Origin of the sequence: Capnocytophaga sp. oral taxon 412 str. F0487, assembly GCF_000271925.1 — a bacterium.
Lineage (GTDB): Bacteria > Bacteroidota > Bacteroidia > Flavobacteriales > Flavobacteriaceae > Capnocytophaga > Capnocytophaga ochracea.
Genome location: NZ_AJZR01000047.1, coordinates 1 through 57,671 on the forward strand (window position 1 = coordinate 1; position 57,671 = coordinate 57,671).

General features: G+C 37.4%; 45 protein-coding genes and 5 tRNA genes (1 of these 50 running past the window's edge). 19 read left to right on the forward strand and 31 right to left on the reverse strand.

Annotated features, from left to right (window positions below; genetic code table 11):
• Nucleotides 1-159: 159 nt before the first annotated feature.
• The 14 genes from HMPREF1321_RS07555 to HMPREF1321_RS07630 all read right to left on the reverse strand — a co-directional run bounded on the left by HMPREF1321_RS07555 (nt 160) and on the right by HMPREF1321_RS07630 (nt 13,865).
• Nucleotides 160-1,614, reverse strand: a complete 1,455-nt coding sequence (locus HMPREF1321_RS07555; protein ID WP_009422104.1) for a lipopolysaccharide biosynthesis protein — start codon at nt 1,612-1,614, stop codon at nt 160-162.
• A gap of 3 nt (nt 1,615-1,617) precedes the next feature.
• Nucleotides 1,618-2,967 (reverse strand): tetratricopeptide repeat protein, encoded by a 1,350-nt coding sequence (locus HMPREF1321_RS07560; protein ID WP_009422094.1) that lies wholly within the window; start codon nt 2,965-2,967, stop codon nt 1,618-1,620.
• Nucleotides 2,968-3,009: 42 nt separating this feature from the next.
• The gene (locus HMPREF1321_RS07565; RefSeq protein WP_009422076.1) at nt 3,010-3,456 is read right to left on the reverse strand and encodes a GyrI-like domain-containing protein; all 447 of its coding nucleotides are present in this window, start codon (nt 3,454-3,456) and stop codon (nt 3,010-3,012) included.
• A 42-nt stretch (nt 3,457-3,498) separates the two neighbouring features.
• Complete coding sequence (locus HMPREF1321_RS07570; protein WP_009422102.1) at nt 3,499-4,041, reverse strand: hypothetical protein; 543 nt, start codon at nt 4,039-4,041, stop codon at nt 3,499-3,501.
• A gap of 10 nt (nt 4,042-4,051) precedes the next feature.
• On the reverse strand, nt 4,052-4,741 hold the full coding sequence (locus HMPREF1321_RS07575) for a hypothetical protein (RefSeq protein WP_009422070.1): 690 nt from the start codon (nt 4,739-4,741) through the stop codon (nt 4,052-4,054).
• Between the two features lie 134 nt (nt 4,742-4,875).
• Nucleotides 4,876-6,492: an ABC-F family ATP-binding cassette domain-containing protein gene (locus HMPREF1321_RS07580; RefSeq protein WP_009422115.1), complete on the reverse strand. Its 1,617-nt coding sequence runs from the start codon at nt 6,490-6,492 to the stop codon at nt 4,876-4,878.
• 30 nt (nt 6,493-6,522) lie between these two features.
• Nucleotides 6,523-6,816 carry a Txe/YoeB family addiction module toxin gene (locus tag HMPREF1321_RS07585; protein ID WP_009422085.1) on the reverse strand — a complete coding sequence of 98 codons (294 nt, stop codon included), beginning with the start codon at nt 6,814-6,816 and terminating at the stop codon, nt 6,523-6,525.
• A complete protein-coding gene (locus HMPREF1321_RS07590) occupies nt 6,816-7,037 on the reverse strand; it encodes a hypothetical protein (protein WP_009422069.1) in 222 nt (73 codons plus the stop codon). The genes HMPREF1321_RS07585 and HMPREF1321_RS07590 overlap by 1 nt, the downstream gene beginning before the upstream one ends.
• A 22-nt stretch (nt 7,038-7,059) precedes the next feature.
• A complete protein-coding gene (locus HMPREF1321_RS07595; protein WP_009422092.1) occupies nt 7,060-7,551 on the reverse strand; it encodes a YfbM family protein in 492 nt (163 codons plus the stop codon).
• Nucleotides 7,552-7,624: 73 nt separating this feature from the next.
• Complete coding sequence (locus HMPREF1321_RS07600) at nt 7,625-8,320, reverse strand: class I SAM-dependent methyltransferase (protein ID WP_009422088.1); 696 nt, start codon at nt 8,318-8,320, stop codon at nt 7,625-7,627.
• A gap of 19 nt (nt 8,321-8,339) precedes the next feature.
• A complete protein-coding gene (locus HMPREF1321_RS07605) occupies nt 8,340-9,653 on the reverse strand; it encodes a 5-methylcytosine restriction system specificity protein McrC (RefSeq protein WP_009422095.1) in 1,314 nt (437 codons plus the stop codon).
• Nucleotides 9,634-11,925: an McrB family protein gene (locus HMPREF1321_RS07610; protein ID WP_009422097.1), complete on the reverse strand. Its 2,292-nt coding sequence runs from the start codon at nt 11,923-11,925 to the stop codon at nt 9,634-9,636. The genes HMPREF1321_RS07605 and HMPREF1321_RS07610 overlap by 20 nt, the downstream gene beginning before the upstream one ends.
• Before the next feature lie 96 nt (nt 11,926-12,021).
• Entirely contained in the window at nt 12,022-12,528 is a 507-nt protein-coding gene (locus tag HMPREF1321_RS07615) for an Lrp/AsnC family transcriptional regulator (protein WP_009420604.1), read from the reverse strand.
• 281 nt (nt 12,529-12,809) lie between these two features.
• Nucleotides 12,810-13,865 carry a M14 metallopeptidase family protein gene (locus HMPREF1321_RS07630; protein WP_009422072.1) on the reverse strand — a complete coding sequence of 352 codons (1,056 nt, stop codon included), beginning with the start codon at nt 13,863-13,865 and terminating at the stop codon, nt 12,810-12,812.
• A 387-nt stretch (nt 13,866-14,252) separates the two neighbouring features.
• Here HMPREF1321_RS07630 and HMPREF1321_RS07635 point away from each other — a divergent pair, with 387 nt between their 5' ends.
• Complete coding sequence (locus tag HMPREF1321_RS07635) at nt 14,253-14,699, forward strand: helix-turn-helix domain-containing protein (protein ID WP_009422099.1); 447 nt, start codon at nt 14,253-14,255, stop codon at nt 14,697-14,699.
• A 56-nt stretch (nt 14,700-14,755) separates the two neighbouring features.
• Nucleotides 14,756-16,174, forward strand: coding sequence for a tRNA uridine-5-carboxymethylaminomethyl(34) synthesis GTPase MnmE (gene mnmE / locus HMPREF1321_RS07640; RefSeq protein WP_009422075.1), 1,419 nt, complete (start codon nt 14,756-14,758; stop codon nt 16,172-16,174).
• Here the strand turns inward: mnmE and HMPREF1321_RS07645 are convergent.
• The 8 genes from HMPREF1321_RS07645 to HMPREF1321_RS12350 form a co-directional block, all read right to left on the reverse strand.
• Entirely contained in the window at nt 16,136-16,606 is a 471-nt protein-coding gene (locus HMPREF1321_RS07645) for a hypothetical protein (RefSeq protein WP_034575893.1), read from the reverse strand. The genes mnmE and HMPREF1321_RS07645 overlap by 39 nt on opposite strands.
• Nucleotides 16,607-16,610: 4 nt before the next feature.
• A complete protein-coding gene (locus tag HMPREF1321_RS07650; RefSeq protein WP_009422079.1) occupies nt 16,611-17,171 on the reverse strand; it encodes a hypothetical protein in 561 nt (186 codons plus the stop codon).
• A 27-nt stretch (nt 17,172-17,198) separates the two neighbouring features.
• On the reverse strand, nt 17,199-17,957 hold the full coding sequence (locus tag HMPREF1321_RS07655) for a hypothetical protein (RefSeq protein WP_009422116.1): 759 nt from the start codon (nt 17,955-17,957) through the stop codon (nt 17,199-17,201).
• Between the two features lie 3 nt (nt 17,958-17,960).
• Complete coding sequence (locus HMPREF1321_RS07660; protein WP_009422118.1) at nt 17,961-19,706, reverse strand: alpha-amylase family glycosyl hydrolase; 1,746 nt, start codon at nt 19,704-19,706, stop codon at nt 17,961-17,963.
• A 40-nt stretch (nt 19,707-19,746) separates the two neighbouring features.
• Nucleotides 19,747-20,851 (reverse strand): peptide chain release factor 2 gene (gene prfB, locus HMPREF1321_RS07665; RefSeq protein ID WP_015782918.1). Its coding sequence is split into 2 segments (ribosomal slippage): nt 19,747-20,790 and nt 20,792-20,851, totalling 1,104 coding nucleotides; the frame shifts between segments, so codons are not numbered across the junction.
• A gap of 61 nt (nt 20,852-20,912) precedes the next feature.
• Nucleotides 20,913-21,467: a ribosome recycling factor gene (frr, locus tag HMPREF1321_RS07670; RefSeq protein ID WP_009417760.1), complete on the reverse strand. Its 555-nt coding sequence runs from the start codon at nt 21,465-21,467 to the stop codon at nt 20,913-20,915.
• Nucleotides 21,468-21,536: 69 nt separating this feature from the next.
• The gene (gene pyrH, locus HMPREF1321_RS07675) at nt 21,537-22,244 is read right to left on the reverse strand and encodes a UMP kinase (RefSeq protein ID WP_002671891.1); all 708 of its coding nucleotides are present in this window, start codon (nt 22,242-22,244) and stop codon (nt 21,537-21,539) included.
• Between the two features lie 317 nt (nt 22,245-22,561).
• Nucleotides 22,562-22,696: a hypothetical protein gene (locus tag HMPREF1321_RS12350; RefSeq protein ID WP_009422109.1), complete on the reverse strand. Its 135-nt coding sequence runs from the start codon at nt 22,694-22,696 to the stop codon at nt 22,562-22,564.
• Nucleotides 22,697-23,079: 383 nt separating this feature from the next.
• Between HMPREF1321_RS12350 and HMPREF1321_RS07680 the strand changes: the two genes are divergently transcribed.
• The 10 genes from HMPREF1321_RS07680 (at nt 23,080) to HMPREF1321_RS07725 (ending at nt 38,935) form a co-directional block, all read left to right on the forward strand.
• Nucleotides 23,080-23,898, forward strand: a complete 819-nt coding sequence (locus HMPREF1321_RS07680) for an endonuclease I family protein (protein WP_009422101.1) — start codon at nt 23,080-23,082, stop codon at nt 23,896-23,898.
• Nucleotides 23,899-23,903: 5 nt separating this feature from the next.
• The gene (locus HMPREF1321_RS07685) at nt 23,904-25,805 is read left to right on the forward strand and encodes an ATP-dependent DNA helicase RecQ (RefSeq protein ID WP_009422093.1); all 1,902 of its coding nucleotides are present in this window, start codon (nt 23,904-23,906) and stop codon (nt 25,803-25,805) included.
• Between the two features lie 41 nt (nt 25,806-25,846).
• Complete coding sequence (mfd, locus tag HMPREF1321_RS07690) at nt 25,847-29,176, forward strand: transcription-repair coupling factor (RefSeq protein WP_009422066.1); 3,330 nt, start codon at nt 25,847-25,849, stop codon at nt 29,174-29,176.
• A gap of 66 nt (nt 29,177-29,242) precedes the next feature.
• A complete protein-coding gene (gene uvrA, locus HMPREF1321_RS07695) occupies nt 29,243-32,080 on the forward strand; it encodes an excinuclease ABC subunit UvrA (protein ID WP_009422105.1) in 2,838 nt (945 codons plus the stop codon).
• A 249-nt stretch (nt 32,081-32,329) separates the two neighbouring features.
• Nucleotides 32,330-35,218, forward strand: a complete 2,889-nt coding sequence (locus HMPREF1321_RS07700; RefSeq protein ID WP_009422084.1) for a SusC/RagA family TonB-linked outer membrane protein — start codon at nt 32,330-32,332, stop codon at nt 35,216-35,218.
• 12 nt (nt 35,219-35,230) lie between these two features.
• A complete protein-coding gene (locus HMPREF1321_RS07705) occupies nt 35,231-36,364 on the forward strand; it encodes a DUF1735 and LamG domain-containing protein (RefSeq protein WP_009422090.1) in 1,134 nt (377 codons plus the stop codon).
• 147 nt (nt 36,365-36,511) lie between these two features.
• A tRNA-Ser gene (locus HMPREF1321_RS07710) sits at nt 36,512-36,595 on the forward strand.
• Between the two features lie 29 nt (nt 36,596-36,624).
• Nucleotides 36,625-36,699: transfer RNA gene (locus HMPREF1321_RS07715), tRNA-Pro, on the forward strand.
• 67 nt (nt 36,700-36,766) lie between these two features.
• Nucleotides 36,767-36,840: transfer RNA gene (locus tag HMPREF1321_RS07720), tRNA-Arg, on the forward strand.
• A 556-nt stretch (nt 36,841-37,396) separates the two neighbouring features.
• Nucleotides 37,397-38,935, forward strand: a complete 1,539-nt coding sequence (locus tag HMPREF1321_RS07725; RefSeq protein ID WP_009422096.1) for a YifB family Mg chelatase-like AAA ATPase — start codon at nt 37,397-37,399, stop codon at nt 38,933-38,935.
• 52 nt (nt 38,936-38,987) lie between these two features.
• On the opposite strand, the gene HMPREF1321_RS07730 is transcribed toward HMPREF1321_RS07725, so the two are convergent.
• From HMPREF1321_RS07730 to HMPREF1321_RS07740, 3 genes are all read right to left on the reverse strand, one after another.
• On the reverse strand, nt 38,988-41,030 hold the full coding sequence (locus HMPREF1321_RS07730) for a M3 family metallopeptidase (protein ID WP_034575896.1): 2,043 nt from the start codon (nt 41,028-41,030) through the stop codon (nt 38,988-38,990).
• Between the two features lie 85 nt (nt 41,031-41,115).
• The gene (locus tag HMPREF1321_RS07735; RefSeq protein WP_009422089.1) at nt 41,116-43,875 is read right to left on the reverse strand and encodes a sodium-translocating pyrophosphatase; all 2,760 of its coding nucleotides are present in this window, start codon (nt 43,873-43,875) and stop codon (nt 41,116-41,118) included.
• Nucleotides 43,876-44,282: 407 nt separating this feature from the next.
• Nucleotides 44,283-44,356 (reverse strand) — tRNA-Met (locus tag HMPREF1321_RS07740).
• Between the two features lie 93 nt (nt 44,357-44,449).
• Here HMPREF1321_RS07740 and HMPREF1321_RS07745 point away from each other — a divergent pair.
• The 7 genes from HMPREF1321_RS07745 to HMPREF1321_RS07780 all read left to right on the forward strand — a co-directional run bounded on the left by HMPREF1321_RS07745 (nt 44,450) and on the right by HMPREF1321_RS07780 (nt 53,087).
• Nucleotides 44,450-45,184: a biotin--[acetyl-CoA-carboxylase] ligase gene (locus HMPREF1321_RS07745; RefSeq protein WP_034575906.1), complete on the forward strand. Its 735-nt coding sequence runs from the start codon at nt 44,450-44,452 to the stop codon at nt 45,182-45,184.
• A gap of 210 nt (nt 45,185-45,394) precedes the next feature.
• Nucleotides 45,395-45,467 (forward strand) — tRNA-Gly (locus tag HMPREF1321_RS07755).
• A 159-nt stretch (nt 45,468-45,626) separates the two neighbouring features.
• The gene (gene carB / locus HMPREF1321_RS07760; RefSeq protein ID WP_034575907.1) at nt 45,627-48,479 is read left to right on the forward strand and encodes a carbamoyl-phosphate synthase large subunit; all 2,853 of its coding nucleotides are present in this window, start codon (nt 45,627-45,629) and stop codon (nt 48,477-48,479) included.
• Nucleotides 48,480-48,711: 232 nt separating this feature from the next.
• Nucleotides 48,712-51,174, forward strand: a complete 2,463-nt coding sequence (locus HMPREF1321_RS11245; protein WP_009422071.1) for a WG repeat-containing protein — start codon at nt 48,712-48,714, stop codon at nt 51,172-51,174.
• A gap of 145 nt (nt 51,175-51,319) precedes the next feature.
• Nucleotides 51,320-51,499: a hypothetical protein gene (locus tag HMPREF1321_RS07770; RefSeq protein ID WP_009422087.1), complete on the forward strand. Its 180-nt coding sequence runs from the start codon at nt 51,320-51,322 to the stop codon at nt 51,497-51,499.
• 41 nt (nt 51,500-51,540) lie between these two features.
• Entirely contained in the window at nt 51,541-52,032 is a 492-nt protein-coding gene (locus HMPREF1321_RS07775; protein WP_009422114.1) for a hypothetical protein, read from the forward strand.
• 218 nt (nt 52,033-52,250) lie between these two features.
• Nucleotides 52,251-53,087, forward strand: coding sequence for a hypothetical protein (locus tag HMPREF1321_RS07780; protein WP_009422065.1), 837 nt, complete (start codon nt 52,251-52,253; stop codon nt 53,085-53,087).
• Nucleotides 53,088-53,426: 339 nt separating this feature from the next.
• On the opposite strand, the gene HMPREF1321_RS07785 is transcribed toward HMPREF1321_RS07780, so the two are convergent.
• The 6 genes from HMPREF1321_RS07785 to HMPREF1321_RS07810 form a co-directional block, all read right to left on the reverse strand.
• On the reverse strand, nt 53,427-54,302 hold the full coding sequence (locus HMPREF1321_RS07785) for an outer membrane beta-barrel protein (protein WP_009422113.1): 876 nt from the start codon (nt 54,300-54,302) through the stop codon (nt 53,427-53,429).
• An 8-nt stretch (nt 54,303-54,310) separates the two neighbouring features.
• Nucleotides 54,311-54,652, reverse strand: a complete 342-nt coding sequence (gene arsC / locus HMPREF1321_RS07790; RefSeq protein WP_034575899.1) for an arsenate reductase (glutaredoxin) — start codon at nt 54,650-54,652, stop codon at nt 54,311-54,313.
• Nucleotides 54,653-54,676: 24 nt separating this feature from the next.
• The gene (locus HMPREF1321_RS07795) at nt 54,677-55,441 is read right to left on the reverse strand and encodes a DeoR/GlpR family DNA-binding transcription regulator (RefSeq protein ID WP_002671857.1); all 765 of its coding nucleotides are present in this window, start codon (nt 55,439-55,441) and stop codon (nt 54,677-54,679) included.
• A gap of 195 nt (nt 55,442-55,636) precedes the next feature.
• A complete protein-coding gene (locus HMPREF1321_RS07800) occupies nt 55,637-56,242 on the reverse strand; it encodes a hypothetical protein (RefSeq protein ID WP_009422086.1) in 606 nt (201 codons plus the stop codon).
• 11 nt (nt 56,243-56,253) lie between these two features.
• Nucleotides 56,254-57,345 carry a DNA polymerase III subunit gamma/tau gene (gene dnaX, locus HMPREF1321_RS07805; RefSeq protein WP_009422073.1) on the reverse strand — a complete coding sequence of 364 codons (1,092 nt, stop codon included), beginning with the start codon at nt 57,343-57,345 and terminating at the stop codon, nt 56,254-56,256.
• A 5-nt stretch (nt 57,346-57,350) separates the two neighbouring features.
• Nucleotides 57,351-57,671 carry the 3' portion of a hypothetical protein gene (locus HMPREF1321_RS07810; protein WP_009418246.1) on the reverse strand. Its footprint extends 195 nt past the window's final position, so the window shows 321 of its 516 coding nt (coding positions 196-516); its start codon lies off the right edge, out of view — the gene reads right to left on this strand; it ends in the stop codon at nt 57,351-57,353.

The following is a 57,671-nucleotide window of genomic DNA, read 5'->3' on the forward strand; positions in this document are numbered from 1 at the left end:
TCTACAGTGGGTCTACAGTGGGTCTACAGTGGGTCTACAGTGGGTCTACAGTGGGTCTACAGTGGGTCTACAGTGGGTCTACAGTGGGTCTACAGTGGGTCTACAGTGGGTCTACAGTGGGTCTACTCTATACGAAAAGTGAATACAAAGACTAATTTACTAATTACTAAATCGGCGAATAAGCCTTATTAACTCCTCCGAAATTCCCAATTTAAGAAGAAAAAATACACTGATTCCCCCTACGAGTAATGATTTTAAGCTGATATTTACAAGAGGGTGAAACGGAAAGTCCCAAAAGAAGAAACCTCCTATGGCTATAATACCGAAGAGGGTGGTCTGTAACGTTTCTTTATAAAAAGGCTGTAAGTTGTATTTGCGATACACAAAAACCGACTTGAGTAGGTTATACGAACTAAAAGCGATTAGGGTCGCTAATCCCGCCCCATTGATGCCGTAAAGCGGTATGAGCCACATATTCATTAAAACAGTGCCTATGACCAAAAAAACACCCAAAAACAGTACGGTACGATAGTAAGGTGAATTGAGCAATACCGCATTGTTGAAGCCCACTAAGGCGTCCGATAGCTTTACTACTGATATTATGACAAGCACCGTGAGTCCTGTGCTGTAATCCTTATCGGGCAGAAGAGCGTAACACTGCTGGGCGTTGACGATGATAAGCACACAAATCACCATACTCACAAAATAAGTGTTCACAGTGCTGCGCTTATACAGGTCGGATAGCTCTTTTGGCTTGTTTTGATTCATAAATTGTGCCGTCAGTGGACTCACAATCTGGTATATACTCCTATACGGAATGGCAATCACCGTAGCTGTAAAAATGGCTACATTGTAAACGGCAATCTCACCGATAGGCAAGTATTGGTTCAGCATAAACTTATCAATATCCATCAATACAGAAGCTACCGAGCCCGATAAAATTACAAAAAGGCTGTACAAAAAGACTTCTTTCTTGTTCTTAGGCAATCCCCAAGCAAATTGTGGTCGGCGTACATAGAAAGCGAAAACAAACATCAAGAGCATACGCAAAGCATACACCCAAAATACGCCCCATATCAGTTGGCGAAAGTCGATGAGCTGCAAATAAATGGCTAATAGCAGGAGCATCACTCCTACCCTATGGAATACCTCTTTAAGGAAATTGCCAAAGACGGTTTTTAGCTGTACGCGCGTCCACGCATAAGCAATTTCAAAGTAAGCCATCGCTACGGAAGTGAGGAAGATGAGGAAAACGTAATCGCGCACTTCTTCGTTTTTAGCCGAAAGCCATTGCGCAATCTGTTCGTACCCAATTACCCCGACAAAGGTGGCAGGCACAATGATGAGCAAAGGCAAAAAGCAAAGCATCAGGTTGAATTGCGCTTGCTCTTTCTTATCTCGATAAGCGGTATAATAACGCACCAAGGTATTGTTCACCCCAAAGGCGATAAGAGGGGACAGAATGGTGGCAGTGGAAGTAACATAACTCACTAATCCGTACTGAGCTTTGGAGAGGAAGTAAGTAAACAAGAAAAGGGTGTTCAGTGCCCCTATGGCAAACCCTAAATAGGTAGCCACCACATTCTTAAACGATTGACGGAGCACTATCCCCATAAACTATTGTATTTTAAAGTTGAATTTGTGTTCAAAAAACGACTGCCATTCGGGGGCGTGTTGTAAGCCTAAGTGGTAATAATGAGTAGCCTCTTCTAAATCGTCTAATCCGTAATAAGCTAAAGCAATACGATAGTAATTCTCCAGCTCGTGCGGGTAGATCTGCACTATATCGGCAATGATAGATAAGGCTTCTCGGTATTTTTGAGAGAGCAACAGTAGGTCAATCCATTCGATGAGGGTAGTATAGGAATAATCGCCGTTTTGTACCGCTTTCCGATAGCCGTATTCTGCTTCTTTTAGGTTCTGAAAGTGATAATAATTCAGCTCGGCATAACGGCGCCAATAATAAGGCTCATTAGATTCAAAAGTAAGTACCTTTTTAATGTATTTTAGAGCCTTAGCGTGATTGTGACGCAAGTAATGGAAGTCGGCTAAGGTAATCCAAGCCTTGTCGAGCTGAGGATCTTCGTGAGTAGCTCTAAAATAATACTCTTCTGCCTTGGCATCGTTACGCATTTTCTCATAACAACGCCCAATGTGCAGATAAGCTAAAGCCGAAGGGTCGTCTAAGGTAAGAGTAATCTTATAGTTTTCGATAGCTTTTTCGTAATCTTCCATCATTTCGAGCACACGAGCTTTCTCGAAATAAGCCCCCGTGAAAGTATCATCGCTGATGATAGCAAAATCAAAACAACGCAAGGCATTTTTATGGTCGGTAATGGATAGATACAGCTTACCGAGGTAATACCAAGCAACTTCACAATAAGGATTTTGGTCTAAGTAAGTGTTTAGAAAGTCGGTTGCCTCTTGCACTTCTCCCAACACCTCATAGCAGAATACCAACTGTTGGAGTGCGGTATAATCCTGAGGGTCTTCTTTCAAACATTTGGTAAAATACTTTTTGGCATTGGAATAATCCTCCGTATAGAGGTATTCCATTGCCATTAGGGCATAGATATTCGAAACGTCATCGGTAAGTGTGATGGCGTATTGTAGCAACTCAATAGCGCGATGATGTTTGTTCATTTTAGAGTACAGATTAGCCTGTTGCACGTGTACTTCAGCATTCATAGGTTCTATGAGCAACAGTTCATTGAGGAGTTCCGAAGCCTCTTCTAAGCGGTCTTCAAACACCAATTGTTCTGCATTTAGCAATTTAAGTGATGAAGCATCGGGGTGTTGTGACAAACCGATTTCCAAGGCACGTTTCGCTTTGCTAATGCGTCCGTATTCTAAGTAATATTCTACGATTTCTTCAAATTCATCAATGTCGAAAAAGAGAATGTTATTCTCTTTGAGCATCAATTCGAATTTGGTAACCGCGTAGTTTTCTTCTTCTGGTAACATCATTTTAGTTAAGAGGTTTTTTGGCAATCCTCTATTTTAAGTTCGCTATTTGTTCTCTTTTACACCTATAAAAATATCTACTTCGGAGGCATCACCTTGCTGAGACTTCTCGGTGTAGCGCTCATAGTCATATATATAAGTGCGATTGAGTGTGGCGTCGTTGTCCCAGATATGTTGCCACATCGCCCCTACTGCTTGAGGCATTGCGCCTTTGGCTACAAACTTTTGAAAGGTTTGTTCAGGGAATTCCCTGCCCTCTAAGCCGTCGGGAATCGTGCTGAGCGTGGTAACTTCTACTCCTATCATACAAGTGTAAGGCTTGGTATAGTCCTTTTGGTAATCAGTGTAGATGCTATAAATAGCATCGCTTACCTTATTGGGTATTTTTGCCAAAAGTTGCTCGCTAAAAAAGCGTTGCCAAAGGTTTCCAATGTCTTGCATCGCTTGTCCGTTCTGATTGGTAGTGCGCACGCTGATTCCTATGATTTTCATTTTCTTATATGATTAATTCTTTGTTTGATAGAACTAGAAATATTAAAAGCCAAAAAAGCTTGGATTAGTCAATATATTAGCCAATATATTAGAAGCAACATCTCCGCCAAACTTCTTTAAGGTTTCAATTATTTTAGATTTCTTTTTCCCAGCTTCAAGTTCCTTATCATCTATAATAGTTTGTATTTCTTTTCTTTGATTATCATTTAATTCACTTTTTAAAGCTTCAATAATCAGATTAATACTTACATTTGTTTGTTGGTTTTGACTTTGAGAGATATTGAAATTAAAGCCTTGCTCTTTATTAGAATTTGTACTTTCAGGTTCATCAGGAAAGTTCTTTATTCCTTCTAATATTCCTAATATTTTTATATGATTTTCAGGTGATATATGATTTTCATATGGTCTAAGTCTTCCAATAGAACTCTTATATTTTGTGTCTATTATTCTTTTTACTGAATACAACCAACTTTGATATTTTTCTTCCTTATTACTTTTATACTCTGTATAAAGTCCATTATTTCTATAAAAAATAATACTTGTTTTTAATTCTTCACCTTCTAAAATTAATTCTTCTATTGTCATACTTTTTTATTTAATCTTCTTTTGTTTGCTGTAATTTTAGGTCTGGAAAATGGTCAATCTTACTTTGTAAGAATAACTGTGAAATATAACTCAATGATAACGTTATTATAGGTATTAGAATAACTCCTAATATATGTAAAACAATAGAAAGACATCTATCATCTATAAATTTCATAAATTCTTTTAATAACAAAATTCCCCAAGAAATAGTTATTATAAAAGAAAAAAGAATTGCAACTTTTGATGTAGAAATATTAGCCCCACTAATTGGATTAAAATAATTATTTTGTCTTTTTTTATTGGCAAAAACAAAATAAACTCTTTCTTTTGGATCTGGCTTTAAATCTTTCTCACAATTATTGACTAATGTTATAAAGTTAATATTCCAAAAATAGTATCCTTTACAAGAAAGAAACCATAATAGAGAAATTATATATCCTAAAATAAGTATCATTATTATTTCTAATTCAAATAATGAAGATTTATCAGAAGTTTTAAGAGTACAAAAACCTATAAATAAAGTACCTATTGCAATATAAAAATAAGATAGCCATTTATTGAAATTATCATAATGGAAATTCCTTGCTGCAATTAGTGTTTTATATCTTTCAAGAGGTGTAAACTCTTTGCATCCATCTACTGAAGTATTATTTAAAGAAGAATTTTCTTGTTGGTTAGTCATTTCTTGATTATTTTCCATTTACTTTTATTTTTTAATTTTTATTATATATTTTTCCTCCCAAACACTCTGGCAAAGTTCATTTTTATCACCTTTTTGTGCAATGACCTTCGCCAAAGTGCTGTGATTAACCATTAATCATTAATAATTAATCATTATTTATACATCTTTTCTCTCAATTCCTGAATATTTTTGTCGTCCATATACTCATCAAAGGTCATATAGCGGTCGATAATGCCACTAGGGGTAAGCTCGATGATATGATTGGCGACGGTTTGCGAAAATTCGTGGTCGTGAGTGGTGAAAAGCACCGTACCTTTGAAGTTTTTCAACGAGTTGTTGAAGGCGGTAATGCTCTCCAAATCCAAATGGTTGGTAGGCTCGTTGAGCATTAGCACATTGGCACGCAACATCATCATACGGCTGAGCATACAGCGCACTTTCTCGCCTCCTGAGAGCACTTTGCAGTTTTTGAGGGCTTCCTCGCCACTGAAAAGCATCTTGCCCAAGAACCCGCGCACGTATACTTCCTCGCGCTCTTCCTCTGTTTTCGCCCATTGGCGTAACCAATCCACCAAGGAAAGGTCTTGGGTGAAGAAATCGGAGTTATCCACCGGCAGGTAAGACTGGGAGGTGGTGATTCCCCACGCAAAGGTGCCCGCATCGGGCTTCAGGTTGTCGTTGAGAATCTCATAAAAGGCAGTGGTGGCACGCGAATCTTTAGAAATCACCGCTACTTTGTCGTCTTTAGCAAGGTTGATATCCACATTTTGGAATAATACCTGTCCGTCGATAGAAGCGGCGAGGTTTTCCACGTGTAGGATTTGGTCTCCAGCCTCACGGTCGCGGTCGAAAATGATAGCAGGGTAACGACGAGAGGATGGTTTGATTTCCTCGATGTTGAGTTTCTCCAACATCTTCTTACGAGAGGTAGCCTGTTTTGATTTTGCCACGTTGGCACTGAAGCGCGCGATAAATTCCTGCAACTCTTTGGCTTTTTCTTCCGCCTTTTTGTTCTGTTGGGCACGCTGACGGGCTGCCAACTGACTACTCTCGTACCAGAAAGTATAGTTACCCGAATAATGATTGATTTTCCCGAAGTCAATATCGGAGATATGGGTACAAACAGCATCGAGGAAGTGTCGGTCGTGAGAAACCACAATCACTGTATTGTCATAGTTTGCCAAAAAGTTCTCCAGCCAGCTGATAGTCTCGAAGTCGAGGTCGTTCGTAGGCTCGTCCATTATGAGTACATCGGGGTTGCCAAAGAGCGCTTGCGCGAGAAGTACTCGCACCTTGAGCTTACCGTCCATTTCGGACATTAGGGTATAGTGCATATCCTCAGAGATGCCCAAATTGGAAAGCAGTGCAGCGGCATCACTCTCGGCATTCCAGCCGTTCATCTCATCGAACTGTATTTGTAGCTCACCAATGCGTTCGGCGTGTTCATCGGAATAATCGGCATAGAGGTCGTCCATCTCTTTTTTGACTTTGGAGAGGACTTTATTGCCCATAATCACCGTGTCGAGGACAGTGTACTCGTCATAAGCGTAGTGGTCTTGTTCGAGCACCGACATACGCTTGCCTGGTTCGAGGATAACGCGCCCCGAAGTAGGTTCTTGCTTGCCTGAAAGGATTTTAAGGAAGGTAGATTTTCCTGCTCCATTGGCACCGATGATGCCGTAGCAGTTGCCTTGTGTAAAGGTTACGTTTACCTCATCGAAGAGGACGCGTTTTCCGAATTGTACGGATAAATTGGATACTGATAACATTGTTAATGATTAATGTTTAATGATAAATGACTATTTGTCTTTGTAATGACCATAAGCAGTCGCTAAGACCACTAACTTTTCTTCTTCAAAGATTTCATAAACAAGCCTATACTTGTCATTGATACGCCGAGAATATATAAGGCGTTCTCCCTTACCTTTAAGACGCTCTACCTTGCCTGTTCCTATTGTCGGGTGTTGCTTTATTTCTTCGATAAGGTTAAGTATTCTCTCAACAATTTTTTTCTGTCCTGAACTTATATGCTTTGCCATATCTTCAGAAAAAATCTCTGTTTCTTCCAAAGAATACGTTTCTAATTCTTCCATTATTTCAAATATTTAGCTCTAAGTTCTTCTATGGTAACTTTCGTTCTTTTGCTTTTCATAGAGCGGTCTATTTTTGCAAGGAACTCTTCCTCTGTCATTTCTGTTTCATCTTTCTTCTCTTTGATAATTTTGATATCCTTGGCTTTGAACTTTTTCAATATTTCCTCTATAATAGGAAAATCTATTGCTTTTACATTTGTTTGAAAAGTTATTGTTTCCATAAAATAATGTTTTAACGATTTATTAAATATCTACGGTAAAGATAACATTGAGCTCTTTGTCTAAAGCGTTTTTATAAAACTCTAAAAGTCCTTCGCTCCAGTCTAAAAGAAATGTAAGATTATCCTCATCTTTTGGGAGAGTATATTCCTCTTCGGGGATTTTATCAAAATTGTTTTTAATAGTTTCTTGTAGGTTATTGGTTTCCAGATAAGCCACAATATCTTTGATAACTTCGGGCTTTTTGAGCGAAATAACATAGTCATTGTGGTCTAAAATCAGTTCCCCACCGAAAACAACATTGTAAGGTACTTTGTTTTCTTCATTCCACGTGCCTTTCCCAAGACAAAACTGGACTCCTTCCCACGCTTTGTTAATCTCAAAGCCTTCAGAAGTATTAAATAGTTCTTCTTCTATTTCTTCAAGCATATAGTCGTACATCTCGTCTATATCTTGCGCTTTTAATTGTTCTAACGCTTCATCAGTAATAGCGTAAAGCATTCCTAATCGTGCCATAATGTATTGTTTTAAAGTGCAAAAGTACGGAATATTTGTGAGATATGAAAATAATAGCAATTGTATAGAGAAGTTATTTCTGAGCTGTTACAATAAGCGCCATTGAAGTTTCAGGATTGAAAGACTCTTTTTTGAAGTTGCCGTATAGTTTAAGGTCTTTAAAACCTATTTGAGAGAGCCATTGGGTGAGTTCTTGGGAAAGAATAGGCTGTAAAAGCTCTTCATTGGCAATAGTTTCGTCTAAAATCGTCTTAAAAACTACCTTCCCTTTGCGGTTTAAGTGATAAGAACGTTCAAACTTTACTTTTTCGTTCTCTATTAGAGGCAGATTACCAAGAAAATTACCTTCTTTCTGGCCAAAATACTTCTCAAAGTTTACCATTTGCAAGATAAGTTTGCCTCCTTGCGTGAGTTGGTTATAAGCCTTTTTAAGAAAAGTTTGCACTTCGTCTTTATTATCCAAATGTGGAAGCGTGTTCCCAATGTTGATAATGGTATCGAACATAGGTAAAGTATCGATAGCAAGCATATTAAGCTCTTGCACTTCAACACCCTTGGCAGTAGCCTGAGCAATAAGTGCTTTACTGAGGTCGATAGCCGTAACATCATAGCCCTGTGCACGCAGATAGGCGGTAAGGTTGCCCGTACCCGCTCCTACATCAAGAACTGTCTTGCCGTGCACTTCGGCATCGAAAAAGACTTTATGTGCAGGCGATAGCGGAAAGATAGCATCGTATTTCTCAGCGATACTATTGTAGAATTGTGACATATTTTTTAATGATAAATGATTAATTGTTAATGATTAATGGAACAGAAACACTTAATTTATAGATATTTCTGTACTGATGTATCTCCTTTTTATTTGCGATGTTTAAATCGGTATTTTGTTCGAATGAGGGATAGACGATAAGGCAATCTATCAACCTATCGTCATCTATTTTTAGGGCTTTATAAACTCTTTCCAAACGTGCATAAGCACTCACCTGACGAATGTCGTCTATCACTCTACTATCTTCATAAACAGTTTTGTATTTGGCATCAATCACCATTTTGTGTTCTGGAGTGTTGAGCAAAAAATCTAATTCAGTGTAATCACCCGTAAAATGATAGTGTACTTCTCCCCTACTGCCGAACTGTTCTTGTAGTTTTTTGTATACATATAACTCAAAAAGTTTGGGCATATCTATCCAAAAAGGCGGAATAGCTACTTTTTGTTGGGTTGTTTCGGTAATATTATACGAAAAACGCTTCAAAATCTGCTTTCCGATGCGAATAGCTTCCTCATATTCTTTGAAAAAAGGATTGGTAGTGATTTTTTTGAGGTTTTCTACGTCGAGTTCTTCTGAAATCAACTCAAAATGCGGACTACAATACGTAATAAGTTCGCGAATAGACTCGTCATTGCCTGCAAAGTAATTAGAGTGTGTATTCTTAAAGCTGATGATAAACTGTAAAACTTTCTTCAAAAAGCGATTTTCGAGGCTATCCATTCCAAACTCTTGATACCTACATACGTGGGCTGTGAGTTTGTTCTTAAAAACATTTTGTTTGAGGTGTTTACCTAACTGTATCTTGCCTTTGATGCGGTTATTAAGATTCTCCTCCACCGTGTAGTACGATTTTTTAAGTCCTTTGCGCACAATACGCTTCAGTAGCAATAGGAATTGTACCATTAGAAAAGGCGTGAGCGTGTCTTTTTGCTGTTCGATGGTAATTAACGGTTCGTCCCAATAGATTTTAATAAGATTTTGTGTGTGTTTGGGGTCGAGCGCCGTAATGCTGAGAAGCATTTTCAGGTAGTCGATTTCTGCCCATTCTTCCTCTTGGGTAGGTAAGCCTTCAACAATGTGTTTTTTATTCATTTTAGGCTCTATATATACGAATTTGTGATGTTTTACCAACCACAAAGCCCCCACATAATAGCCTGCCTGCAAACACACTTCTTCCTCATTTGTACGACTAATTTCAAAAGGATATATAGGATTTCCCCATTTATCTTTCTTCAATACATACGGACAACTCTTAGGTATTGCTTCAAAGTAAATGCTTCCCTCCTCTTTTTTGATGCTATAGGGTTGATGTTCAAGAAGGGTTATTTTCATAGACTAATGTTTTAATTTCTTGCATTTGTTCTTCAATCTTTATATTATCTATGAGTATCCCATCTTTTATGTATTCCAATAGAATGGGCTTGATTTCGTATTCCCAACGAATAGACATAGGCACATCTTTTCCATCGCTGTATTTTTTCTGAATAAAATACGACTGTCCAAGCCACACATCTTCTGGTTTAAATTCAGGTGATAAGGTTTTGGCACGTTTTAATTCAGTATCTGTATTGTTAATATAATCATCATAGTTCTCAATAAAGAGCTTACTTACTGCTTTAAACAAGTTTTTATCAAAATTCCCTTCTAACTCCTTAGGCAACACATTCACAAAGGCAAAGCGCCGACGAATGGCATAATCTATATGCCCTACCGAGCGGTCAGCCGTATTCATTGTACCGATGATGTAGAGGTTAGGCGGTAGTGTGAAACTATTGTCATCATCGATAGCATACATACTCTCCACGGATTCCCCGCGATATTCCAAGGCATAGATGAGTTCCCCCAATACTGTTGAAAGATTCGCACGGTTGATTTCGTCAATTACAAGAAAATAAGATTTCTTCCTTTTGAAATCATTAGCCCATTTTATGAAATAGTCAGTTATAAATTTCCAGCCCCATTTGTGATAGTTTTTATAAAAACTATCGAATTTATCATCTAAATTTCTTTGACAAAATTCTTCAATAGGAATACCTGCTAAATTATGATTGCGTCCACTTAAATATCGCAATTCGTTATTTTGTATAAAATTATATTTAAGTTCTTTCCCTTCATCAAAATAAACTTCTCGCCCCTCTTTCTTTTCTTTTTCAAGAAAATCTCTAAAATTTTCCCATTTAATAGGTTCTTGGAATGCTTTTAAGGCTTTCTCTGCAAACTCAGCTAACACTTTATTTTCAGCTGTATAGACAATCCCGTCTCCCTCTTCATTAGGCTTGGCGACAATGCCCCTTACAAAATCTTCGTAAGAGTAACTAGGGTGAAATTGAATGAGTTTAAACTGCTCATTACCCTCTAAGCTATCATTGTCATTCAAACCTAATAGCTGTTTGGCAATACGCTTGGCTTCACGGGTTTTACCTGTACCTGGAGGACCTTGTAAGATGATTTGGTGCTTGTAACGTAGTAGGTCAATAATCGTAGGCTTAATCGCTTGATTTGTCATATTACTTTCTATTGTTTCAAATTCTACTTTGTATTTCTTTTCAAAAACATATTCCCTGAAATAGCTATTATCATAACTTTTAGGATAAGTTTCCTTATCAAGTGCTATCTCTTCTTTGACAGCATTTTTGATATCAGGGTAATATGTTTCAATATGTTGTGGGGTTCCCTGATAATAAAGAAAAGCATTGTTAGGTCTTTCAAACTCTTCCCTTCTCAGTTTTGGGATATCTACTTCCCTTCCTGTAATAAAAAGAAATTCTTTGGGACTTACACTTAAACAAATCCTCTTCCCTATGTGATAACGAAGTGATTTTTCATCTAATCTAACACTGAACACTTGATTTTCGGTATCTTCTAATGCTAAATCCTCTATAATATTTCCTAATTTGTAAAAGAAAACAGAAGCCCAATGCTTAGGAATCTTATCCAATACGTTTCTAAATGCTTTTTCTGAAGAAATTGTCATATTCTGGTACACAATATCCTGAGCCAATAGCAAAGGTTCATCAAAACCTTGTGGAATAAAGTTGCTCGTGAGTTGTTTTAACTCAGGATTGTTAAAATAAGTCGTGATTTCGGTAAGCAACTCAATAAAATGCTCGTATTTGCGCTCTTTTCGAGAAACTTCTCCTAAATACTCACATAATTTAGTATAAATATCCCTTTTATAAAAAGTATACTCATTAGGGAATTTCAGCGTCAGTAAAAAAGAAAGAGTACGCTCATCAATTTTTGTACTAAAATTTGTATTGCTTTTCTCTTTTAAGTTATCAATAACATTTTCAGTGAAAGTCCTGCATTTTCCCAATTTGGTATAGAAATCATCAGCCCCATAAACAATACCCAACAATTCCTTTAATTTCGTTGGATAGTTTTCTCCTAACGCTTCCAATATACCAAAAGGACGGTAATCTACTAAATTATCCTTTTTCCAAAAAGCCTCTTTAAACATTTCGTAAAAATCAGGGGCATTAATATCCCAATGCTGCTCAAAATGTTTTATTGCCTGCCATTTGTACACTTCATCAGGATTAGAAGGTTTTTCTTGTAAGAAACGAATGTAATTGCTTATGAGTGCTTGTATTTTCTCATTCATAGTATTTCAGTTTTTGCGCAACAAAATTACTCAATTTTCTGTATAAACAAAAAGAGCTACCCGATTTTTCATTCAGATAGCCCTTTTAAAAAGTTCTTATTTAGTAGTTAAAAAATCATATAAATCCAATTCTCGGAAAGCCTTATGAAGCAAACGACTCTTATCGTTAAAAGCCTCTTCCATCGATATCATTGTCTCTGAGCGCGACACACCTTGAATGTCGTCTATCATATAAATAACTTCCTTAGCGTGTTTCACCCCCTTTGTCCTAATTTTACAAAACAGATTATATTTCCCTGAAGTAATGTGTGCCTCTGTTACAAACGGGATAGCCTCTAATTGTTCCAAAACATACTCAGCTTGATGATTGCGCTCCAAAAAGATACCCACATAAGCAATAAAAGTATATCCCATTCTCTCGTAATCTAATGAAATGGCAGAACTTTTTATAATCCCCAATTCTTCCATTTTTCTTATCCGTACATTCACTGTCCCCGACGATATATCAAGTGCCTTAGCAACATCTATATAGGGTTTTCGTGCATCTTCTATAAGAATATCCAATATCTTAAGATCCATTTCATCTAATCTATATTTTGCCATCTACATTAAGTTTACGAGTTCTTTTTTTAAAAGCGCAAAGTAACAATGTTTTTTTGTATATTCCAAATTGCAACATACTTTTTAAGTTGAAATCTACCCATAACCTTCTTTTTATCTCTGCCTTAGCTTCAACTTTCCTTCTACTTAGGTTCGTTATTCCTTCGTTCATCGTTCGTCTTTTGTTCGTTGTAGACCCACTGTAGACCCACTCATTGTTCGTCTATCCTATAAGTTTCCTATAAGCTCCACCTAATTAATCATTAACCATTAACCATTCACCATTAATCTATTTTCAATGTTGATAAATCCAAGTGATTTTTAATATAATCTTTATCAATAGCTGAACTTATAAACTTTGATAAAACATCTTCTTTATGTCCGTATTTTTTAGATAAATCACCTATCTCAGCAATATAAGGCACAAACGAGATTTGCCCATTCTCCAAAACTTCCTTATAAAGAATACCTACATCATTACCACAGTGAGTGTCGTCTCTTAAAATAATATCGTAAAAACATTTATCGTTTTCAGGTATACTGAAGTAATCTTTATAATTCACATTTGTAACATCGCTAGTGGCTATATATTGTAGAGCTCTAAATATAGCCATAGCAATATATACTCTCGTTTGTTCACGGTTGTAATCATTAGAAAAATGCCCTGCTTCAAAAAGAATAGTGGGCGTACCTAATTGTGTATACTTATCTCCCGTACAATTGATATTAAAACTATCGTCAAAACGCGCTACCTGATTAGGTATATGGTGCTGTAAAGTGTTATTCATTACTACAATCACTTCCATTGCCTTCTGGCGTACTTCATTAATACTGCGCTCTTCATTATAAGCAGGTGCTAAGAAAGAAACTGTAGCTGGCAAAGGTGTCTGTCCTACACTGAAAATAGTGCGCTGATCGTGCAGATTAAAGCAATAATCAGGCTGTACAAGTTCATAAGCTTTCCGCAAACACTTGCTCTCAGGTTGTGTAAGTTCATCGGCATCACGGTTAAGGTCTACGCCGTTGTGATTTACACGTGTAAACATCTCAGCACCGTCGGGATTAAGCATAGGAATGCAATAAACACTTAATTTCGATAAGAAATCAGCTGTTTTAAGCTCGTTTAAAACATCGAAAAGCGCTTTGGTAGCAGTTGATTCATTACCGTGCATTTGCGACCACATAAGTATCTTTTTACGACCTTTTCCTACTCTGTACAGGTCAATAGGTGTCCCTTTAACTGAAGTACCTAAAGATATTACCTCCTCAAAAGGGTATTTATTTAAAAGTGGGGCTATCATCGGATAAGTGATATAACGCCCAGAAAGCTGTTTTTTCATCTGTATATTAATATTTAAAAGCAAAAGTAATAAATATTCATTAAAGTACAACCTGTAATAAAGTAAAAGTTTCCTTATATTTAAGTGTTACATTTGTATCACTTAGTGTTTATAATTGTAAAACCATCAATAATACTAAATATACTAATCAACGATTATTATGTTCTATAAAAAGACTTTCCCTTCTATTCCGAAATACCATTTTCACAATAATTATACCTATAGATTATTTTTATAGTAGTTTTATATAATACTATAAACGAATAATTTACGTTGTAATCATAAATAAACACTTTAATATGATGAAAAATATCCTTGTTTATACTTGTATATCTCAAAATATTGATTTACATTTGTGCATTCTTAGAAAAATAAACGAACGTTACAATGTTAAACACATCAGACTTTGCCATTCGCTTACAACAAGTGATGGATTATTACGGCTTAAATGCTGCAGCCTTTGCTGATAGCTTAGAGATTCAGCGTTCAGGGGTTTCTCATCTCTTATCAGAACGCAACAAACCGAGCTTGGATTTTATCCTAAAGCTCATCGAAAAATTTCCTGAAGTAGATATGTATTGGATTACACAAGGAAAAGGAAGTTTCCCTCGTAAAGAAGATAAAGAGCTTGCCAGTGCTAAAAAAACGCAACAACCTGACCTTTTCAGTGATATTCCCGAAATAGAAATGCAAGCCACTACTCCTGCTCCACCTTCTGCTGCAATAAAAGAAAAGCAAGTAGAGACAAAAGCTTTACCATTACCCACTGATAAGCGTATTAAACGAATTATTTTCTTTTATGAAGATAATCGCTTTGAGGTTTTTGAAAATTAGTAAATTGGTAGTAATGAAAAAATCACTACATTTGCACCAATTTTCAATAACATAGAATGAAGAGAGATAATTCGTTATATATAAATGATACGATTGTAGCTTTGGCAACTGCTTCAGGGGTAGGTGCTATTGCTGTAATTCGCCTATCGGGAAAAGAAGCCATAGCCATTGCCGACTCGGTGTTCAAACCTTATACTGGAAAATCTTTACTTGAAGCTCCGTCACATACAGTTCATTTAGGAACTCTCGAAAGTAAAGACCAAGTAATCGACGAGTGTTTGGCTACTATTTTCAAAGGAACTAAATCTTATACAGGTGAACCCGTAGTTGAGTTTTCGTGTCACGGAAGTAATTATATCGTAGAAGAAGTTATCAAGCTGTGCTTGGCAAAAGGAGCTCGTTTAGCCGATGCTGGGGAGTTCACCAAACGCGCTTTTCTCAATGGTAAATTAGCGCTCAATCAAGCGGAAGCCGTTGCCGATTTGATTGCCTCCGATAGTAAGGCTTCTCATCAGGTAGCATTACAGCAAATGCGAGGTGGTTTTACTTCTGAGATAGAAGGATTACGACAAGAATTATTAAACTTTACCTCATTAATAGAACTTGAATTAGACTTTTCGGAAGAAGATGTAGAGTTCGCCGATAGAACTCAGTTTAAAACGCTTTTAAGCACTATTAAAACCACTGTTTTATCTCTCTTACAATCATTTTCAGTAGGTAATGTACTAAAAAATGGTATTCCTGTGGCTATTGTAGGCAAGCCTAATGCAGGCAAATCTACTTTATTAAATGCCCTTCTGAACGAAGAACGCGCTATTGTATCGGATATTGCAGGTACTACCCGCGATACTATTGAAGAAACGCTTCATATAGGAGGCATTGCTTTTCGTTTTATTGATACCGCAGGAATTCGTGATACTCAAGACCAAATCGAAGCTATAGGTGTACAAAAAGCTAAAGAAAAGATAGAAAAAGCCTCTATTGTGCTCTACTTATTCGATGTAAAAGATAGCTCTGCCCAAGAGATTATTTCTTTTGTAAAAGAAAATTACCGCGAAGGAACTAAATTTGTACTATTACACAATAAAACTGACTTATCTACAGAAAGTAATATAACTCTTTTTGATAATGAGATTTTACAATCCTTGAAAGGTTATACCGATACACTACTGAGAATATCAGCTAAAGAAGGAAACAATATTTTAGCCCTTAAAGATTTTCTCTCTCACTATGCTCAAAGTCTTAATAATACAGGTAAAGCAACTATTATTACTAATATCCGCCACTACGAAGCTCTACACAATACCTTACAAAGTATTGAAAGAATAGAGCAAGGATTACAATTACAACTTTCAGGTGATCTATTAGCTATCGATATCCGCGAAGCTCTCTATCATTTAGGTTCTATCACAGGAGCTGTAAGCAATGATGAGGTCTTAGGAAACATCTTTTCCCGCTTCTGCATCGGCAAATAAGATATCTTGCTGAATATTATCCTCTTTTTTCTTATTCTTGAACAACAAATAATAAAAACAAGTGATAAACCACCCTACCCAAAAGAGATAAAACCCTAAATGAAAGCTCAACTTCATCATTTTATGCGAAGTAGTTGTGAAGTCAATATAAGTAAAGTAAGCTCCTATTCCTCCTAAAACAATAAGTAAAAAGGCTAATAATCTACTAAACGATACGCTTACTTTTGTTCTAAAAAGTTGTAATACAGCAATAAGTACTAACTGTATTACCAATAATAAAAGAGCCGTTTTCCACCAAGTTTTGAAAATGGTATACTCACGGTACATTGTACTTATTCCTATTTTCCCTATAAACGACATTTTGGATATTAAAATCCCAGATATAAGGCTTAATAATGCTTGTACCAAACCAAGTATAGTTACGTTTTTCATAAGTTTATTTCTTTATAATCTTCCAGCCATTTTTCTCATTGTATTTCAACTTAAACTTCTGAGTAATAAAGGTTGTATTAGGATACGGGTCTTTACCAAAATTGTAAAAAGGTGTTTTCTCTTTATCTAATACTGCATTACAAATAACCACCTTTTCTGAGTTCTTCTCAATAGTAATCCCTTTATCATTTAATTTATAAATGATTGTTTTAACATTAGCACTGTTCTTGTTCTGTTTCACAAGGTAAGGAAGTGCTTCTTTAGTAAGAGTAGGAGAAATCACATATACACTATCTTTTGAAAACCATCTCTTCCTAGTTTTCTCATTATTAATATCAATAAGCCCTTCATCTGCTAATTCCTGTATAGTAATTAACAAATCTTTGTCTTTGGTACTGTCTAACTTCTGCTTGTTGGTATTAAATTTCCCTGTCTCAAATAAAGGGTTCTCTTCTAAATAATCAGCAATAAGGTTAGATACCTCATCTTTACTTATTTGATTGCTCGAATTACAAGCTGTAAAAAAACTTAAAGCTAAAACTATGAGTGAAAAATAAAACTTCATATATCTAAATTTTTAATTATTATCTTATTAAATACTTGCCATTGCCTCATAAAAGTCGGCTTCGTCTATGCCCATATTCTGGCATACCCATTTGGCTGCTTCTATATAGCTCAACTGTTCAGCATTTGTTTCACCCAAGGGCAATTCGCCTTCGGGGGTAATGAGGTAAGTCTCACCATTATGAGTTTCAAACGCAGGGGTACCATACTCCATCTTGCGAATAGGACTCTCATTATTCCCTACTAACTCATTTAATAACAGGTCTTCTTCATTGTAAATGAGTATTCCTCCTTTGGTTATCCCCTCTATAAATTGTTTATAAATATCTTTATTTTCTTCTATCATATCGCTGATAAGAGCGACTGTGGGGTGCAACATAGCCCCCTCTTCATTGCCTTCTATAAGCACAAATTCAGTATCAGCAAAATGCACTTGCTTCCCTTCGATAGGACTTTCAAAGTAGTAGCTCACTGGTTGATTACAAAAGTCCATAGTGTGGAACACCCTTGCCAATACTTCTTTTCTTCCTTTGTTACCTGTAATTACTACACGAGTTTTGTGTTTAAAGTATTCGTATAGAAAAGAGGTAGGCGATAGAATGTCAAGTCCTAAGTGTTGCGCTTGTAATAGGTCTGGGTGTGTATGAGAAAGATGCGGGTCTACCACCACGTAATCAATTGTAGCCGTCATCTCTTCGGGGAGTGTAGTGATATGATGTCTTTTGTGTAGCTCAGCCATTAACGGACGCAAATGCGTACTGGGAGCTACTATAAAATGAATGTTCATAATTTACGAATCTACTAATTTGCTAATTTTGAATATTAAAGACTCCAAAGGCGCTATATCTACTCGCAATCTTCCTTTGCCATTTGCAATCTGTAAGGTAGTGTGTTTTTCATTGTAAAGAGCATCGGTAAGCGTATAAGTACCGTCGTTTAAGAACCAACTACCCAACAAGTAATCTGGCAACTGCAAGTCAAAACCAAAGTAGTCGTGCTCACTAAAGTTGCTCACAATCACCCAATGTTCGTCCTCATTGCCTCTTGCAAAACTGTACACCCTATCGTTGTAATACTCAGTATGCTGCCGATTGTATTGGTGCAAATCAATATAAGCCCCATTCACTTTTAAGTTGAGCAATCGCTGGTAGAAATTGCGTAAAGAACGTTCTGCCTCTGATAACTGACCGCCGTCAAAGCGCTTATTATTCACCCAGCGTTGGTGTGCAGGAACACCTATATAATCAAATATAGACGTGCGCGACGGACTACCAAATCCTGCTACTTCCGCTGCTTTCTCCCCTACTTCTTGACCAAAATACAGCATCACTGGCGACTCGCTAATAAACGTAGAGACCGTCATCGCTGGTTTAGCTTTTTCAGCACATCCCGCAAACTCAGGCGAGGCTATGCGCTGTTCGTCGTGGTTCTCCAAGAAATGTAACATACGATGTGCAATATCGGCAAGGTTGTGCTGTATAGGGGCAATGGCATCAGTGCTGTGTCCGTGAGTCACAATATTGCGCAAAGTGTCGTAAAGTTGCACTTTGTCGTATAGATAGTCCATCTTGCCTAAATGCAGATAAGGACGATATTCATTAGGATTGTACACTTCAGCCAATAAAAATGCCTTTGGATTTTGGTGCTTGATAGCCGAATTGAGATAACTCCAGAACTCTACCGGCACCATTTCAGCCATATCATAACGGAAGCCGTCTACTCCTTTCCCGAGCCAATACAAGGCTATATCTTTAAATTTTCTCCAAGTGTCGGGTACTGTTTTATCAGCCCAAAAGTGGTAATGCGCTTCAGTATCTTCATTCTCAAAGCTTGCAGGTAGTTCAGCAAAATCCTTAGTGCCGTCGGGGCGTACCCCGTAGTTGAGTTTTACCGTTTCATACCAGTCATTGCGGTCGGGTTTAGAAGCGCGTGCGCCATTACCCGTCCATTTGGCAGGAAACTCGTGATACTCACCATAAATACCCTCAGGCAACTGAAAAGCTTCATTAGGATTGTAATAGAAATTGTTATTTACCGCATATTGTACGGTGGTATCATCGTCTTCGCCAAAACCGCGTGTGCCTTCCGGCTTGGCTATACTCTCATACCGACGCGCCACGTGGTTAGGCACTATGTCCATTATTACTTTCAATCCGCATTGGTGGGTACGGGCGATAAGGGCTTCCCATTCCTCCAAGCGTTGTGTAGGGTCATCGGCAAGGTCGGGGTTTACAGTGTAGTAATCCTTAATAGCATAAGGCGAACCCGCACGACCTTTTACCACTGCGGGAAAGTCGTTGCTGATACCATAAGCCGTATAGTCGGTAGTAAGGGCGTGGTGTAACACCCCCGTAAACCAAATATGTGTTACACCTAATGCTTTGAGTTCTTCAAGAGCTTTTGTAGTAAAGTCAGCAAACTTACCTACACCGTTCTCTTCTATCGTCCCCCAAGGTTTATTAGTGGTATTAGTATTGCCAAAAAGCCTTGTAAGCACCTGATAAACTACTATTTTATTATCATTCATTACCCCCATATTCCAAAAGTATTAACCACTAACCATTAATTATTAACCATTACAAATCGCCCGTACGGCTCGTACCCATAAGCATTAGGTAGGCTTTGAGAAACTCATCTAATTCACCGTTCATTACGCTATCTACATCAGTAGATTCGTAATTGGTGCGTACGTCTTTCACAAGTTTGTAGGGGTGCATTACATAGTTGCGTATTTGTGAGCCCCATTCTATCTTCATCTTTCCTGCTTCTATCTCATCGCGCTTGGCTTGACGTTTTTTGAGCTCTATCTCATACAACTGCGATTTGAGTAGTTGCAACGCCTTGTTCTTATTATCCAACTGACTGCGGGTTTCGGAATTCTCAATAATGATACCCGTAGGGTGGTGACGCAAACGTACAGCTGTCTCTACCTTGTTTACATTCTGCCCTCCAGCACCACTGGAGCGCATCGTCTCAAAGGTAATATCTGCGGGATTAATATCTATTTCAATAGTATCATCTACCAAAGGATACACGTATACCGAGGCAAAAGAAGTATGGCGTTTAGCATTACTATCAAAAGGTGAGATGCGTACCAAACGGTGTACACCATTTTCACCTTTTAGGTAGCCAAAAGCGTATTCGCCTTCAATCTCTATGGTAACCGTTTTTACTCCTGCCACATCGCCTTCTTGGAAGTTGAGTGTTTTTACCTTATATTTTTGGTTATTGCACCACATCGTGTACATACGTAGTAGCATCGATGCCCAGTCACAGCTTTCAGTACCACCTGCACCTGCCGTAATTTGCAATACCGCACTCATCGTATCGCCCTCGTCCGAAAGCATATTGCGGAACTCCAATGCTTCAATAGCGTGTAAGGCTTGGGTGTATTGGTGGTCTACATCCTCCGCAGTAGCTTCGCCTTCTTTAAAAAAGTCAAGTAGTACTTCTATATCCGAGGTAAGATTTTCGGCTTCCTCATAGTCTTCCACCCATTTCTTTTTAGTGCGAAGCTCGCGCATCACTTTCTCAGCTTCTTTCGCATTATCCCAAAAGTCAGGTGCAAAAGTCTTTTCTTCTTCGTTGCTTATTTCAATGCGTTTAGCATCTACGTCAAAGATACCTCCTTAACGCACCCAGGCGATTCACTAAATCCTTTACTTGTTCGTTGTTTGTCATTTCTTATTACTTATTGTATTACTATACCCCATACCCTCTTACCTCTTATCTCTTACCTAAACTAAACTTTTAGGATCTCAGCTTCTTTTATAGCTAATACTTCTTCTACTTTCTTGATGTATTTGTCGGTGAGCTTTTGCACACGTTCTTCAGCTTCTTTCTTCACATCGTCCGAAGCTTCTACCTTCTTAATCTCTTTATTAGCGTCTTGGCGGGCGTTACGCACACTTATTTTAGCGTCTTCACCTTCACCTTTGGCTTGTTTCACGAGCTCTCTACGGCGTTCTTCGGTAAGTGGTGGTACGGTAATAATCACCATTTCGCCATTGTTCATTGGGTTAAAGCCCAAATTAGCTATTTGGATAGCTTTCTCAATAGGCTGAATCATTTTCTTTTCCCAAGGTTGAATAGAGATAGTACGTGAGTCGGGAGCTGATACATTGGCTACCTGACTAAGAGGTGTTTGCGCCCCGTAATAGTCCACCATTACACTACTTACCATTTGCGGACTCGCCTTGCCAGCGCGGATATTGGCTAAAGCCTTATCTAAGTGTTGCAAAGCCTCTTGCATCGCTTCGCTCGTAGTTTCTAAGATAATATTAATTTCTTCATTCATTGTATATTGTTTTTAATTATTTGTTAGTTGTTAGTCTTCAATTGTTAAAGAAGCATCGCAATATAACCATTAATCATTGACCGTCGTTCCTACGTTTTCGCCTGCTACTACTTTTGCGAGGTTGCCTTTTTTGTTCATATCGAATACGATGATAGGCAAATGGTTTTCTTGACTAAGGGTAAAAGCCGTCATATCCATCACTTTAAGGTTTTTATCAATACACTCATTAAAAGAGATATGGTCGAACTTCACCGCATTAGGGTCTTTTTCAGGGTCGGCATTGTAGATACCATCTACACGAGTACCTTTAAGGATTACATCAGCATTGATTTCGATAGCGCGAAGTACCGCTGCCGAATCGGTCGTAAAGTAAGGATTACCCGTTCCCGCTCCAAAAATCACTACGCGTCCTTTTTCTAAGTGGCGTACTGCACGGCGTTTGATAAAAGGTTCAGCTATAGCTTCCATCTTGATAGCTGTTTGCAAACGGCTAAAAAGTCCTTCGTCTTCTAAGGCACTTTGTAGGGCGAGCGAGTTGATAACGGTAGCCAGCATACCCATATAATCTCCTTGCACTCTGTCCATACCATTGCTAGCACCAGCTACCCCGCGGAAGATATTCCCCCCGCCAATTACTATAGCCACTTGCACGCCTTGGTTCACTACCTCCTTAATTTCGGCAGCGTATTCTTTTAAACGCGCGGGGTCAATGCCGTACTGGCGACTTCCCATAAGGGCTTCCCCGCTGAGTTTTAGTAAAATTCGTTTGTATTTCATATATGAAAAATGTATTTTATCTAAAGAGTCTGTTTTATAACAAATCGTATATACGTACTTATTTTGGGGGCAAAGATAATGATTAATTAACAATTAACAACATACCATTGAGAATTAAATTCGCAAAATGCGTTCTTTTTTTCTTTCATTTCCACTTTGTCCTCCTCTTATTCTTAATTTTTCTTCGTCTTTCCCCTATCTATCCGTGTGGCTTGCAATGTCATTTGTATAAACTTTGCCAAAGTTTCAAATCTTTAGCAAAGTTGAAATCCACTAATAACCTTCTTTTTATCTCTGCCTTAGCTTCAACTTTCCTTCTACTTAGGTTCGTTGTTCCTTCGTTCATCGTTCGTCTTTTGTTCGTTGTAGAGCCACTGTAGAGCCACTGTAGACCCATTGTAGAGCCACTGTAGAGCCACTGTAGACCCATTGTAGAGCCACTGTAGAGCCACTGTAGACCCACTGTAGACCTACTGTAGACCTACTGTAGACCTACTGTAGACCTACTGTAGACCTACTGTAGACCTACTGTAGACCCACTGTAGAGCCACTATAGACCCACTCTCCCTTCGCCTGTTGTTCGTTTATCCTATAAGTCTTCTTAATTTCACCATTAATCATTAACCATTAACCATTAATCAATATTTGCTTATTTAATAATTACTTCGTACCTTTGCACTATCATTTAATGAAAATAAGAAATAAAGAAGTATAATGCAACAGTCTGTTTTCAGTACTGATATTACACATCAAGATGAGAATGTACTATTGAAAACCGTTACTAATGCTAAAGTTAGCTTTTTCGTGTAAACAAATAACTAAAAATTAAATACATATGAAAAGAATTTATGTTTTATTATTCGTAATGCTCTTGTTAGCTTGCAAGAATGATGACCAAGCACAACCTCTCCCTGTTGTACCTCCTGCTCCTAACCCTCCTACCACCACTACTCCCACTACTGAGGAGCCCATTCCTCCTGTAAAGATTACAGTACCCGAGGAGTTAAAAACTTACTATAAAGGGTTTGATTTCACTAAAACGGGGACAGCTTTGTATGATGATTTAGCAGTTCTTACTATTAGTAAGCATAAAAATCAATTAGGTTATGGTGAGCGCCATAAATATCTTTATAAAGCCGATGCAAGCCTTAAAAATCCCCAAAATGTTGTACTGGTTTATACAGGAGAAGAACGTTTCTGGAGAGAGTACAATAGTGGAAGTAACACTTATAAACCCCAAACATTCAATACAGAACACATCTATCCACAATCAAAGTATAAGGGAGATGCTAAAGGTGATTTACATCATCTAAAAGCTTGTGATAGTAAACTAAATGGTAGTAGAGGAAATATTCCTTTTACCGATGGTAAAGGGAAAGCTGGTCGTACAAAAGGCGCTTGGTATCCAGGAGACGAATGGAAAGGAGATGTTGCACGAATGATTATGTATATCAACTTACGATATCACGACAGAATAGACGATGTTATTGTATTAGGAGGACTTCAAGTTCTCCTAAAATGGAATGACGAAGATCCCGTTTCTGACCTTGAACGTCAGCGTAACAATGTGATTGAAAAGGCACAAGGCAACCGTAATCCATTTATTGATTTTCCTCAATTGGTGCGTCCAGCATACAAAGGTTATAAGCAGTAGTATTTATGGAGAATGAACCTCTGTACATACTCAAAAAGTATTGGGGGTACGATGGTTTTCGCAACTCTCAAGAAGCTGTTATCAACTCGGTATTATCCGGAAAAGATACCTTAGCCTTATTGCCTACGGGTGGAGGAAAGTCTATTACTTTTCAAGTGCCTGCTATGATGAAAGAAGGCATCTGTATAGTTGTTTCTCCCTTAGTAGCCCTAATGACAGACCAAGTAGAGGCGCTTAAAAATAGAGAAATACGTGCACTATCGTTATCGGGAGGTCTCCCCTACTCTGAGTTGGAACGCTTGCTAAACAATGCTCTCTATGGGCAATACAAATTCTTATACCTGTCCCCTGAACGTCTGCAACAGGAATTGGTGCGCTCTTATCTCAAAGCAATGTCTATTAACTTAATAGTGATAGACGAAGCACATTGTGTATCACATTGGGGTAAAGATTTTCGTCCTGCTTATTTACAGTGTAAATGGCTGAAAGAAGAATTTCCTAACGTCCCATTATTGGCACTCACAGCTTCGGCAACGCATCAAGTACAGCAAGATATCTTACATCATTTAGGTATAGAAAATGCTACTATTATCAGTACTTCTTTAGCACGCCCTAATATCGCTTACAAAGTGTATAAGGTTTCCGATAAATGGCACGAGTTACTACAACTGTTAAGAAAGACCGAAGGGAGTGCTATCGTATACTTGCGCAGCAGAAATGGTTGCATACAATTGGCTGAACTATTGCAGAATCACGGTATCTCAGCAGCCTATTTTCACGGAGGTCTTCCTGCCGAAGAAAAGAATCAAAAACTCAGTATGTGGTTGCTGAACGATGTGCGTGTAATGGCAGCTACCAATGCTTTCGGAATGGGGATAGACAAACCTGATGTGCGCTTCGTAATTCATTGGGATATACCTCAAACCTTAGAGGACTATTTTCAAGAGGCTGGACGTGCAGGTCGCGATGGTAATCCAGCCGAAGCTATCCTATTCTATGGTAAAATCGACGTTGAAAATGCTAATAAACTGCTAAAAGATTACTTGGTAGACATTCCTTTTCTCAAGCTACTTTATGCGAAACTTAATGCTTATTTTCAAATAGCAATAGGTGAAGGAGAAGAAGGGGTATTCAGTTTCTTCTTCCCCGACTTCTGGAAGCGTTATGAGCTATCACCCATAAAGTCCTATAATGGCTTGCAAGTGTTAGACCGAATGTCTATTATCTCACTCAGCCAGCAATTTTACAAGAAGGTTACTTTGCATATTACAGCACCTGCCCCTCAACTTATTACTTATTTACAAACACATCGTTATCTAAAAAACCTTGTTATCTATCTCATAAGGTCTTATCCTCTTATCTACAGTCAACCTATAACTTTGGAGATGGAAAAAATCACTGAACTCACAGAGCTCGACTATCGTGATATCATCAAAAATTTAGAACGTTTGCACAATGATGGAATGGCTATCTTAAAAAATGAAGCTTCTGATATTCAAATTATCTTTAATGTGCCTCGTGATGATGATCGCACTATCAATAGTATTTCTAAAAACTTAAAAGAGTACAATCATACCAAGCTAAGCTTGCAAGAAGCAGTATTCCGCTATCTTCAAAATGAGGATACTTGTCGCAACATTCAGCTCTTAGAATACTTCGGTGAAAAATCCGAAGAGCCTTGTGGAGTATGTTCAAATTGTATTGCCAAACTACCTCCTTCTAAAGTTGATAAAAAAGAGGTTAAAGAAGCAGTTTGGAGTTTATTGAAGTCTAAACCGATAACTCCCAATGAGCTCCTTATCGCATTGCCATTCCCTGCAAAAGATATCAATAAGGTTTTGGAAGAACTTTTGTATATGCAAAAAATAGCTTATAACAACTGTAATGAATTAGTTGTTAATTCCTAATTTATGCGTACCTTTGCACTTTGTAATCATAATCCCTATTTGTGAAAGAGTTATTACAATTATTTGCAGAAAATAGTACTTATAAAAGTTTATTAACTGAAATTAAAGCACATCATAATACCGTTGCCAATGGTTTGGCAGGGGCTTCTCTGTCCTTACTCATAGCTAATGTTTATACTAATACCAAACGTCCGCTATTGGTACTCTTGCCCGACAAAGAAGAAAGTGCGTATTTGTTAAACGACTTAGAGACCTTAGTAGGTGAACAAGTACTCTTCTTTCCTGATAGCTATCGCCGTCCGTATCAAATTGAAGATACCAATAATGCCAACGTGTTACTACGTGCTGAAGTGCTCAATCAGCTGAGCAATAGTGGGCAACCGCTGATAGTAGTCTCCTACCCCGAAGCGCTCTTCGAGAAAGTCATCACTCGTAAGCAATTGGAGCAAAATACCTTAAAGATTAGCAAAGGAGACCAACTAACCATTGAACTCTTGAACGAAGTGCTTTTCTCCTATAATTTCAATCGTACTGATTTTGTAACCGAACCTGGCGAGTTTTCAGTACGTGGGGGGATTGTTGATGTTTTTTCTTTCTCAAATAACGAACCTTACCGCATTGAATTCTTTGGCAATGAAGTAGAGAGTATTCGCACCTTCGATGTCGAAACACAGCTCTCAACAACACAGCTTTCTAAGATTACCATTATCCCTAACGTCGAAAACAAAGAAGGTAATGAGGTACGTCAATCATTTTTAGAGTATATCAGCGAACAAACCCTTTTAATATCTAAGGAAACATCTACTTTTGGAGCAAAAATCGACAAACTCTTCACTAAAGCTACTGACATTTACGAAAAGCTTCCTAATGAAGTAAAACACAGTACACCCGATGTACTATATTGCCAATCAGAAGATTTATTAAGCCAAATGGGAAGATTTCAGCAAATAAATATAAATCTTCCCTCATCTTTCTCCAAAGGTGAAAAAGAGATTGTTTTCCGCACTACACCACAGCCCTCATTCAACAAGCAATTCGAGCTTCTTATCAGTTATTTAAACGATAAACACACTGAGGGATACCAAAACTATATCCTCTGTGGCAGTGAGCAACAAGCCAAACGCTTCCACGACATCTTTGAGGAGATGGAACAAAAAGTGCATTACAAAACGCTACTGATTTCTCTACACGCAGGTTTTATAGATAATGAGCACAAGCTGAATGTCTTTACTGACCATCAAATATTTGAGCGTTACTACAAATTCCAGCTGAAGAACGGATATGCTAAAAAGCAAGCAATTACGCTCAAAGAGTTAATGCAATTAGAAGTAGGCGACTATGTAACCCATATCGACCACGGTATTGGCAAGTTTGCTGGATTACAGAAGATAGAGGTTGAAGGCAAGCAACAAGAGGCAATCAAACTGATTTACGGCGACCGCGATGTCCTATTCGTAAGCATTCACGCCCTACATAAAATCACTAAATACAACGGTAAGGACGGCAAGCCACCCAAGATATACAAATTAGGTTCTGGAGCCTGGAAGGCGCTCAAGCAGAAGACAAAAACAAGAGTGAAGGAAATAGCCTTCAACTTGATTCAGTTGTATGCTAAACGTAAAGAATCTAAAGGGTATGCATACTCTCACGACAGCTATATGCAGAACGAACTGGAAGCCTCTTTCCTATATGAAGATACACCCGACCAAAGCAAAGCTACTGCCGAAGTAAAAGCTGATATGGAGAGTCCAAAACCTATGGACAGATTGGTGTGTGGCGATGTTGGGTTTGGAAAAACCGAAGTAGCTATTCGTGCTGCTTTCAAAGCGGTAGACAACGGCAAGCAGGTAGCCATACTCGTGCCTACTACAGTGCTGGCTTTCCAACACTTTCAAACTTTTAGCCAGCGTATGAAAGACTTTCCTGTACGTATCGATTATCTCAACCGATTCCGTACAGCTAAAGAAAAGAAAATTATCTTAGAAGAACTGGCAAAAGGTCAGTTAGATATCATCATCGGAACTCATCAAATAGTAGGCGAAAAAGTAGCTTATAAAGATTTAGGTCTACTGATAGTAGACGAAGAGCAAAAGTTTGGCGTAGGCGTGAAGGATAAGCTCAAAACCCTCAAAGAAAACCTCGATGTGCTCACCCTCACTGCTACACCTATTCCCCGAACCTTGCAGTTCAGCTTAATGGCAGCCCGCGACCTATCGGTTATCAATACACCACCCCCTAACCGCTACCCTATCGATTCTCAGGTAGTACCTTTCAGCGAAGAGGTAATACGCGATGGCATTCGTTATGAAATTCAGCGAGGCGGACAAGTGTTCTTTATGCACAACCGTGTAGAGAATATTCAGGAAGTAGCAGGTATGATTCAACGCCTATTACCCGATGCACGTATAGCCATTGGTCACGGACAAATGGACGGAAAAAAATTAGAAGAAACAATGTTAGCCTTTATGGATGGTGCTTACGATGTATTAGTAGCTACTACTATCATTGAAAATGGTTTAGATGTACCCAATGCTAATACGATCTTTATCAATAATGCACATAATTTTGGCTTATCTGATTTACATCAAATGCGTGGACGTGTAGGTAGAAGTAATAAAAAAGCATTTTGTTACTTCATCACCCCTCCGTTGGTAGCGATGAGTGATGATGCCCGCAAGCGTATTGAAGCTATAGCTCAGTTTTCTGATTTGGGAAGTGGGTTAAATATTGCTATGAAGGATTTAGAAATTCGTGGAGCTGGAGACCTCTTAGGCGGGGAACAAAGTGGATTTATCAATGAGTTAGGCTTTGAAACTTATCAGAAAATATTGCAAGAAGCTATAGTAGAGCTCAAAGAAAATGAGTTCTCAGAACTATATCACACTGCCGAAGAAGATAAAACTTATCTCACCGATACTCAAATAGACACCGATTTTGAATTGCTCTTTCCCGATACCTATGTCAATAGAGTGGCAGAACGACTCAATCTTTATAACGAACTGAGTAATTTACCCAATGAGGAAGCTTTACAGCAGTACCAACGCAATCTTACCGACCGTTTTGGCAAACTTCCTCCCCAAGCTATCGACTTGCTCAACAGCGTGCGAGTGAAATGGATAGCTACTCGTATGGGAATTGAAAAGCTCGTGATGAAAAACGGTAAGATGACAGGCTATTTTATCTCCGACCAAAACAGTCCATTTTACCAAAGTGAGCGTTTTCAAAAGGTGCTACTCTTTGTACAACGTTACCCTAACAAGTGTCGTATGCAAGAGAAAGAAACTCGTAACGGGTTGCGTTTGCTCCTTATTTTTGAAGGAATCAATACTGTGTATCAAGCCTTAAAAGTAATGCAGTTATTAGATGCATAGAAAGATTAGTATCGTCTAATTATTTAATCATAGGCTACTTATGGTAGCCTCTATAACAGTCACTAAATGAAAAAGAAAACGAATAATGTAGCTCCCACTGATGTACTTGAAGTTCAAGGCGCACGGGTGCATAACCTCAAAAATATAGACCTTTCCATACCTCGCGAAAAGCTTGTAGTCTTCACAGGACTTTCAGGTAGTGGTAAATCCTCTTTGGCATTCGATACTATTTATGCCGAAGGACAACGCCGTTATATCGAGACTTTCTCGGCTTATGCTCGCCAGTTTCTCGGGGGATTAGAGCGCCCTGATGTAGATAAAATCGACGGACTCTCGCCTGTGATTGCTATCGAACAGAAAACTACCTCCAAATCACCGCGCTCTACAGTGGGTACTATCACCGAAATCTACGACTTCTTGCGCCTGCTATTTGCCCGTGCTTCCGATGCTTATAGCTATGCTACAGGCGAAAAGATGGTGAGTTATACCGATAGCCAAATTCAGGAGCTTATTACCAAAGAATACAAAGGCAAACGCATTAACCTATTAGCCCCCGTGATTCAATCGAGAAAAGGACATTACCGCGAGCTCTTTGAGCAGATTGCCAAACAAGGATTTGTAAAGGTGCGTACCGATGGCGAAATCCGTGATATCGAAAAAGGTATGAAGCTCGACCGATACAAAACACACGATATTGAAATCGTGATCGACCGTATGCAAATTGATGATACTGACGACACCCAAAAACGCCTGCAAGAAAGTATCAAAATTGCAATGAACTACGGCGACGATGTGCTAATGGTTTTAGAACACAACCAAAAAAAAGCTCACTATTTCAGCAGACATTTGATGTGTCCTTCTTCGGGCATTTCATATCCTCTTCCTGAACCTAATACCTTCTCTTTCAATTCTCCTAAAGGAATGTGTCCGCACTGCAATGGGTTGGGTGAAGTGCAAGAAATCAACCTCTCCAAAATTATCCCTGATCCTTCTATCTCTATCAAGAACGGCGGGATTACAGCAGTAGGAGAGCAAAAGAACACTTGGATATTCAAACAATTAGAGCTCATTGTACAAAAGTTCGGTCATAAACTCTCCGACCCTATTGAAACGCTTCCTAAAGAAGCGATGGATATTATTCTCTATGGTGGTAAAGATAAATACGCTATCAAATCGGATGTATTAGGCATTACGCGCAATTTTGAAATTGATTTTGAAGGTATCATCAACTTCATCAAAAGCCAGCACGAAAATGCCGATATGGTAGCTATCAAGCGCTGGGCTGAAGAGTTTATGGATACCATTCCTTGTGAGGAATGTCACGGCACTCGCTTGCGCAAAGAGGCGCTTTACTTTAAAATAGCTGATAAAAATATAGCTGAACTATCTGCCTTAGATATTACAGATTTATTGGCGTGGTTCAAATCTCTACCTGAGCATCTCTCTACCAAACAGCGCAAAATATCTGAAGAAATCATCAAAGAAATCACCACCCGACTTCAATTCCTCATAGATGTAGGGCTTACTTATTTAGCTCTTAACAGAAGTTCTAAATCGTTGTCAGGAGGAGAAGCTCAGCGTATCAGACTGGCAACGCAGATAGGATCTCAACTCACAGGGGTACTCTATATACTCGATGAACCTAGCATTGGTTTGCATCAGCGAGATAACAAAAGGCTTATCAACTCGCTGAAATCGCTCAGAGATATTGGCAACTCAGTAATCGTGGTAGAACACGATGAAGAGATGATACAAGAAGCCGATTATGTAGTGGATATAGGACCTAAAGCGGGCGTAAATGGAGGGGATATCATCTTTCAAGGAACGCCTAAAGAGTTACTAAAAGCAAATACCATCACCGCCGACTATATGAGTGGGAGAAAGAAGATTGAAATACCTACCCAAAGGCGCAAAGGCAATGGCAAAGAAATTATCTTAAAAGGCTGTACGGGCAACAACTTGAAGAACATAACCGTAAAATTCCCTTTAGGGGTAATGATAGGGGTAACAGGTGTATCGGGAAGTGGCAAATCAACACTTATTAAGGAAACACTGTATCCTATCTTAAACGCTCACTTCTTCAATGGCGTAAAAAAACCGATGCCTTATAAAAGCATTGAGGGCTTAGAACATATTGATAAAGTAATCGACATCGACCAGTCTCCTATTGGACGTACTCCACGTTCAAATCCTGCTACCTACACAGGTGTTTTCAGTGAGATACGCAACCTCTTCACCCAAGTACCCGAAGCGCAAATACGTGGCTACAAACCAGGTAGATTTAGTTTCAACGTGAAAGGCGGTAGATGTGAAACTTGTGAAGGCTCAGGCTTAAAAGTGATTGAGATGAACTTCCTACCCGATGTCTATGTACCTTGTGAGACCTGTAAAGGCAAACGTTTTAACCGCGAGACTCTTGAAGTGCGATACAAAGGAAAATCTATTGCCGATGTGCTGGATATGACCATAAGTGAGGCAGTAAAATTCTTTGAACCTATCCCTAAAATATACCGCAAACTAAAAACTATTGAAGAGGTAGGTTTAGGCTACATCACTTTAGGACAACAATCTACTACCCTTTCAGGAGGAGAAGCCCAACGAGTGAAGTTAGCTACTGAGCTATCGAAAATTGATACAGGAAATACTTTTTATATATTAGATGAACCTACTACAGGACTACATTTTGACGACGTGAAGGTACTCCTCGAAGTACTTGATCGTTTAGTTGATAAAGGCAATACTGTTTTAGTAATAGAGCACAACCTCGATGTTATCAGAAAAGTAGATTATATCATAGATATAGGGCACGATGGAGGAAAGGCAGGAGGTGAAGTGATAGCTTTTGGTACTCCTGAAGAAGTGGCTAAAAATAAGAAGAGTTTCACTGCCGAGTATCTAAGATAATTAAACCTTAAAATCAGTATGTAAAATTAGGGCTAAGCCTTTTGAAGGATTAAACTCTTTTCACAAGTAATCATCATAATATAATTCTTATTAAGACAACATCTTTTCTATACTAATAATTTAGCTTCCTTACCTTCTTTTAATCTTATCTCTAAAAATATAGAACTTATATTTTAAAATAATGGGTAAAAATTTTGTGTAAGTGAATAAAAGTTGTACCTTTGCGGAGTATATTTATATGTAAACACTATGAAACAGAAAATACAACTTTTATTAATCTCGCTGTTCCTATTTGTAGGAGCTGTTCAAGGACAGATCAAAAACATTACTGGGGAAGTTCTCGATGAGAACAATCAACCTATGTCATCGGTTGCGGTAGTTGTTAAAAACACACGTTCAACGAAAGCTTCTAAAGGTGTTTCAACTAATACTGATGGTAAGTTTGAGCTCAAAGCTAAAGTAGGTGATGTACTTGAGTTTAGTTTTTTAGGCTATGAAACCGAAAAAAGAAAAGTAGAGGGTAAAAATAAGAATATCAATTTTAAGGTCGTCTTAAAGCCTCAAATAATAGAAACTATTGATTATATTCTAATAGGTAAGCCAAAATATTCTACTGCTTTAGAAATTTATCGAGATGAAGAAACTTTATCCTATCAACAACAAAAAGTTTTAGATAAAGAGCTCACTCAAGTCAAACAAGCGAATTTTGTAAATAGCCTTGACGGAAGAATAGCAGGTTTGCATATCCAGCGCAGTGCTACGGGTATTGGTGGAGCTACAAAAGCTACTATGCGTGGAGTTCGCTCGCTCTTTGGTGATAATAATGTATTGTACGTGATAGATGGAACGCCTATCGCTAACCAAGCCGAAAGGGGGCTCGGGGGGAATGGTAGAGATACCAGCGAAGGTATTTCCGACCTTAATCCTGAGGATATTGCAGAGGTAGTTGTATTACAAGGAGCGCAAGCAACAGCACTCTATGGAGCTTCAGCTGCCAATGGTGTGGTACTCATTCGCACTAAAAAAGCTGAAAGTAACCAACTTAAAATTAACCTTTCTTCTTCAATAGAGTTTGTAAATAAACTCACAAAGCCTGAGTTTCAAGAAACATATGGCAATGAGTTAGGGCAATACACTTCACTGTCCACTCGTGCTTTGCCTAAGGGTACTTCTTTTAATATAAATGATTTTTATAAAACCGGACATGTGTACCAGAATGCAGTAAACATTTCAGGAGGTATAGATTTTAAGGGAGGTAAGAATAAAACTTACGCTTCATTAGCTTCTTTACAATCAGGTGGTATAGTGCCTAACAGCGTATATAACCGCTATAATGCTTATTTGCTCAATAGCACTTCTTTGCTAAATGATGCTTTACGGATAGACCTTTCGGGGAACTATATCCGTCAGTATGAACGCAATCAAGTAGCCTCTGGTATCGTTTTCAATCCTATAGTGGGCTTGTACTTATATTCAAGAGGAGAACAATTTGGTCAAGAACGTTATTTTGAACGTTATGATGCTATCGCAGGTTATGCTAAGCAATATTGGATTGCAGGTTCAGGTACGCCCGATACACCGGCTAACTTAGGTGAAAATATCCAAAATCCTTATTGGATAGCGTATAGAAATTTACGTCCTACTACTAAAGACCGATATATGTTTTCAGGCAAAGTAAGCTATAAAATTATAGGAGATTTAGACGTAGTAGCACGCTTCCGTATAGATAATACTACCTCTACAATGGACGATAAGCGTTATGCTTCTACGCTTCCCGCTTATGCAGGCATTAATGGTTATTGTGCTCATTGGAAAGAGACTTTCAAACAACAATATGCTGATGTGCTCTTACATTACAATAAAAATCTATCGAATGACTTCAGTTTAGATGCTCATTTAGGAGCTTCGTATGAAGGATACAATACTCAAGTAGAAGGTTACAAAGGTAATCTGCATAACGTAAATAATTTTACTCAAAGCAATATCACAACTCCTACAGCTATAACCCACCCATTGTGGGAAAAACGGAATAACACAGCCTTCTTTGCAATGGCTGAAATAGGTTGGCAATCTAAGATTTATCTCACTCTCACAGGTCGTACTGATAAACCGTCCGATTATCCTTCTACAAATAAAAATATGGTCTTCAGTCCATCAGTAGGTGTTTCAGCTTTGTTACATCAATTTATAGGTATAGATAAAGATATATTAAGTTATGCAAAATTGCGTGGAGGCTATAGTCAAGTAGCAGCTCCTATGAGTTATGCGAGCTTAGGGGTAGCTGAAACGTCTCGCGCTTGGTTAGGTGATGCGTATAGTTTGCCTAACTACCCTGCTGATTTACAGTTAGAACGTACCACTTCCTATGAAGTAGGCTTAGATACCCAATGGTTTAACAATCTTTCTTTTAACGCTACTTTCTATCATACTCGTACTAATAATCAATTAGTACCTATTGTATGGCAACAAGCAGGTGACGTGCAAAATCAAGGAGCAGAAGTTGCTTTAAGGTATACTTATCCTAATACTTCTAAAGGGGTAAATTGGGAAACTCAGCTTGTTGCTTCTACTAATAAGAACAAGATTGTGAGTTTACCTCACGAGATAGCCAACGGTATGTATACCTTACGTGAAGGTGGTGAAATAGGCGATATATACGATGCGAATGGCAACAAATTAGGCTCTACCAATCCTGATTGGCTACTAGGCTGGCAAGGAAAGATGAGTTATAAGAATTTCGATTTGAATTTCTTGTTCAAAGCTCGTCTCGGAGGTATTGCCTTCTCAGATACTGAACGTTATTTCGATCGCTATGGGGTGTCTAAAGCCTCTGCCGATAACCGAGCTAACTATGCTACTTTCATAGCTAATAGAACAGCTTCTGATTATCAATATTCGGCTACCAATATTCGTCTACAAGAAGTTGCCCTTACTTATCATTTTAGAGAAGGATTCATTGTAAAAGGCTTAAAAGACCTCAGTGTGTCATTAGTAGGAAACAACCTGCTAATGCTCTATAACAAAGCACCTTTTGACCCTGAAATAGTGCCTTCTGTAGGTACTTATGGCAGTGGATACGACAAATTTATGTTGCCTTCCATAAGAAGCTATGGACTTAATGTGAAAATGCAATTCTAAAATTCTACAAAGATGAAAAAGATATTTTTAATACTTGGCTTACTAAGTGTAATAGCTTGTCAAGACGAAACTACCGACAAAACGCCTCAAGCTCCCAATGTATATCAGGGAGTATTTCTCGATGGCAATAACGTCGTTGAAGTGTACGTACAAGAATACCAAGATAACAAGATTCAAAACTTAAAGGTGAAACTGATAAGAGCTGCTGGTAAGATAGTATCAGCTCAGCTTATCACAGGTGATGCTGAAATCTTAAACGACTATAATGCACAATATGGTACGGACTACAAACTCTTACCTACTGATAAATATAGTATTGATGAAAATGCTATCTTCAATACTTATGAAACAGAAACTCCTATTGATATTACCATTAGTGAACTAACGTTTCCTAACAACGAAGTGTATGCACTACCCATACAAATAAAAGGTAGAAATAACATTGAAGCTATTGCAGGACAAGACCGTTTGCTATTAGTAGTACATAAAGAAACAAGAACAAAGGTTTTGAGTATGGCAACTACAAAAGCTACTACGGGAGAAGCTCTATCTAATAACGAGCTCTCTCAATGGACTTTTGAAGCTACAATTAATTGCTCAAATCTCATAGGAAGCAACCCAATAGTAGGAGTAACATCTAATACTCATCAAGTTGAAATAGGCTTTACAAACAATCAATTAGACGTAAAAGCTTCGGGTATTTCAATATTAATACCTGCTGAGGTATTTAAGGCACAAACTAATAAATGGTATCCTATTGCAGTAACCTGTGATGGCAATACCCTGCGTGTATATGTAGAAGGAAAAGAGGTAAGTTCTAAAACAGCAAATACTAATAGTAGAATTTATGTAAAAGATTTATGGTTTGCAGGAGCTAATGAGCTTCTCAGAGAGGTGCGTTTGTGGAAACGAGCCCTAACCCAAAAAGAAATACAATTACAGTTGTGGAGTACTCTTAAACCTACAAATGATTTACTGCTTTATTATCCTCTCAATGGTAAGAAATATAATAAAACTTCTAATACCATTACAGATGATGAGACAAAACTATGGGATTGGTCTACCACAGGCACCTCAATGGAACTTCCCTCAGGAGCAACTTTTAATAACGGTACAGGTTATGGTATTGTTTTTCCTCCTAGATAGACGGATATAAAGAAGATTTTACTATTTTTAAGTATTTGATAATTATTAGATTGATAAAAAATGTGCAAAAAAGTTTCTAAAATATTTGTACAGAATAAAAAGTTGTTATACATTTGCAACCGCAAAAGCAAAGGAGCTTTCAAAATTGGAGAGGTGCCGGAGTGGTAACGGAGCAGATTGCTAATCTGTCGGCGGGTAACCGTCGCCTGGGTTCGAGTCCCAGTCTCTCCGCATCTAATACAAATTGTTAGATATAATTTCGGGGCGTAGCGTAGTCCGGTCATCGCGCCTGGTTTGGGACCAGGAGGTCGCAGGTTCGAATCCTGCCGCCCCGACAAAATAAGATATTTCATAAATGTTTCCTTTTGTGTGGCATTTTTGAAATATTTTTTTTGGAATAGAGGTCACGTAGCTCAGCTGGATAGAGCATCTGCCTTCTAAGCAGACGGTCACAGGTTCGAATCCTGTCGTGATCACGAGAATTTGTTTCATTTTGTATTAAAATTTATGTTCAGAATAACGCAGGATTTACCTCCTGCGTTATTTTGTTTATATACTTACTTAACGTCAGCTCTAAACAACAAATTACTATTTTTCAATCTCCTTTGCGTTGCTACAATTTTCATCTAAGAAATCTTCCTTCATCTCTTCTTTGCTTTTATTTCGTTTTATTACTCTAAAATCACCACTAATTCTTCACTCTTAAATATTCATTTTTAGTCACTTACATAGCTTTTGTATACCAATCTTCCAAGATTCGTCCAAGGTTCCTATAAGCTTTGTATAAGCTAACCATAAGATTCCCTCAACCAAAAAGCATCTTTCTTTGTTATTTATAATTTCGTTTTCTTATCTTTGGCAAAAGTTCTAATCTACCTTGTAATTCCTTGCCGTGCTACGGCTTCCTGTAGTGCAAGAGCTATACTCTCACTTATCTCGAACTTTTGTTAACTATATTGCAGATTATTTTTTGAAATAAAATTGCTCATTTACAAAGAATGTTTTACCTTTGTACAAAAATTAACCACAGAAATGTTAGTAAAGATCTACGGAAGTGCTGTATTTGGTGTAGAAGCTAGCACAATTACTATTGAAGTTAATATCGATAAAGGTATTGGCTATCATTTGGTTGGATTACCCGATATAGCTATTAAAGAAAGTAATTATCGCATAGCAGCTGCTCTGCAAAACAATGGATATAAAATTCCAGGTAAAAAGATAACTATCAATATGGCTCCTGCCGATATGCGTAAAGAAGGTTCTGCCTATGATTTAAGTTTTGCAATTGGTATTTTAGCAGCTAATGGGCAAATACAAAGTGAAGAAATAGAAAAATATATCATTATGGGCGAACTGTCCTTAGATGGTGGTTTGCAACCCATTAAAGGAGCCCTACCCATTGCTATTCAAGCACGCAAAGAAGGATTCAAAGGATTTATTCTCCCTAAGCAAAATGCTAAAGAAGCTGCTATAGTAGATAATTTGGACGTTTATGGTGTAGAGAATATAAAAGAAGTCATAGATTTTTTTAATGGAGAAAAAGAATTACAACCTATCGAAATAGATACACGCAAAGAATTTTACAGAGATTTGGAATCTCCCGAATTTGACTTTGCTGATGTAAAAGGACAAGAAACTGTAAAACGTTGTATGGAAATAGCTGCTGCTGGTGGGCATAATGTTATTTTAATAGGCCCTCCTGGTTCAGGAAAAACAATGCTCGCTAAGCGTTTACCCAGCATTCTTCCTCCGATGACACTTCACGAAGCTCTTGAAACTACTAAAATACACAGTGTAGTAGGACGCATTAAGGACACAGGCTTAATGAGCCATCGTCCTTTCCGTAGTCCTCATCACACTATTTCCGACGTAGCTCTTGTAGGAGGAGGTACTTACCCTCAACCAGGTGAAATATCTCTCGCACATAATGGAGTACTTTTTCTTGATGAGTTACCAGAGTTCAAAAGAGCTGTTCTCGAGGTAATGCGACAACCTTTAGAAGATAGAGAAGTTACTATTTCTAGAGCAAAGTTTTCAGTTACTTACCCCGCTTCATTTATGTTGGTAGCAAGTATGAACCCAAGTCCGAGTGGGTATTTTAACGACCCTGATGCTCCTGTTACTTCTACACCTGCTGAAATGCAACGCTATTTAAGTAAAATTTCAGGACCTCTATTAGATAGAATAGATATTCATATAGAAGTAAATCCTGTACCCTTTGAAAAACTTTCAGATGATAGAAAAGGAGAAAGTAGTCGTGATATCCGCAAACGGGTGATAGATGCTCGAAATATCCAAACAGAGCGTTTTAAAGAATATGATCATATTCATTATAATGCTCAAATGAATACTAAACAAATACAGAAATTCTGTAAAGTAAATACAGATTCTTTAACTCTACTAAAAGATGCTATGACGCGTCTCAACCTTTCTGCACGTGCCTACGACCGTATTTTAAAAGTAGCGCGTACAATAGCCGATTTAGAAAAGTCCGAAGAAGTACAACCTCATCATATAGGTGAAGCTATTCAATATCGCAGTTTAGACCGTGAAGGTTGGTTTGGAGGATAAAAGTAGTATTATAAAAAAACAAAAAAGCAGGTTATTGTAACCTGCTTTTTTATTACTTCAATCCTCGTGCTTTGAGTAGTGGCTCAATAGCAGGAGCTTTCCCTCTGAAGGCTAAATACATCTTTTCGTAATCCATTGTATTTCCTTTGGAGAGTATCAAATCTCTGAAACGTTGTCCATTAGCACGAGTGAGTCCGCCATTTTCTTCAAACCATTGATATGCATCGTGGCAAAGCATTTCTGTCCATTGGTAAGAGTAATAGCCTGCTCCATAGCCTCCGCCAAAAATATGAGCAAAGTAAGACGAACGATATCTCGGAGGTACTTCTTTCACCCATAAGCCTGTTCTTTCAAGGGCTTTTTTCTCAAAATCACTTACATTATTGATAATAGTATCCGAAGGAATAGTATGCCATTGCAAGTCTAAATTGGCAGCAGCCAAAACTTCAGTAAAGGCATACCCCTCATTGAAGGTACTCGCTTTTTTTATCTTATCAATAAGAGCTTGTGGAATAGGTTGTTTGGTCTCGTAATGTACTGCATAGTTTTTAAGTACCTCAGGATACAAAGCCCAATGCTCATTGAATTGCGAAGGAAACTCCACAAAATCACGCGCTACTGCTGTTCCTGATAAACTTGCATACTGTTGATTGGCAAAGAAACCGTGCAATGCGTGACCAAACTCGTGGAAGAGCGTAGTAAGTTCATCGTAAGTAAGCAAAGCTGGTTTGCCTTCGGCAGGTTTTACATAGTTACACACATTGTAAATAACAGGTTTAGTGCCTAATAACTTCGATTGGTTTACAAAGTTGCTCATCCACGCACCACCGCGTTTGCTTTCACGAGCAAAGAAATCACCATAGAAAAGTCCTAATGGCGTACCATCTTCTTCAAAAAGTTCATATACCAATACATCAGGGTGATATACGGGTATATCTTTGCATTCTTTAAAGGTAATGCCATAAAGTTTAGTAGCTGCATAGAATACACCATTTTCAAGAGCATTTTTCAATTCGAAATAAGGTTTGATTTCATTCTCATCAAGATCGTATTTAGCTTTGCGTACTTGTTCGGCATAGAAGTTCCAATCGTAAGGCTCTAAAGTAAAATTACCTCCCGTTTTGGCAATTTGTGCTTGTATTTCTTTAGCTTCTGTTTTCGCTTTACCTACTGAAGCAGGTACTAAATCTTTAAAAAACTGAGCAATAGCAGCAGGTGTTTTAGCCATAGTGCGTTGCAAGCTCCATTCGGCATAGTTTTTAAAGCCCAAGAGTTCAGCTTTCTTAGCGCGGAGTATGGCAATATGTTTTAGAATATCGTTGGTATTATGGGCTCCCCCATCGGTGCGATTCCAGCTTGCTTCAAATAGTTGTTTACGCGCATTACGGTCAGCTAATTCACTAAGGAGCGGTTGCTGAGTAGTATTCACAATCGCTACTTTCTGACCATTGATAGTTTGAGCAGCTGCTAATGAACCTTCTAAAAGTGTTTGGTTAAAATCAGTTTCCAAAGAAGCTAACTCGCTGTTATACTTTTTAAGAGTCTCTTTATCTTTAGCCGATAGGTTAGCACCTGCTACTACAAAATCTTCGTAGTAATTTTCTAACAATTTAAGCGATTCAGCATCTAATTGCAAGCTCTCACGTTTATCGTATAAGGCTTTGATACGCGCAAAGAGTTTTTCATTTAGGTGAATGCCATCGGCGTGCTCAGCAAACTTAGGTGATAGTTCTTTTTGCAATACTTTTAAGGTATCATTAGTATTTGCCTCAGTTAAAGCATTGAATACCGCTGAAGCACGCTCTAATTCCACCCCACTTTTTTCTAAAGCGATAATTGTATTCTCAAAAGTAGGCGCTTCGTTGCTATTAGCAATAGCGGCAATACGTTCGTTTTGCAAAGCCATTCCTTTGAGCAGGGCGGGGCGGTAATGCTCGTCTTTAATTTTTGAGAAGTCGGGAGCACCATAAGGTAAAGTGCTTTCTACCAATAGCGGATTGTTATCTGTATTCTCTGTCATTTTTGAAGTCTTTGAGTCGTTGCAGCCTACAAAAGCAGTGAGCAATATAGCTGCTAAAAATAAAGGTAATTTCATAGTTTTTAGGTGATTATAAAAAGGGTGTTCGAGGAAGAAGTTCCTCAAACACCCCTTTTGAGGTTATATAGTAACTAAAATACTGTTATTTAGCAGTCAAACGTATGTCGATACGTCTGTTTTTAGCTTTGCACTCAGGAGTATCGTTAGCAGGACAAAGAGGGTGTTCTGCACCATAACCTTGAGCGCTCAATTGTGCTTTGTTAGCACCCAATGCTACCAATTTGTTTAGCACTGAATTAGCACGTCTTTCTGAAAGTTTTTTGTTACCTTCAACACTACCCGTATTATCAGTATAACCTCCTAAACGAATAGCAGCTTTAGGATAAGCTTTCAAAATAGCTACAATGTTCTTTAATTGTTGTTCTGAACCTTCAGTAAGTTCATCGCTACCCGTTTTGAAGTAAGTTCTATCCAAAGTAATCCAGTTATCTTTGAACTGTTCTGGAGTAGTAAGGTTTTTATCTTCTATCAATTTCACGAGGTGTGCTTCAGATGAGTTCTTTCCTACTTCTAACATTGTATTGTCAAAAAGGCTCAATTGGAATAAATCACCTACATTGTACTCGAAGTCACCATCGGCGTTAAGCTTACCTTCTTCAATAACTACTACTTCTTCCACAGGCATCACTCCCTCACCTTCACCTTGACGAATTTGAGCTTCTATAGGAGTACCTGAAGCATCGGCAGTATGTCCACCCAAGATAGGAGCAATTACCAAACCTACCAAGCAAGTGAGTTTGATAAGGATATTCATTGAAGGGCCTGAAGTATCTTTGAATGGGTCACCTACAGTATCACCAGTAACGGCAGCTTTATGAGCGTCAGAACCTTTGTAAGTCATTTGTCCGTTGATTTCAACACCTGCTTCAAATGATTTCTTAGCATTGTCCCAAGCACCACCAGCGTTGTTTTGGAAGATAGCCCATACAACCCCTGATACAGCTACACCAGCCATATAAGCGCCAAGAGCTTCAGCACCCATCACAAAACCGATAATAATAGGAGTGATGATAGTAATAGCACCAGGTAACATCATTTCGCGCAAAGCAGCTTTGGTAGAAATATCTACACATCTACCATACTCTGGAGTACCTTTACCTTCCATAATACCAGGAATTTCACGGAATTGGCGACGTACTTCGTTCACCATATCCATAGCAGCTTTCCCTACTGATTGCATTGCCAAGGCTGAGAAAATTACTGGAATCATACCTCCGATAAACAAGGCAGCTAATACGTTTGCTTTGAAAATATTGATACCAGAAATGCCTGTAAAGGTAACATAAGCAGCGAACAAGGCTAAGGCGGTAAGTGCAGCTGATGCAATAGCAAATCCTTTACCTACCGCAGCAGTAGTATTACCTACTGAGTCTAAAATATCAGTACGTTGGCGTACTTCTTTTGGCAATTCACTCATTTCGGCTACACCACCAGCGTTATCGGCAATAGGACCAAAAGCATCAATAGCCAATTGCATAGCTGTGGTTGCCATCATTGCTGATGCGGCAATCGCTACACCATAGAAACCAGCTAAAGAGTAAGAACCCCAAATAGCTACAGCAAAAAGCAATACAGAACCAAAGGTAGATTTCATACCAGTTGCCAAACCTGCAATAATGTTAGTAGCAGCTCCAGTAGATGAATTGCGAACGATATTCAATACTGGTTTTTTACCCAAAGCGGTAAAGTGTTCAGTAATAGCTGAAATGAGTAAGCCTACTGCCAAACCTACGATAGTTGCGTAGAATACATTGATACTTGCGATTTCTTTTACTCCTTCACCAAAGAAACTCATTTGGATAGTTTCGGGTAACATATATTTGATAAGAAAATAGCAAGCTACTAAAGTAAGTGCTAAAGCTACATAGTTACCTGTATTTAGTGAACTTTGTACTTGTTTTTCTTTAGCATCGTTGTTTTTGATACCTACACAGAAAGTACCAATAATTGAAGCAATGATACCTACACCAGCAATTACTAACGGCAATAAGATAGGTCCTAAACCACCAAAGGCATCGGTGAAAGCACCACCATTGGCAGTTGCTATATCTTTAATCACATAGTTACCCAATACCATTGAAGCGAGTACAGTTGCCACATACGAACCGAACAAGTCAGCACCCATACCAGCTACGTCACCTACGTTATCACCTACGTTGTCGGCAATAGTAGCAGGGTTACGAGGGTCATCTTCTGGGATACCAGCTTCTACTTTTCCTACGAGGTCAGCCCCTACGTCGGCAGCTTTGGTGTAAATACCACCACCCACACGAGCAAAGAGTGCGATAGACTCAGCACCGAGTGAGAAACCTGCTAAGGCTTCGAGTACAAGAGTCATTTCGTCATAAAACGAATTGCCTCCTACTACAAAAGTGTTTACAAAGAGGATGAAGAATAAACTCAAGCCTAATACTGCCAAACCTGCCACTCCTAATCCCATCACAGTACCACCTCCAAACGACACTTTCAAAGCTTTTGGCAAGCTGGTACGAGCCGCTTCGGTAGTGCGTACGTTAGCATTGGTAGCAATACGCATTCCTATATTTCCCGCTAAGGCAGAGAAGAAAGCTCCACACACAAAAGCCACAACAATGAGCCAGTGAGAAGTTTCTACCATACGAGAAACGATAAATAAAGCAATAGAAGCAATAATCACAAAGAGTGCCAAAATACGGTACTCAGCATTGAGGAATGCCATTGCCCCTTCTTTGATACTTTTGGAAATACTTTGCATTCGATCGTTGCCTGTGGTTTGTTTGTTCACCCACGAAGCTTTTGCAATCATAAAGATAAGTCCAAGAATAGCAAGGACTAACGGTAAATATAACATCATTTTATCCATACAAATATTATAATTAGTTAAATTTAGGGCGTAAAAGTACGAAAGATAATTGTAACGAAAAAATAAAAAAGGATTTTTTTAGTACCCGCCCATTCCACTATCAAATACCACTCTTAATAATCTAGTTGTCTTTTGCCTCATAGCATCATATAAAACATACTTTGCAGAATATCTTTAAGAAAGTTAATCATCATACTCTTTCGTAACTACTTGAATGGCACGATTTTTGAACCCGTTCCTACCAAGTGGCAACATCATTATTACATTATAAATTCAGAGTTTAGAGTAGAGACTTTTGTTTTTCATAGTGTATGCGTTTCCTATGTGTTTTGTTTTTTGTAAATTCAGGCATAAAAAAAGAGTGATTTACAAATATAAACCACTCTTTTTCTTTTGTTTAATCTTAGTAGCGAAGACGGGATTTGAACCCGTGACCTTTGGGTTATGAATCCAACGCTCTAACCACCTGAGCTACCTCGCCATCTATTTTGTTATGCCTTATTTTGACTTTGCGGGTGCAAATGTACTACATTTTTTTATACTACCAAATTTTTATAACTATTTTTTACTTTTTATGAACATCATTACCTTAAAAAGCATTGATTCTACTAATCAGTACTTAAAAAATTTAATACATATTCAGGATTCTCTTCCTAATTTTTTAGTAGTCTGGACTCCTCAGCAAACTGCAGGTATAGGACAATATGGAACAAAATGGACAAGTGAACCCTATCAGAATCTTACTTTTAGTATTTTATTCCTTCCTGAGCATTTAGATTTAAAAGATGCTTTTTTGCTCAATATGCTTGTACCTATTGCAATAATGAAAGTATTAGAGGAATTAAATATTCTTAATATAAATATTAAATGGCCTAATGATATCCTTTCTCAACGTTACAAAATAGGCGGAATATTAATAGAAAATACTATTCAAAAGACTAAAATTGAGAAATGTATAATCGGTATTGGGCTCAATCTTAACCAAACAAGTTTCGATGGCTTACCTAAAGCCTCTTCTTTAAAAAAATTAACTGGCAAATATTTTCAAGTAGAACAAGTGATGAAACTAATCTTTTCTGAATTAAAATCAAACCTTTCTACACTTCCTCAACAGTCTTTCGAAAGCGTTTATACTATTTACCAGAAATATCTATTCCAACTAAATAGAGTATCCGTTTTTCGTTCTTGCCAAGAAAAGAACTTTTCAGGCATTATAAGAGGTGTGGAACCTTCTGGAAAATTAATTGTAGAAACGGAACAAGGGGGTATAAAGACTTTTTCTCTTAAAGAAATAACTTTATTATACTAAATTCTTTCTACACCTAAATACACCTAACAAATGAAATATATGAGAGTGACAATAGCTTCACTTGATTTAACATTAATTTCATCATAGCTTAGCAGGGTTTCCTTTTTGTTATTCTCTTCTCTCCTATTTTTTGCTTTTCTTAAAATAATTTGTACCTTTGCCCCCGTAAATGAAAAACCAATCAGTTGCAAATTTACTAAAACAAGATAAGCGAAAATAGCTCAGTTGGTAGAGCGCAACCTTCCCAAGGTTGAGGTCGCGGGTTCGAGACCCGTTTTTCGCTCTTTTTAATTATTAATTGTTAAATGAATATCACGCCACAAGCCCTCCCTTGTATCCCTTTAAGCAGTACTATATTCTTTTCTAATAGTACAATAGCTATATTTTTCTTTTGAAAAATGTAGCTATTTTTTTAATAAAACACAGCAATATCTATATAAAAATGCCAAAAAGAAACGACCTACATTGTGTTCTGTTGATTGGATCAGGACCTATCATCATTGGACAAGCCTGCGAGTTTGACTACTCAGGCTCACAATCATTGCGCTCTTTGCGCGAAGACGGTATCAAAACCATACTTATTAACTCTAACCCTGCTACGATTATGACAGACCCCTCTATGGCGGATGTGGTCTATCTGAAACCTCTCACCACTAAATCATTAGTGGAAATTCTAAAAGCACACCCCGAAATAGATGCTGTACTCCCTACTATGGGCGGACAAACAGCACTCAACCTCTGTATTGAGGCTGACGAAAAAGGCATCTGGAAAGACTTTGGGGTAGAAATCATCGGGGTAGATATTGATGCCATACAAATCACTGAAGACCGCGAAAAGTTCCGCGTGTTGCTCGATGAAATTGGTATCCCTATGGCGCCGTCTGAAACGGCTACTTCTTTCCTTAAAGGAAAAGAAATCGCGCAACGCTTTGGTTTTCCACTCGTAATACGTCCGTCTTTTACTTTGGGCGGCACCGGAGCTTCTATCGTCTATAAAAAAGAAGATTTTGATATGCTCCTTAATCGCGGTTTGGAAGCCTCGCCTATCCACGAGGTGCTTATCGATAAGGCTCTTTTAGGCTGGAAGGAGTATGAACTTGAGCTTTTGCGCGACAAGAACGACAATGTAGCCATTATCTGTACTATTGAAAATATGGACCCTATGGGGATCCACACAGGGGATTCTATTACGGTAGCCCCTGCGATGACTCTATCTGACCGCACTTTCCAACGTATGCGCGATATGGCTATTAAGATGATGCGCAGTATAGGTGATTTTGCTGGAGGGTGCAATGTGCAGTTTGCCGTGTCGCCTGATGAAAAAGAAGATATCATCGCTATTGAAATCAACCCACGAGTATCGCGCTCTTCGGCTTTGGCTTCTAAGGCTACAGGTTATCCTATTGCTAAGATTGCTACCAAACTGGCTATCGGTTACCATTTAGATGAGTTGCAAAACCAAATCACCAAATCTACTTCTGCTTTCTTTGAGCCTACGTTAGATTATGTGATTGTGAAAATACCGCGTTGGAACTTTGACAAGTTCGAAGGCTCTGACCGCACTATTGGCTTGCAAATGAAGTCGGTAGGTGAGGTAATGGGTATAGGGCGTTCTTTCCAAGAGGCATTGCAGAAAGCAACCCAATCGCTCGAAATCAAACGCAATGGTTTAGGAGCTGACGGCAAAGGCTATAAGAACTACGAACAGATTATTGAGAAACTCACCTACCCCAGCTGGGACAGGGTATTCGTGATATACGATGCGGTACAGATGGGTATTCCGCTGAGCCGTATACACGAAATCACCAAGATAGATATGTGGTTCCTCAAGCAATACGAAGAACTATGTGCACTCGAAAAAGAAATATCACGCTACAAAATAGACACTCTACCTAAAGAACTTCTTTTTGAAGCCAAACAAAAAGGCTTTGCCGACCGACAAATTGCTTATATGGTGGGCTGTTGGGAGAGTGAAATACACAAGAAACGCGAAGAACTCAACATACGTCGCATGTTTAAATTGGTAGATACTTGTGCTGCTGAGTTTAAGGCACAAACCCCTTACTATTATTCTACTTTTGAGGCACCTATCCGCACCGCTGACGGCAAGGAATACGTAGCCAACGATAGTGTAGTAACCGACCGCAAAAAGGTGGTAGTACTCGGTTCAGGCCCTAACCGTATAGGGCAGGGGATTGAGTTCGATTACTGCTGTGTGCACGGGGTATTGGCTGCTGAAGAGTGCGGTTATGAAACCATAATGATTAACTGCAACCCTGAGACTGTTTCTACCGACTTTGATACAGCTAACAAGCTCTATTTTGAACCCGTGTTCTGGGAGTACATCTATGATATTATTCAGCACGAAAAGCCCGAAGGGGTCATTGTACAGCTCGGCGGACAAACAGCTTTGAAGTTGGCAGAGAAATTAGATAAATATGGTATCAAAATTATAGGTACTAGCTTCCAGTCGTTGGATTTGGCAGAAGATAGAGGTAGTTTTTCAACTCTACTGAAAGAGAATAATATTCCTTATCCGCGTTTTGGAGTAGCCGAAACGGCCGATGAGGCGCTCAAACTCTCTGATGAATTGGATTTCCCACTATTGGTACGTCCTTCGTATGTTTTGGGTGGACAAGGAATGAAGATTGTGATTAACAAAGAAGAATTGGAAGCCCACGTGGTAGACCTCTTGCGCAAGATACCTAACAACAAACTCCTACTTGACCATTATCTTGATGGCGCCATAGAAGCAGAAGCCGATGCGATATGCGATGGTGAAAATGTGTATATCATTGGTATTATGGAGCATATAGAGCCTTGTGGTATCCACTCAGGCGATAGTAATGCTACCTTGCCACCGTTCAATTTGGGTGAGTTTGTACTCCAACAAATAAAAGACCACACTCATAAAATAGCCTTGGCACTCAATACGGTAGGGCTTATCAATGTGCAGTTTGCTGTAAAAGACGATGTAGTGTATATCATTGAGGCAAACCCACGCGCCTCTCGTACGGTGCCATTTATCTCTAAAGCCTACCAAGAGCCGTATGTGAACTACGCTACCAAGGTAATGCTGGGCGAAAAGAAACTCACTGATTTCCATTTTAACCCGCACTTAGAGGGCTTTGCTATTAAGCAACCTGTGTTCTCGTTCAATAAATTCCCAAATGTAGATAAGAAGCTAGGACCTGAAATGAAATCTACCGGCGAAAGCATTTTGTTTATCGATAGCCTTAAAGATGATGCTTTCTATGAGATTTATACAAGGAGGAAGATGTATTTGAGTAAATAGTTGAGAGACTTGACAACCAATTGTTTTTGCATCATACACTTTGCCAAAGTGTGAGACTTTGGCAAAGTTTTTTAACTTATCCTAATATTTGTTCTATCTTAATTGAGAAAGAGTAATGAAGAATGGTAAATTAAGCAAAATGTTTTGAGCAAATGAAATATATTATGTATTTTTTTGTAGCTAAAATCAAAAAAACATATTCTTTTTTTACTAATATAACATCCAATACACTATGACTTACAAAGAGTTTACACAACGTTATCAATACAATCCTTTAACTGATTTACTTAGTGAAAAAGGCAATACTACAATTTATAAAGCCTATGATACTTTTAGTAATCTGTGGGTTGTTATTAAAAGAGATAAGGTTTCTTCCCAATTTAGTACTAACCTTAAGGATGAAGTTATTCTTGTAAAATCATTGTCTTCACATCCTAACATAGCAAACTATACTGATTGTTATACATTTTCATCATTAGAAGAAACTTATAATTTTGCCTTACAAAAATATTATAAGTTAGGTAGTCTTGAAGACTTCATAAAAAAACAAGATTTCAGACCATATCAAAAAGAGATTATATTAAGATATTTACTTGATGGTATAGAATTCTTACACAAGCAAGATATTATTCATGGAAGGCTTACACCATCACATATTTTACTAGAAGAACATGAAGATGATTACATACCAAAGATTTCTCATTTTGCTAATAGTCAAACAATCAACAATATTAATACAGATATTTATATAAACATTCTACAAGAAGAGTATTTGTTTTATTATAGTTCTCCTGAACAACTTACTAATGGAGAGATAACTTTTTCAACAGATTTATGGAGTTTTGGTGTGATTGCTTGTTGGTTATTATTGGGTAAAATACCTTTTGATAGTGGCCCTTATGAACCCAATAGTTCAGCAGGTAAATTAGAGTTTTTTAGACAAATAGGCACTGGAGAATTGCCTACTTTTTTAGAAGATGAACTTTCTTATTTATGGAGTTCTGTAATAAAAAAATGTCTTGTAAAAGACCCTAAAGAACGTGTAAAAAATGTAAAAGAGATTAGAGAAATTATTGAAAATATAAAGAATGAGGAAATAAAGCCGATAAAAGACAATAAAGAAAAATGGGGATTTGTTAATGGTAGAAATATACTTGTAATACCTTGTATATATGAAGAATATAGAGATGTTTGGGGAGCAGAATTAATAGAAGTAAAGTTAGGTGAAAAATATGGTTTCATAAATAGGATAGGAGTAGAAAAAACTCCTATAAAATATGATATGACAAAAATATTAAATAATTATTTTCCTGATGGCAGGATAGAATTTAAGTTAATTGGAGTAGAGATTGAAGAAAAATGGGGAATCATAAATAACAAAGGAAAAGAAGTTACTTCTATAAAATATGATAGCATAGGGGAATTTTTAGATGGATTAATCGCTGTAAAACTAAATAATAAATGGGGATTTATAAATGAGAAAGGAGAAGAAGTTATTCCTATAAGATATGATTTGATAGGAAATTATGATGATGACTTATCTCCCTATGACTCTAATATGGGTTTTTATGAAGGGATAGCAAAAGTGTATATCAATGGAAAATGTGGAATCATAAATAAAAAAGGACAACTAGTTGTTCCTATAGAGTATCAAATAATTAATACTCTTATGGAGAAAAATATAGGATTAAAACGTAATAATAAATATGGTTTTGTAGATAGAGAAGGAAATGAGATTACCCCTTTAAAATACGATAGAATTTCTGATTTTAAAGGAAATAGAGCAAAAGTATTTTTGTCTAATAAATGGGGAGTTATAAATGACGTAGGAGAAGAAATTACGCCTATTAAATATGATGAAATCTCTGATTTTGAGAAAGGTTTTGCCAGAGTGTCTCTTAACAATAAAAAAGGATTAATAAATCAAAAAGGGGAGGAAATTATTTCTATAAAATATGATTTCATCTACAAATTAGATGATGAATACATACAAGTAACCCTTGATAACAAATGGGGAATTATAAATATAAGAGGCGAAGAAGTAATCCCTTTAAAATATGATAATGTTTGGGAATTTCGTAATGATTTTGCAGCTGTAAAATTGAATACTAAATGGGGTTTTGTAAATAAAAAAGGAAATGAGATTTGCCCAATAAAATATGATGAAGTTGACTTATTTTATAAAAACTTAGCAAAAGTAAAGATAGGTTGTAAATGGGGTGTCATAAATCAAAAGGGAGAAGAGATAATTCCTTTTAAATACGATAATATTTTTATCTATTCAAAAGACATTATAGAAATTAAACTTAATGATAAGTGGGGTATTATAAATAGTAACCAAAATGAAGTCATAATTCCGAAATACGATGAAATTATCCCTATTATAGAGTTAGATATTATGATAGTACAACTTAATGGTAAATATGGACTCATAGACATCATAGGGGAAGAAATAATTCCACTAAAATATGATATAATAACCTATTTTTCAGAAGAGGGTTTTGCTTCTGTAAGCTCTAACAATAAATGGGGATTCATAGACAAAGAAGGAATAGAATTTATTCCAACACGATATGATGAAGTTCATGAATTTTCAGAAGAAAAAGCTTTAGTTCGCATTAAAAGTGAATGGTTTTATATAGATAAGAAAGGGCAATGGTTAGAAAAGAGTACATCTTCTTTACAGAGTTATTGATCAAAAAAACTAAAATAAATATGAAATAGACATCAACAAAAACAAACAACATTTAAAAGACTTTTTAGAGTCAGAACGATTAGAGTTTTCAACAGAGTTTAAAGCTAAGTGTCGCTATAATAATAGTTGCAGTTTAAATAATGTTATGGTTACAATAGATGAAGATTTTAATATAACTATTGATGAGGAGATTTATCCTATTGATAGCTATATTTATACACTTGAAAATAATACATTAGAAATTACTAAGAATGAAGATATTGTTGAAGTGTTTATAGATCATAGCTATCATAAACATAAGTTAGTCAGATCTCTTAGAAGATAAAAGAAAGTTCATATAACAAAGAATCACCTACCATAAAGCTAATGCCCCGTTTATTCTTATTCCTCGTTCCTTGTATAGTATTAGCTCAATATCCTAAAGCAATGGATTTTAGCAAACTCTATCAAGGGAAATTAGATAGTATTGTGGTCATACATCGTACGGGTTGGACAAAAGAAACTTCGTGGTCTGGTGCTCCTGAAGAAGAACATATCACTGAAGAACGAAAACTTCTCCCTCTATCAAAAGGAAAACAATTGCTTAAAATATTGCAAGATAAAATAGTTTATAAAGAAGAATATCCTTTGCTAAATGATGTAGTGAGTAGTTTCCTATTCTATGCAAACGGAAATGAAGTACTTACTATACATTTTTCAACAGAGACCAAGCAACTAACAATGTATAGGGGTGATGAACTTATTTTTGCAGGAATGAGCAAAGGGAAACTTACCAAAAAGCTCATTTATTATCTGTATCCTAACCTTTCTGCTAAAGAACTGTATATGAATTTCTTTATCCTATGGGAGGAGATTTAGAAAAATAGCAATATATCTTTACTAGGAGTCAATGCAAGCAAAGAAAGTCAAATCAAGTGTGAACTTGCTCTTTTGGTTTTAGTTGCATTTTTGGAGAGAAAAATTTTTAACCCCAAGAAGAATTAGATAAATAGAAAAGAAGAAAAAATAAACACAACTTGGTAAATAAAAAATTAATAGTTACTTTTGCGCCCTCAAAACTAAAAAAATAATCACTAATGGAAAAGATTTTTATCACTATGTTGTTAGGTATTAGCACACTAACTACTTTTGCACAAAATGCTTCTACTGAGCGTTACACTACCCACAATAAGGGTAAGTTTTTCTTCTATTGGGGCGGTAATCGTGCCTATTATACCAATTCCGATATTACTTTCTCGGGTAACAATTACAACTTTACTATCAAAGATGTAGAGGCTGTAGATAAACCGAAAGGTTGGCATATAGATTATATTAATCCTTTGCGGATGACCATTCCTCAAACTAACTTCCATATTGGTTACCATATTTCCGACCATTATACTATTTCTGCAGGCGTAGACCATATGAAATACGTAATGAAAAATGGACAAACTGTAAAAATGAACGGTTACATCAATGGTTCTAACACTTCTCATGATGGTACTTATAACAATACTGACAAGTTACTTAGCGAAGATTTTCTCACCTTTGAGCATACTGACGGTCTGAACTATGTAGTAGTTGAAGGAGCTCGTATAGACAATATTTCCCGTTTATTTGGTATTCGCAACACCGATATATTACAGGTAAATCTTACTGAAGGTATCGGTTTTGGAGCACTATATCCAAAAACGAATACTAAGTTACTTAATAAAGAGCGTTATGACGAGTTTCACATTGCAGGGATAGGCGTAAATGCTAAAGCAGGTTTACACCTCACTTTTTTTAAATACTTCCTTATAGTTGGTGAACTCAAAGGAGGTTATATTAATATGTATGATGTTCGAACTACTTATGATATTGCCGATAAAGCTAAACATGATTTCTTCTTCTTTGAAACTGTTTTAGGTATAGGAGGAACTTTTAGATTTTAGCTAATAAAAGAAATAAGAGCATAAAATAATATTGCCCCAAAAGTTTTGGGGCAATATTAATTATTTAATATCAGTTCGATATAACAAAATATTAATTATTCTTCCATTTCCTACGGCAGTACAAGTATGCTTTTATATCTGTCGTGTTACGACTGCTTTATTTTGTATTACATTGTCTTTTCCTTAAAGTGTAATCCATAAATAAATCATACACATACATCCATAACAATCATCAAAGACTGGTATAAGGTTTGTATAAGCTAAATATAAGATTTCTTTAAATAAAAAGAGGAGTTCCTTTTGTTATCTATAATTTGTTTTTTTAGAAAAGTTATATTTTTAAAACATATAAGTAACTCCAAAGTGAAACCCTATAGAAGAATAAGGGGCATCAAGAGCTCCTTTACCTTCCCAACTATAACTATCTTCAAGTAATGGTGCTACTTGAGTAGCCAATTGTTTAAGGCGTTCTGTTCTAGGGGATGGTGGTACATTTTGTAAGGCCAACATATATCCTTTAAACTCTTGAAGTGTAAGTGCTAGAGATGTTCCTCCTACTGTGCGAGTAGCCGAAAAATCCTTAAGTTTAGATTCCTTTCGAGGCACATTAATATTCAGATATTCACCTTCTATAAAAAAAGCTACTTTATCACTAACCTTAAAGCGGTAGCCTATCCCTCCTATAAAACCAAAGGGAATTTTACCGTGAAAATTGTTTTGAAAATTAGCTTTTATATCTACAGTTGACCCAGCCGGTGCTGTTGGATTAAACAAGCTCAAGGGTAAACCAAAAGCATTGAGCTCTGTTTGTATTTCTGTTCTGCCCCCTATTTTGGTAACACCTCCAGCACGCAGATATAAATTATCAGTAATATTAAATACTAACGAAAGAGAAGCTCCAAAAGCCCTCCCATGTCCTTTCATATTCAATATTTGGTTTTTATTAGTGTTCATATCTTCACCATGAAGATATCCTAAAGCTAATTCACCTCCCCAACGCTTATGAAAAAAATATCCTCCTCGTAATTGTGCTTGGTATCCTTCTCCATAACTCCCTTTTAGGTCGGTTATAGCTGTTGGGTCAGTAGCATCTCTACCCAATACCTTCTGGTGGGTTTTAAAACCATACCCTCCACTCACTGACAGATATGCCTGCGAGTACATAGCTGTTGCTCCAAAAATGAAAGCAATAGCGCTTAATAGCGTTCTTCTCATTCTTTATTTTATATAATTTCTTTTATTCTTTCAGTAGGTCTCCCTATCACAGCTTTGTCACCAACTATTACGATAGGTCGCTCAATGAGTTGAGGATATTGTATCATTGCCTCTATGACTTCATCATCAGTAAGCGTTTTTCCTTTGAACTGCTCTTTCCAAATATTTTCTTTAGTACGCACTAATTCAATAGGAGACATCTGTAACTTAGTGAGGAGATTTTTTAGTTCTTCTTTAGAAATACCTTTTTTAAGATAATCTACTATCTGATATTCTTTCCCCAAATCTTTTAAAAGCTCCAAACCACAACGTGATTTGGAGCATTTAGGATTGTGATATATAGTTATCATTATATGTGTCAATCATTTCGATAATTAACAAATAATTACTTCTACACCGCGTTTTTCAAGTTCTTCTACAAACTCAGGGTCAGCACCTGCATCAGTGATAAGCATATCTATTTTCTCTACATAACAGATAAAACCAAAGCCTCGTTTGTGAATCTTAGAGGAGTCGGCTAAAACAATAGTTTTGTCTACACGTTCCATCATCTTCCGATTTAGATGAGCTTCTCCTACATTGGTAGAACTCAATCCATAATCAAGGTCAATACCTTCAACTCCTAAGAATAAAGTAGTACAAGAGAAGTTACTAAGAGTTTCTTCAGCAAGTACGCCAATAGTGGAGGTAGAGTTTTTACGAACTTCTCCTCCTAAGTGAATGGTATTTACACTAGGATTTTTGCAGACCTCTAAAGCTACTCTAAGGGAAGGAGTAAGTACTGTAAGGTTGCGTATGCCATAAATTTTTTGAGCTAAAAGATTAGCTGTAGTTCCTGATGAAAGTATGATAAACTCATTTTCTTTAATAAAGTCCAACGCTTTAGTAATAATACGCGTTTTTTCTTCTACATTTTGAGTTTCTTTCTCAGTTATTGTTTGCTCAAACACATAGCGCATTTGTTTACTAGCTCCACCGTGAGTACGATGCAAATAGCCTTCCTGTTCCAAGAGATTAAGGTCTTTACGTATAGTAACGACCGAAACTTTAAGCTTATCACTCAATTCATTTACACTGACGTACTTTTTAGTTTCTAAGCTTTCTAAAATCTTTGATTGTCGTTCATTAAGTACTTTCATATTTTATTAATTTTATTAATATTCAACTGTTTAACGTACCTCTTGTCTATACTTATCTAACCATAGACAAAACATCTTATTAAGATTATTTTCGGCAAAATTAGGCATTATATTGAAAAAAACAAAAGAATTAGAAAATAAAAAACACTACTAACTATAAATTATGTAGCACTGAGTTTTAAAAATACTGTTTTTCTATCCTTTTAAATTTAGTTCAAAAGCTCTTCTAAACTCTTGTAAGATAGGATTTTCTTCTAATAATTTCTCATATTTATCTTCGGGAGTTACTACTATTCTTTTAGCTATTTCTTCATTTACACTTATCTCAATAGTAAGATCATAATTCTGCAAAGATTTGTGCAAATAATTTAAGAGTTTATGCTCCATCTGAACAATATCATTTTTAGCTGTATTACTTGATACTTCCAAATGAATAGTAGTTCCTTCTAATCTTAATATTGCAATTTTAAGAATAGAAGCTTGTATACGTTCACCTTTAACAAGTAATTCATCTATATAACGTTCCCAAAACTGATTAAAGGTCTCTTCTGAAAAACTCTCACGAGGTAGCGTATTAGGATCTATTACCGCCTCTTTGAAATTCCTTTGATGTTCTGTTTTTAGATGTACACTTTTAATTGAAAAATTAGAAACAGCCTCTGTACATTCCGTTTTACTAATAATAGGTATATTAGGATTAAGCGTAGCTGTGGTAGTATTTGTATAATTTATAGGAGGGGCAACGATTGGTGTTTGTGAATTGAGCTGTACTTCTGTTGTATGACTTTGCCCATTAAACACATAAGCAGGAATTATGAAGCGTCCATCATTTTTTTTTTATCCCCCTCATAGGTCAGAGAGGCGAGTTGCATTAGGGTAACCTCCACTAACAAACGCTGATTTTTACTGGTGCGATATTTTAGGTCGCAGTCATTGGCAATAGCTATAGCTTCCATTAAAAAAGGTACAGTAGCACGAACGCTCTGCTCAGCATATTTCTTCTGGGTCTCCTCCCCTACTTCCATTAAGGAAATGGTTGTAGGATTCTTGCATACCATTAAATCACGAAAATGACTTGCCAAGCCTGCAATAAAATGATTACCGTCAAAACCTTGTGCAATACTATCATTAAATGCTATCAATAGTTCAGGGAGTTTATTGTCTAAAATAAGATCAGTTACTTTAAAATAGACCTCATAGTCTAAAACATTCAGTATTTCGGAAGTAGCTTGTCGTGTTATTTTTTCTCCTGAAAAGCTTACTACACGGTCGAAGATAGAAAGAGCATCACGCATCGCACCATCGGCTTTTTGTGCTATGATTTGCAAAGCTTCATCTTCTGCTTCAATTCCTTGTTGTTCTGCAATATATTTTAGGTATTCTCGAATGTCATTGATAGTAATACGCTTGAAATCGAATATCTGGCAACGTGACAATATGGTAGGAATAATCTTATGTTTTTCAGTAGTTGCTAAGATAAAGATAGCGTGTTTAGGAGGTTCTTCTAATGTTTTGAGAAAAGCATTAAAAGCCGCAGTAGATAGCATATGCACCTCATCGATGATATACACTTTATATTTGCCTACTTGAGGCGGAATACGCACTTGTTCAATCAGTTTGCGAATATCATCTACACTGTTATTAGAGGCAGCATCTAACTCAAAGACGTTAAAAGCAAAATCGTTTTCATCTTCTACCCCAGAAGTTTGTTCATTTATCTTTTTCGCTAAAATACGGGCACAAGTAGTTTTTCCTACTCCACGAGGACCAGTGAAGAGAAGTGCCTGTGCCAAGTGATTATTTTCAATGGCATTGAGTAGGGTATTAGTAATAGCTTGCTGTCCCACTACATCACGAAATGATTGTGGACGATATTTGCGTGCTGATACTACAAAGTGGTTCATTTCTACTATTTGTTAGTTTTATAAGTCCCAAAAACAAAATTAGAATCTACTATTTTATTGCCATCTTGATTTACGAGTACCAAATCAGTGATGCTTATTTGATGGTCATAACGCAACAAAGCACCTGTTGTTTCATTATAAATGGGACGTGAGACAATTGTAACAGTTCCTCCTGTCGCTTCAATTTGCGAAGTAACATTAGGGGTAGCAGGAGGATAAGTATTACAAAAATAATTGGTATTTACCGCATCGCTGAAAGTACGGTAATAAAGTTTAAAATTAGTGGGTATAGTGCCTGAAACAGTCTTTTCTTTATTTTCTAAAAT

Coding starts and splice junctions, on each gene's coding strand:
- mnmE (WP_009422075.1), top strand. CDS start 14,756: ATGAAGAGAGATAATTCGTTATATATAAATGATACGATTGTAGCTTTG.
- HMPREF1321_RS07605 (WP_009422095.1), bottom strand. CDS start 9,653: ATGAAAATAACCCTTCTTGAACATCAACCCTATAGCATCAAAAAAGAG.
- HMPREF1321_RS07570 (WP_009422102.1), bottom strand. CDS start 4,041: ATGACAATAGAAGAATTAATTTTAGAAGGTGAAGAATTAAAAACAAGT.
- HMPREF1321_RS11245 (WP_009422071.1), top strand. CDS start 48,712: ATGACTTACAAAGAGTTTACACAACGTTATCAATACAATCCTTTAACT.
- HMPREF1321_RS07660 (WP_009422118.1), bottom strand. CDS start 19,706: ATGGGGGTAATGAATGATAATAAAATAGTAGTTTATCAGGTGCTTACA.
- pyrH (WP_002671891.1), bottom strand. CDS start 22,244: ATGAAATACAAACGAATTTTACTAAAACTCAGCGGGGAAGCCCTTATG.
- HMPREF1321_RS07560 (WP_009422094.1), bottom strand. CDS start 2,967: ATGATGTTACCAGAAGAAGAAAACTACGCGGTTACCAAATTCGAATTG.
- frr (WP_009417760.1), bottom strand. CDS start 21,467: ATGAATGAAGAAATTAATATTATCTTAGAAACTACGAGCGAAGCGATG.
- HMPREF1321_RS07580 (WP_009422115.1), bottom strand. CDS start 6,492: ATGTTATCAGTATCCAATTTATCCGTACAATTCGGAAAACGCGTCCTC.
- HMPREF1321_RS07655 (WP_009422116.1), bottom strand. CDS start 17,957: ATGAACATTCATTTTATAGTAGCTCCCAGTACGCATTTGCGTCCGTTA.
- HMPREF1321_RS07795 (WP_002671857.1), bottom strand. CDS start 55,441: ATGAAAGTACTTAATGAACGACAATCAAAGATTTTAGAAAGCTTAGAA.
- HMPREF1321_RS07680 (WP_009422101.1), top strand. CDS start 23,080: ATGAAAAGAATTTATGTTTTATTATTCGTAATGCTCTTGTTAGCTTGC.
- HMPREF1321_RS07645 (WP_034575893.1), bottom strand. CDS start 16,606: ATGAAAAACGTAACTATACTTGGTTTGGTACAAGCATTATTAAGCCTT.
- HMPREF1321_RS07730 (WP_034575896.1), bottom strand. CDS start 41,030: ATGAAATTACCTTTATTTTTAGCAGCTATATTGCTCACTGCTTTTGTA.
- HMPREF1321_RS07735 (WP_009422089.1), bottom strand. CDS start 43,875: ATGGATAAAATGATGTTATATTTACCGTTAGTCCTTGCTATTCTTGGA.
- dnaX (WP_009422073.1), bottom strand. CDS start 57,345: ATGAACCACTTTGTAGTATCAGCACGCAAATATCGTCCACAATCATTT.
- uvrA (WP_009422105.1), top strand. CDS start 29,243: ATGAAAAAGAAAACGAATAATGTAGCTCCCACTGATGTACTTGAAGTT.
- HMPREF1321_RS07780 (WP_009422065.1), top strand. CDS start 52,251: ATGGAAAAGATTTTTATCACTATGTTGTTAGGTATTAGCACACTAACT.
- HMPREF1321_RS07610 (WP_009422097.1), bottom strand. CDS start 11,925: ATGAATGAGAAAATACAAGCACTCATAAGCAATTACATTCGTTTCTTA.
- HMPREF1321_RS07590 (WP_009422069.1), bottom strand. CDS start 7,037: ATGGAAACAATAACTTTTCAAACAAATGTAAAAGCAATAGATTTTCCT.
- HMPREF1321_RS07650 (WP_009422079.1), bottom strand. CDS start 17,171: ATGAAGTTTTATTTTTCACTCATAGTTTTAGCTTTAAGTTTTTTTACA.
- HMPREF1321_RS07685 (WP_009422093.1), top strand. CDS start 23,904: ATGGAGAATGAACCTCTGTACATACTCAAAAAGTATTGGGGGTACGAT.
- HMPREF1321_RS07555 (WP_009422104.1), bottom strand. CDS start 1,614: ATGGGGATAGTGCTCCGTCAATCGTTTAAGAATGTGGTGGCTACCTAT.
- HMPREF1321_RS07635 (WP_009422099.1), top strand. CDS start 14,253: ATGTTAAACACATCAGACTTTGCCATTCGCTTACAACAAGTGATGGAT.
- HMPREF1321_RS07565 (WP_009422076.1), bottom strand. CDS start 3,456: ATGAAAATCATAGGAATCAGCGTGCGCACTACCAATCAGAACGGACAA.
- HMPREF1321_RS07705 (WP_009422090.1), top strand. CDS start 35,231: ATGAAAAAGATATTTTTAATACTTGGCTTACTAAGTGTAATAGCTTGT.
- HMPREF1321_RS07700 (WP_009422084.1), top strand. CDS start 32,330: ATGAAACAGAAAATACAACTTTTATTAATCTCGCTGTTCCTATTTGTA.
- HMPREF1321_RS07745 (WP_034575906.1), top strand. CDS start 44,450: ATGAACATCATTACCTTAAAAAGCATTGATTCTACTAATCAGTACTTA.
- HMPREF1321_RS07615 (WP_009420604.1), bottom strand. CDS start 12,528: ATGGCAAAATATAGATTAGATGAAATGGATCTTAAGATATTGGATATT.
- HMPREF1321_RS07575 (WP_009422070.1), bottom strand. CDS start 4,741: ATGGAAAATAATCAAGAAATGACTAACCAACAAGAAAATTCTTCTTTA.
- carB (WP_034575907.1), top strand. CDS start 45,627: ATGCCAAAAAGAAACGACCTACATTGTGTTCTGTTGATTGGATCAGGA.
- HMPREF1321_RS07600 (WP_009422088.1), bottom strand. CDS start 8,320: ATGTCACAATTCTACAATAGTATCGCTGAGAAATACGATGCTATCTTT.
- HMPREF1321_RS07785 (WP_009422113.1), bottom strand. CDS start 54,302: ATGAGAAGAACGCTATTAAGCGCTATTGCTTTCATTTTTGGAGCAACA.
- HMPREF1321_RS07585 (WP_009422085.1), bottom strand. CDS start 6,816: ATGGAAGAATTAGAAACGTATTCTTTGGAAGAAACAGAGATTTTTTCT.
- HMPREF1321_RS07595 (WP_009422092.1), bottom strand. CDS start 7,551: ATGGCACGATTAGGAATGCTTTACGCTATTACTGATGAAGCGTTAGAA.
- HMPREF1321_RS07725 (WP_009422096.1), top strand. CDS start 37,397: ATGTTAGTAAAGATCTACGGAAGTGCTGTATTTGGTGTAGAAGCTAGC.
- HMPREF1321_RS07775 (WP_009422114.1), top strand. CDS start 51,541: ATGCCCCGTTTATTCTTATTCCTCGTTCCTTGTATAGTATTAGCTCAA.
- HMPREF1321_RS07770 (WP_009422087.1), top strand. CDS start 51,320: ATGGTTACAATAGATGAAGATTTTAATATAACTATTGATGAGGAGATT.
- HMPREF1321_RS07630 (WP_009422072.1), bottom strand. CDS start 13,865: ATGAAAAAACAGCTTTCTGGGCGTTATATCACTTATCCGATGATAGCC.
- arsC (WP_034575899.1), bottom strand. CDS start 54,652: ATGATAACTATATATCACAATCCTAAATGCTCCAAATCACGTTGTGGT.